Below are 55,715 nucleotides of genomic sequence, written 5' to 3' on the forward strand. Positions count from 1 at the left end.
CCTGGTATCTCGACGGTTTCGCCCCCTCGCGCAATCCCGACATGTGGTCGGAAGAACTGATGCGGCTGGTGTTCGACAGGACCGTCTCAGGCGGCAGCTTCGCGACCTATGCGGCAGCCGGCTTCGTCCGCCGCAACCTGGCGGCCGCGGGCTTCACCGTCGAGCGCCGCCCCGGCTTTGCCGGCAAGCGTGAGATGCTGCGCGGCGACAAATCCTGATTTCCCGGATCCGGGTGGGCTTATCCCGGAAAGACCACGGACTTGACCGTCGCGATCAACTGATCGGTGGGGACGGCGACGCAATTGCGGTCGATTTCGGCAAGTGTCTTTTCCTTGACCTGGTGCGAGAGCAGCTTCCTCAGGTCGCCGAGCGTCCTGGGCGCCGCGCAGATCACGAGGTTCTCGAAGGCATGGTCGTGGGCATAGTGGTCGAGCTTCCCGGCGATCTCCATGGCGAAGCGATGCTGCTCCTCCCGTACGGGGTCGCTGCTATACTCCATCGCCGAGCGGCCGTGACCGACCGACGAATGGCTGCGTCCGGGCCTGTCGGCCATGATGTCCTGACGACGCTTGGTCTCGATTTGGAATGTCTCCTCCTCCGGCTGCTGCCTGCCATCCTTCAGCAGGTTGACGTCCTTCACGATGCGCGCCGTGTTTCCATCGGCTGTCAGTATCCAGATTCGGTTCCGCACTATTGTCTCCCCGTGTCGATGGCAGATAGGTTGGCGAGGCTCACGGACAGAACGGCTGAGGCCGCGTCAGGTTCCTTGCCGCCGAATATCTGCGCATTCCGTGTCGCCGTGGCCTGCTCGCATCACGAGCCCGTCAGCAGCCGGCAATCGGCGAGGCCAAGCGGCCAGATTGTACGCTCAGGCCCTTCTTCTGCAAGGGGAACATACATGACGCGCTGCTTCTTTGCCGGCTATCGCCGCGGAACTCGGCGCGTGGTCATGCCCTTTCGCCGGGACGATGTTTTGCGCCTGCCGGCGTGATAGACGGCGCTGCCTTCGCAGCTGCGAAAAGATGCGGCTTGACTTTCCGGCGCAAAACAACGATCTAAGGCCTGCGTCACCTTCCGGCCGCCGCGTGAGCGCGCCCTCGGCATCACTTCGAAGCCGTGAAGAAGGAAAAGCGCGAAACATCGCCGCCCTCCGCGGCAGCACAGGCGCCTGACGATTTTCTATTAACCCACAAGTTCCCAATTCACGCGGGGTTCTTGACGCCAGATGACACCGGAACCGCATCCTGCCGTTCCGGCGAGAGCGTTTGGCGCCCCGAAAGGTATATGCATTGTCCACTTTCAAAGAGCTTGGCCTCTCCGAGCACATCGTGGCGACACTCTCCGCCAATGGTTTCGAAAAGCCGACGCCCATCCAGGCTCAAGCCATTCCGCTGGTCCTGAAAGACCATGACCTCATCGGTCTTGCGCAGACGGGCACCGGCAAGACCGCTGCGTTCGGCCTGCCGATGATCGAAAAGCTCGTAGCCGATGGCAGACGTCCCGATCCGCGCAACATTCGCGCTCTCGTGCTCGCACCTACCCGTGAACTGGTGAACCAGATCGCGGCCAACCTGAAGCTTTTCGTAAAGAAGAGCCCGCTCAAGATCGGCCTCGTCGTCGGTGGCGTTTCGATCAACAAGCAGACCGAACAGCTCGCCCGTGGCGTCGACATTCTCGTCGCGACCCCCGGCCGCCTGCTCGACCTTGTTTCTCGCAAGGCGGTGACGCTGACACAGGCTCGCTACCTCGTTCTCGACGAGGCTGACCAGATGCTCGATCTCGGCTTCATCCACGACCTGCGCAAGATTTCCAAGCTGGTGCCGAAGAATCGTCAGACGCTGCTCTTCTCCGCAACCATGCCGAAGCTGATTGCCGAGCTTGCCGGCGAATATCTGACCGATCCGGTCAAGGTCGAAGTCTCGCCTCCGGGTAAGGCCGCCGACAAGGTCGAACAATATGTGCATTTCGTCCCCGGCAAGGACCTGAAGACGACGATCCTGAAGCAGACGCTGACTGCCAATCCCGATGGGCTGTCGCTGATTTTCAGCCGCACCAAGCATGGCGCCGAGAAGCTGATGAAGCATCTCGACCATGTCGGCTTCAAGGCCGCCTCGATCCATGGCAACAAGAGCCAGGGCCAGCGGGAGCGCGCGCTGAAGGCATTCCGCGACGGTGAGATCCGCGTGCTCGTGGCGACGGATGTGGCCGCTCGCGGGATCGACATTCCAGGCGTCACCCACGTCTACAACTACGACCTGCCGGAAGTGCCCGACGCCTATGTGCACCGTATCGGCCGCACGGCCCGTAACGGCCGCGACGGCATCGCGATCGCATTCTGCGCGCCGGACGAAATCCGCCTGCTGCGGGACATCGAAAAGCTGATGGGCATCCAGATCGCCGTCGCCAGCGGCGAAGCGCCCGCCGACCAGGCGCGCCCCTCCAAGGGACGTGGCGGTCGCGGCAACGGTCAGCCTCGTGGTAACGCCCAGCCTCGCGGCAATGGCGCAGGGCAGCGCCAGGGCGGACCCCGCCGCGATCGGCCGCAGCGCCAGGCGGCAGCCGGCGGATTCGCCGGCGATGAACTGCTGCGCGACGAGCGCTCGCACGAGCGCCGCGACCAGCGTGCTGTCGGGCATGGACCGGCGGACGGACGGCCGGAAGGCCACCGCAATCACAAGGCGCAGAAGCACCATGGGCGGCCCGGACCGCAGCAGGCCGGCCGCCGTGGGAGCGAACAGTCAGGCGAACGCAACGGCGGCGGCAATCGACCGCAGCGTGCCGACGGTCGCGGCCATCAGCGCTAGATCACGATGCTTTTAGGTCGGGTCGACCTAAAAACATGAACGTGATCGGTTCCAAGAAGTTGAGACGCGGGATGCGGGCGGAAAACCGCACACACTTTTCCTCATCCCGCTCTAGAGCACTTCGAGGATAAGTGCGCAGCGTCAAAGACTTAGAGCGTTTGGTGTTTCATGCGCTGAACGCCCTTAGGCGCAATGACGTCGTGGAACGGCGGGTAGATGCCCGCCGTTTCGACACTGCCCTGCGTCACCTGCGCCAGTTAGCCTTTGGGTCTGACGGACTGATAGATCGCGCTGGTGCCGTCTCTCTTCACCGCGAACACGTCATAGGATGCGCGAGGGTCGTCCCCCATGCCCAACGATCCGACGGGCATGCCCGGGACCGCGATGCCGGCAATGTCCGGGCGCTCGGCGAGGAGCCTTTCCACGGCATCCAGCGGTACATGGCCTTCCACGTAATAGCCGCCGACGACAGCCGTATGGCAGCCTTGCATCTCATCCGGTATCGCATAGCGCTGCTTTACCGCAGACAGATCGTCGACGTCCTTTATGCCTACCGCAAAGCCGGCTCCCTTCATCGCCTCGGCCCATGCATGGCAGCAACCGCAATTTGGGTCCTTGTAGACGACCATTTCCCGGCCGGCCGCAAAGGCAGGCCCGATCGTCCAAGCCGACGCGGCCGCGGCCGCGGAAAACAGAAACTCTCTTCTTCTCATGGTTGCTCTCCTTTGAACATTGGTTGTGCGGCATTGAATTGACTGACTTTCTTCGGTGCACTCGACGAGGACAGCCGCCAGCCCTTCACCAAGCCGTAAACGGCCGGAATGACCACCCAGGATCGTCGAGGATACCATTCCGCCGATCATCGGGACGGCGATCCGTTGCATGACCTCCGACCCGGACCCGGTGCTCCAAAGGATCGGCACAAGCCCCGCCATGATGGCGACGACGGTCATCATCTTCGGCCGGACCCGCTCGACCGCCCCCACCATGATGGCCTCCTGCAGATCGGAATGCGTCAGGGAACGCCCCTCGGCCGCGCAAGCCGCGCACCGCTCCCGCAATAGCTGATCGAGATAGATCGAGGATTTTTCGCTCGCTGGCGGCCGGACCCTCCGCAACCGCCTCCAGCGGTTCGAAAGAGACATCCTCGCTTTGCCTGACCGCGACGAACGGGCGCCCGTCTGCCGTTTGCTTCGGCGCCGCCGAACATTCCGGCACCCCGTCCGGGTGCCGGTAGTAGATGATCTTGCCCGCCGGCTTTGCCGCAGGCGGCGTGGGTTCTCGTGCAGTTGACCAAGGAAGAACTGTGGGGTAAGGCCGCCTGTCCCGGCTACGTAGCCTCCTCCGCCTGCCAGGACGAGGGAGCCGACCCAGAAGGAGTTCACCCTGAACGGTTTCGGCCTCCCTTTGGAGCTTGGCCACCAGTTTGAAGCGCCAGCCACCTTCCATGCCGAGATCGGTCCTGAACCGGTAAACTCCGGGCTCTGTCGAAGGCATCGCTTCGACGGCGGTCGTCATCGCCTCCATACCTTCCGGCGCCATGTCGAGCCGGGTCGCAAAAATGATCGCGCCGGAAACCGGCACTTTCGTCCTCTCGTCGATGAGACGGACGGCGACGATCGCTTCCGGTCCCTCGGCAATCTCGGGCTCGACGAGCTCGAACCGGTAGTCCGTAGCGGCGGCGTAGGCGTTCGTGCAGAAAAGCGCCAGGGCAAGGCAGGCGAGGCCTGCTCTCGGCATAAGACGGATTGCAGTCATGTGAACTCTCACCCGACGGGCCTGTCGGCCGCGTCCTTGGAAAATGTCGATGGTCGGACGCCCCACCTCTGTCGGGCGGAGCAGTTCCGTCGATTCGAAGAGTGAGATTCAGGCTTTGGGAGGCCGCGCCGGGGGGTCGATGGTGGCCGACGAAAGTTCGCTGTCCTGCAGGAGGGCGTGCGACGCGTCGCGCGCGTCGCGGTAGACGCTCCAGCCTTCGGCCCGGTCCGCGTGTGCAAGGATGCTGCCGGCGCAGACCAGCCCTAGAGGGCATGCGCTTCCGCAGTCGTTCTTTAGGGGCGGTTGCCGCGGGCAGCAGGACATGTCCTCGGAGACATCCGTGCTTGCCATGGCCGCCATTTGCATGTCCGACGAGGCCATCGCGCTCGTGGCCGCGCCGACGCTCACGGGGCCGATCACGACCGCGAGCAAGACGAGCAGACACAGGAAGCGCCGGAGCGCGACGACGACGAACATGCGCGTAAGCTGGCACAGGTCGGCGTCCAATGGAAGCCGGTCATGGAAAGTTGCGACCGACGACACCGGACGGCGCGCGTTCAATGCTGCGAGTGCACCTCGCCATAGAGCTCGTCAAACCGCCGGCATTTCCTTTGCAGGCTCGCTCGCCGCTGTTCCCCCCGCGGCCTTTCGGTTGGTGAGATAGACCCCTGTCACGGCAATTACGGTGCCGATGATCATCGGCCAGGTCAGCGCTTCGCCGAAGAACAGCGCCGCCTCGCCGGCGGCAAGCGGCGGCACCAGATAGATGAGCGATGCCGCGCGCGATACCTGCCCGCGGCGAATGAGATAGAGCAGGAGCGCGATCGCTCCCATCGAGAGGCCCAGGACCGACCAGGCGAGCGCCGCGACAAGTTCGATATTCCAGGTGACCCGCAGGTCCTCGAGCATGAGCGCCAGGGGGATGGTGACGAGGAGCGCTCCCACATATTGCAGCGCTGCAATCGACCGGATGTCGCCAGTCTGCAAATAACGTTTCTGATAGAGCGTCCCGTAGGTGACGGCGGCCATGCCGAGAACGTTGACGGCCAGCGGCAGCAGGTGGATCGGCGTTGCGGTCGCGTCGATCGCCAGCATTTTCGGCGCAACCGCAAGCGCGATGCCGCAAAAGCCGAGGATAAGACCCAACTTCTGCTGACCCGCCAGCTTCTCGCCGATCAGCCAAGGCGCGACCGCAGCCGTCATCAGGGGCTGCAAGCCGGCAATGATGCCGGAGATCGCCGCGGGCACACCTTGCCCGATCGCCCACCATACGGCACCGAGATAGAGGCCGTGGAGGAAGATGCCGGACACGACGGCATGGCCGATCGCCGTGGCGGAGCGCGGCCACCGCGCACCGCTCAGGAGACAGAAGCCGATGAAGAGCAGAATGGCGAAGCTGTAGCGCAGCGCCAGGAAGGTCAGCGGATCGGCGAAGATGGCCGCATATTTTGCAACGACCCAGCCTGTCGACCAGAGCAGCACGAAGATGGCCGGGGCCACGAGCATGAAATCTTTCCTGAGCGAATGGATTCACGACGATCCGCGCAGGATCGCCGCTGCCGCGATAGAGCGGCGATAGCGCCCCGTCAAAGGAATTTTTCTGATGGATAGCATCAGCGAATAGGAACCGCCGCTCCACAACCTGCTGAACGCGTCTCCTCGAATCCTAAGGGCCTAAAATCCGGGCATCAGCCCGTTTTTTCTGCGCAGCGGAAGCCCAGGCTGCGCGTGCCGCTGCCCCGGTTCTCGCCCGGAAACGCCGAATACGGCCGCATCCGGCCGCGCCGCCACCCGCCAAATTCTTCGACGGCAAATGTGCACGCTTCTTGCATTGCACTCTGCGTTGTATTCAAATGGTCGAAAATAAGGGGACCAGCCTTTGACATTTGACGAAATGATCAATGCGGACAGCAGCCCGCGCCAGCCATATTCGACTTATCATCAATGGTATGCCAGTCAGGACAGAAACCGGCTCATCGCGAAATCGAAGGAAGCCGAAAAGATTTTTCGTAAGACGGGCATCACCTTCGCAGTCTACGGACACGCGGATTCCTCCGAAAAACTGATCCCCTTCGATCTCATACCCCGCATCATCTCCGGGCGCGAATGGCGCCGGCTCGCCCAAGGCATCGAACAGCGCGTCATCGCGCTCAACGCCTTTCTCGACGACATCTACCACAAGCAGGAAATCATCCGCGCCGGGCGCATCCCGCGCGAACTGGTCGAGAAGAACGACACCTTCCTGCCGCAGATGATCGGCTTCCGGCCGCCGGGCGGCGTCTACACCCACATCGTCGGTACCGACATCGTACGCACCGGCGAAGACCAGTACTATGTGCTGGAGGACAATGCCCGCACGCCGTCCGGCGTCAGCTACATGCTGGAAAACCGGGAAACGATGATGCAGATGTTTCCGGAGCTGTTCCACCAGAACCGCGTGCGGCCGGTAGAGAACTATCCCAATCTGCTTCGCCAGAGCCTTTCCTCGCTCGCTCCGGCCGGCTGCGAGGGCAAGCCGCGCGTTGCCGTCCTCACGCCCGGGATCTACAACTCGGCCTTCTACGAGCACGCATTCCTGGCGGATATGATGGGCGTCGAACTGGTGGAGGGCTCGGACCTGCGCGTCATCGACGGCAGGGTAAAGATGCGCACGACACGCGGGTACGAGGCGATAGACGTGCTTTACCGGCGCGTCGACGACGATTTCCTAGACCCCCTCACCTTCCGCCCGGATTCCGCCCTCGGGATACCGGGGATCATGGATGTCTATCGCGCCGGCAATATCACCATCGCCAATGCCCCCGGCACCGGCATTTCCGACGACAAGGCGATCTATTCCTACATGCCGGAAATTGTCGAATTCTATACCGGCCGCAAACCCCTCCTCGAGAACGTGCCCACCTGGCGCTGCTCGGAACCAGAGAGTCTCAAATACGTGCTCGAACATCTCGCCGAGCTCGTCGTCAAGGAGGTTCACGGCTCCGGCGGCTACGGCATGCTCGTCGGCCCGACCGCGACAAAAAAGGAATGTGCAGCCTTCGCCGAGAAGCTCAAATCCCGTCCCGGCAACTACATTGCCCAGCCGACATTGTCGCTCTCGACGGTGCCCATCATGGTCAACAAGGGCATTGCGCCGCGCCACGTCGATCTGCGTCCCTATGTGCTCGTCTCCGACAAGGTTCAGATCATTCCGGGCGGCCTGACCCGCGTGGCCCTGAAAGAAGGCTCCCTGGTGGTGAATTCCAGCCAGGGCGGCGGGACCAAGGATACCTGGGTGCTGGAGGACTGAGGCCATGCTGGGAAGAACTGCAAACGGCCTCTACTGGATGTTCCGCTATATCGAGCGCGCGGAGAACAGCGCCCGCCTCATCGATGCCGGATTGCGCATGTCGCTCACGCGCAGCGAAGCGGCCGAGGACGACTGGGACGGGGTGCTGCAAAGCGCGGACGTGCGCGAACTCTATGATCAGGTCCACGAAGGATTGACGAGCGGCGACGCGATCGACTTCCTTCTGCGTGACCGCACCAACCCGTCAAGCGTGATGTCGTGCATCGAGGCCGGCCGCAACAACGCCCGCATGGTCCGCACGGCGCTCACGCGCGAGACATGGGAAGCGATCAACGAATGCTGGATCGAAATGAAGGGAAGCCTCGCCAGGAGGGCGAAGACCACCGACATGCCGGAGATCATCGACACGATTAAGCGGCGGGCCGGGCTTATCCGGGGCGCCTTCCACGGCACGATGCTCAGGAACGAGATATTCAACTTCTCTCGCATCGGCACCTTCATCGAGAGAGCCGACAACACCGCCCGCATCCTCGACGTCAAATATTACGTGCTTCTGCCGGCAGTCTCCGCGGTCGGATCGTCCATGGACAACGTCCAATGGGAGTCGATCCTGCGCTCGGTCTCCGCACACCGCTCCTATGGCTGGGTCTATGATGCCGAACTCAGGCCCGCAAATATCGCCGACTTCCTGATCGCAAACGGCCGCATGCCGCGCTCGCTGGCCTATTGCTACGACAAGCTCGTCTCCAATCTCGGTTATCTCGCGCGCGAATACGGCGAGCGGCACGCGGCGCACGAGACCGCCGAGCAGACGCTCGGCTTGCTGCGCAGCCAGTCGATCGCGGAAATTATGGATCAGGGACTACACCAATATCTCAAGGAGTTCATCAACCAGAACAATCGCCTCGGCCGGGAAATCTCCGATGGTTACCGGTTCTATCAATGAGCTTCAGGGGGCGTAGATGTATCTGAAAATCAGCCACACGACCGAGTATCATTACGACGAACCGGTACAATACGCATTGCAGCGCCTGCGCCTCACGCCGGTAAATCTGCCGGGCCAGACCGTCCGGAACTGGAAGACGCTCGTGGACGGCGCCGCCATAGAAGTGAGCTATGACGACCAGTTCGGCAACCGCACGCATCTCGTCAGCCTCGACGCCGATCGGACGACCCTTTGCATAGAGGCGAAAGGCGAAGTCGAAACGGAAGACCGGGCCGGCGTATTCGGCGCTCACCAGTCCTATGTGCCGCTGTGGCTCTACGCCCGTGAAACCCCGCTCACCAAGCCGGGCAAGCGGATCCGCGAGCTCGCGAAAGCCGCCGGAGGCGCCACCGAACTCGAGCGCATGCACGCGCTGATGACGATCATTCACGAGACCGTACGCTACGAACAGGGTGAGACCCAGGTCGGGACCTCCGCCGAGGAGGCACTGGAGCGCGGCAAGGGCGTATGTCAGGATCATGCCCATATCCTGATCTCTGCCGCGCGGACCCTTGGCCTGCCCGCACGCTACGTCTCTGGCTACCTCATGATGGAGGACCATCCGCAGCAGACCGCAAGCCACGCCTGGGCCGACGTGCACATTGCCGGCCTTGGCTGGGTGGGATTCGATCCCGCCAACAAGGTCTGCCCGGACGACCGCTATGTCCGCATCGCCTCGGGGCTATGCTACCGCGATGCCGCGCCGGTGTCGGGACTGGTGCACGGCACAGGCACCGAGACTCTGAAGGTGGCCGTGACGGTCGAGCAACAAGGGCAGAGCCAAGCTCAGAATTGAAGCGGAACTGGTCCGCGGTGTTATCGAAGAGAGGTTGGATCATTTCACCGTTTCAATGAAACCGTGAAATGATCCAGGTAAGTCTTCCGCTCCACTCAGCGCGATGCATTGGACTGCAGGATACGGCAGAGTGCGACCAATCCCCGGTCATAGCCGCCATTGACGACATCGCGGCAGCGCTTCAGCACCGTGCGCCGCTCGTTGGGGGACATGGCGTTGAAAGCTGCGATTGGAGTTTGGCCGGGGTTGCCTATTCCGCCCGCGCCGCCACCGGCACCCGGTCCGCCACCGCCGCCGCCGTTGTCAGGTCCACCTCCGCCGCCGCCCGAGCTGCCACCGCCAATCCCGAGGCCAACGTCCAGTCCGACTCCGCTTCCGCCGCCGGCATTCGCACTCACATTGGCGTTGAGACCGCGGCTGCCGCCGAGCGAGACGTCCGCATCGGCGTCGATGCCGTTGCCGCCGCCGACATTTGCGCTGACAGTGCTATTGAGGCCGCGGCTGCCGCCCGCACTTGCATTGGCATTGGCGTTGACGCCGCGGCTGCCGCGGACGGATGCTGTGGCCGAAGTGTTGACCCCGCGCGATCCTCCGACGGACGCATCGACATCGGCGCTGACACCTCTGGATCCGCCCAGCGATGCGCCGACATTGGCATTGACGCCCCTCGAACCTCCGAGCGACACCCCGACGTTCAGGCCACCATTGCCTCCGACGCTTTGTGCAAAGCCGGGGGTACTGGGAATAAAGGTCAGACTCGTTATGAGACCGACAGAGAGAACGAAGGCTTTCTTCCGCATGTTCACTTCCTCTTGCGACGGGGATGCGATTGCCCGATTGAGGAAAATTCCCAACACGCGAACAAGTTTCACGAACTGGCGTAGAGCATACAACTTTTCAAGGCGGGGCAGTATGCGACTGCCCCGTCTGGTGATGACGTCGCGGAGAGATTCCGTACCCGACGGCTCCCCGGGTTCACGGCATCAGTGGCTGTCGCGCTCGACCACCGATCCGCGCGCGCCGACTAGGAAGTCCAGATCGGCGCCGGCGTCAGCCTGCATCACGGTCTTGATATAGAGGCCGCCATAACCGCCCGTGGGCGGTTTTACCGGCGATACCCAGGACGCACGGCGTCGTGCAAGTTCCTCGTCGGAGACATGGAGATGCAGCGTGCGATTCGGGATGTCAACCTCGATCAGGTCGCCATTCTCGACGAGCGCCAGGGGTCCGCCTTCCGCGGCTTCCGGCGCGGTATGAAGGATGACGGTGCCGTAGGCCGTACCCGACATGCGAGCATCCGAAATACGGATCATGTCGGTGATGCCCTTCTTCAGGACCTTCGGCGGCAGGCCCATATTGCCGACCTCGGCCATGCCCGGATAGCCTTTGGGGCCGCAATATTTCAGTACCATGATGCAGGTCTCGTCGATGTCGAGATCCTCACGGTTGATGCGTGCGTGATAGTCCTCAATGCTTTCGAATACGACCGCACGGCCCTTGTGCTGCATAAGGTGCGGCGAAGCGGCCGAAGGTTTCAGAACAGCACCGCGCGGCGCCAGATTGCCGCGCAGGACGGCGATGCCGCCCGATTTCGTCAGCGCCTTTTCCCGCGGCAGGATTACGTCCTCGTTGTAGTTCACGACGCCCTTGACGTCGTTCCAGATCGTGTCGCCGCTGACGGTGATGGCGTCATTGTGCAGGAGGCCCATCTCCGCGACCGCCTTAATCACGACCGGCAGACCGCCGGCATAATAGAACTCCTCCATCAGATATTTGCCGGAAGGCTGGAGGTTGACGATGGTCGGCACATCGCGGCCGAGTCTGTCCCAATCGTCCAGCGAAAGATCGACGCCGACACGGCCCGCAAGCGCGAGCAGATGCAGGACCGCATTGGTCGAGCCGCCGACGGCGCCGTTAACGCGGATGGCGTTTTCGAAGGCCTCCTTGGTCAGGATATCGGAGGGCTTCAAGTCCTCCTTGACCATCTCGACAATGCGACGGCCGGTAAGCTGCGAAATCACCCGGCGGCGCGCATCGACCGCGGGAATGGCCGCATTGCCCGAAAGCGTCATGCCTAGCGCTTCGGCCATCGACGCCATGGTCGAGGCCGTGCCCATGGTCATACAGCTTCCCGCGGAACGGGCCATGCCCTGCTCGGCGTCCATGAACTCCTCAAGCGACATCTCGCCGGACTTCACCATTTCGGAAAACTGCCAGATCGCCGTGCCGGACCCGACGTCCTTGCCGCGCCACTTTCCATTGAGCATGGGGCCGCCGGAGACGACGATCGCCGGAATGTCGACGCTTGCCGCACCCATCAACAGGCTGGGCGTAGTCTTGTCGCAGCCGCCGAGCAGGACGACGCCATCGACCGGATTGCCGCGGATCGATTCCTCGACATCCATCGCCGCCAGGTTGCGGAACATCATCGCCGTCGGGCGTAGCGTGCTCTCACCGGTCGAGAAGACCGGGAATTCCACCGGGAAGCCTCCCGCCTCGTAAACCCCGCGCTTCACGCGCTCAGCGAGGTCGCGCAGATGCGCATTGCACGGCGTGAGTTCCGACCAGGTGTTACAGATGCCGATGATCGGCCGCCCGTCGAAGGTGTCGGCGGGAAGCCCCTGGTTCTTCATCCAGGAGCGATGCATGATGGCATTCTTGCCAGTACCGCCGAACCACTCCTGCGAACGGAGCTTGCGCGGCCACTCAGCTTTCTTCTTCATTTCTTCCTTCCTTGCGCCCTGCGCGGGCTGGACACGCCGGCTTTACGCCCTGTTTTCTTCAGGCAAGCGTGTAGGCTGTCTTGACGTTGGTGTAGAACTCTGCGGCGTATTTGCCCTGCTCACGAGGGCCGTAAGAGGAAGCCTTGCGGCCGCCAAACGGCACGTGGAAATCGACGCCCGCCGTCGGCAGGTTGACCATCACCATGCCGGCCTCGGCATTGCGCTTGAAGTGCGTCGCATGCTTTAGGCTGGTGGTGGCGATGCCCGAAGACAGGCCGAACGGCGTGTCGTTGGCGACGGCGAGCGCCTCGTCGTAGTCCTTGACGCGGATGACGGCCGCGACCGGCCCGAAGATTTCCTCGCGCGAGATGCGCATCTCGTTGGTCGCCTCGGTGAACAGCGCCGGCTGCAGATAGAAGCCGGGCGTGTCGCGCGAGATCACCTCCCCGCCGAAGGCAAGCTTGGCGCCTTCCTGTTTGCCGATGGCGATATAGTCGGTGTCCTGGTTGAGCTGGCTCTGATCGACCACCGGTCCGATATGGGTGCCGGGCTTCAGCGCGTCGTCGACGACGAGACCCTTGATCCGCTCGCCCATGGCGGCGACGAACCGGTCATGGATGCCTTCGGTGACGATGATCCGCGACGAGGCGGTGCAGCGCTGGCCGGTCGAGAAGAAAGCTGAGTTGACCGCCGCTTCGACGGCGACGGCGAGATCGGCATCGTCGAGCACGACGAACGGGTTCTTGCCGCCCATCTCCAGCTGGTACTTGCGGTTATGTTCGACCGAGGCGACGGCGACCCGCTTTCCGGTCGCGGTCGAGCCGGTGAAGGTGATCGCCTGGACGTCCGGACTGTCGAGCATCGCCTGGCCGACGACCGAGCCCTTGCCCATGACGAGGTTCAACACGCCCTTCGGCAGACCCGCCCGGTGGAGGATGTCGACGATCGCCCACGAACAGCCCGGAACGAGCTCGGCCGGCTTGAAGACAATGGTGTTGCCGTAGCAAAGCGCCGGGGCGAGCTTCCAGGCGGGAATGGCGATCGGGAAATTCCAAGGCGTGATGATGCCGACGACGCCGGCCGGCTCGCGGGTTATCTCGACGCCGATCCCCGGCCGGACCGACGGGACGACCTCACCCGCAAGACGCAGGGTCTCGCCGGCGAAGAACTCGAAGATCTGGCCGGCGCGGACCGTCTCGCCGATACCCTCGGCGAGCGTCTTGCCCTCTTCGCGCGAGAGAAGGCGTCCCAGCTCGTCCTTGCGCGCCAGGATCTCGTCGGCGGTCTTCTTCAGGATCGCATGGCGCTCGAGAATGCCGGAGCGCGACCACGCGGGAAAGGCAGCCTTTGCCGCCGCGATCGCGGCTTTCGCGTCTTCGGCGCTCGCGCGTGCATATTCTCCGACGACATCATCGGTGTTCGACGGATTGATGTTCGCAACGCCGTCTCCGCCGACCCATTCGCCGGCGATCAGGTTCTGGTGAAGTGTCATGGGCTTCAGCCTCCTTGTCTTCTTGCCGCAAGCGGCCGTGATGGTTCACGGCCTCGGGCTTGCCATTGGAGATATGTCAGAGCTGATGGACAGCGACCTCTTCCTCCGCCGCGATCGCCAGCGGATTGCGCAGGGGCAGGCCGAATTCCTTGGCTTCGATTTCGAATACGTCTCCCTCCTCCGTGCGGATGCCGTCACCGAAAGAGAGCGTCGCCGTGCCGAACATGTGGACGTGGATGTCTCCCGGTGCGCGGAAGAGTCCGTATTTGAAATGGTGATATTCGAGATTGGCGAAGCTGTGCGACATGTTCGCCTCACCGGAAAGGAAAGGCTTCTCCCACAGCACCTTGCCGCCGCGAAGGATGCGCGATGCCCCGCGAATATCCTCGGGAGCCGCGCCGATGCGGATTTCCGGCCCGAAGCTCGCCTGCCGGAGCTTCGAATGTGCGAGCCACAGATAATTGACCCGCTCGGTCTTGTGATCTGAGAACTCGTTGGCAACCGCAAAGCCGAGCCGGAAGGGGACGCCCTTGTCGGAGATCACATAGATGCCGGCCATTTCGGGCTCCTCGCCGCCATCCTCCGCGAAGGACGGAGACACGAGCGGCTCGCCCGGGGCCACAGCCGTGGTGCCGTTGCCCTTGTAGAACCATTCCGGCTGCACGCCTTTCTCACCGGACTTCGGCTTACCGCCTTCGAGGCCCATGCGGAACATCTTCATAGAGTCGGTCAGCGTTTCCTCGGTCGCTTCCGTCGCCTTCTTGTGCATCGCGTCGCGCGTTGCAGCGGAGCCAAGATGCGTGAGCCCGGTCCCCGTCAGATGCAGGTGGGCGGGATCGGGATGCGTGATCGGCGAAAGCAGCCGCCCCTGGGAATAGGCTTCCTCGAGATCGATCGTTTCGCCAAAGCCCTTGGCGTCGACGACGTCCCTGAGGCTCCGGCCGCTATTGGCCGCTTCCATCGCCAGAGCATAGACGCTCTCCGCTCCCCTGACGGCACGCGCCGTCTCGCCCGGGGCACGCACGGCGACGATAACCGAACCGTCTTCTTTCCTGACCTGAGAAATCAGCACGTTCTGTCCTTCCTGATGAATTGGCTTCCACGATGCCTTTCCTTGCGGAAAAGCAGCGCTTCGCCCGAGAGTGGCTCACGCCACCCAGTTACGGCAAACATGCCGCGTTTTTCTGTTGCGATCATCGGGGGCCGAGCGGAAGCCGGTCAGCCCTTGCCCTTGTTCTTGTTGTAGACGTCGAAGAACACGGCTGCGAGCAGCACGAGGCCCTTGATCAATTGCTGGTAGTCGATGCCGATGCCCATGATGGACATGCCGTTGTTCATGACGCCCATGATGAAAGCGCCGATCACCGCGCCGGTAATCTTGCCGACGCCACCCGAGGCGGACGCACCGCCGATGAAGCAGGCCGCGATCACGTCGAGCTCGAAGCCGACGCCGGCTTTCGGGGTCGCCGAGTTCAGACGGGCCGTGATGATCATGCCGGCAAGCGCCGCGAGCGCGCCCATGTTCACGAAGGCGTAGAAGGTCAGCCGTTCGGTATTGATGCCGGAGAGCTTGGTCGCCTTCTCGTTGCCGCCCATCGCGTATATCCGGCGGCCGATCGTCGAACGCGTGGTGACGAAGGTGTAGACGGCGATCAGCACGCCCATGACGACTAGGACGTTGGGCAGGCCCCGATAGGTCGAAAGCTGGAAGCCGAGGAACAGTGCCACCAGGCTGATGACCGCCATCTGGATCGCGAAGAAGACGAACGGCTCGTTCTCCGTGCCGTGCTGCTCGTTGATCCGGCGATTGCGAACCCCGGCAAAGATCGCATAGCCGACGAGCAACAGCACGGCGACCAGGGCGACCATGTTCTTGATCGTCTCCGGGCTCGGGCTGAGGAAGTAAAGAAAGTCGGGAACGAATCCGGTCGACAGTATCTGGAAGTCCTTCGGAAACGGTCCGATCGGACGGCCGCCGAGGACCACATAGGTCATTCCCCGGAACACCAGCATGCCGGCGAGCGTGACGATGAAGGAAGGGATCTTCTGATAGGCGACCCAGTAGCCCTGCGCCGCGCCCATGATACCGCCCACGATCAGGCAGGCGGGAATGACCACAAAGGCAGGCAAGCCCCATTTGACGAGCATGATCGCCGAAATCGCGCCGATGAAGGCCACGATGGAGCCGACCGACAGATCGATGTGCCCGGCAACGATGATCAGCAGCATGCCCAGCGCCATGATGACGATGAACGAGTTCTGCAGCACCAGGTTCGTGATGTTGACGGGCCTGAAGAGGACGCCGTTGGTGACGAACTGGAAGAACAGCATGATGATGACGAGCGCGACCAGCAGGCCGTATTCGCGAATGTTGTTCCTGAGGTAGTCACCGATCGACGGTTTGGTGGTTTCGGTGCTCGTATCGGCGACCATTAGTGTTTCTCCCCTGAACGCATGATGGCGCGCATGATCGATTCCTGGCTTGCTTCCTCCTTGGAAAGCTCGGCCACCATGCGCCCCTCGTTCATGACATAGATGCGATCGCAGGTCCCGAGCAGCTCCGGCATCTCCGACGAGATCATCAGGATGCCTTTGCCCTCGGCCGCGAGCTGGTTGATGATGGTGTAGATCTCATACTTCGCGCCGATGTCGATACCGCGCGTCGGCTCATCGAGTATGAGGACTTCGGGATTGGTGAACAGCCACTTGGACAGGACGACCTTCTGCTGGTTCCCGCCAGAGAGGTTGACCGTCTCCTGATAGATCGAATGGGAACGGATGCGGAGCTTCGAGCGATATTCGGCGGCGACCTTCCGTTCCTTGCGCTCGTCGATGACGCCGTTCGATGCGACCGCATGCAGATTGGCGAGCGTGGTGTTGTGCATGATGTTGTTGATCAGCACGAGGCCGAGCTGCTTGCGGTCCTCCGTTACATAGGCAAGACCTGCCTTGATGGCCTTGGGAATCGTGCTCACGTCCACCGGCCGGCCATGCATCGTCACCTCGCCGGTGATCTTGTGGCCCCAGGACTTGCCGAAAACGCTCATCGCCGTCTCGGTGCGGCCGGCGCCCATCAGCCCGGCGATGCCGACGACCTCGCCGGCGCGAACCTTGAAGCTGACGTCATGCAGGAACTGCCGGTCGCGGTGATGCTGATGGTAGACGTTCCAGTTCTTCACCTCGAGCAGCGTGTCACCGATCTTCGGTTCACGCGGCGGATAGCGGTCTTCCATGGCCCGGCCGACCATGCCGTTGATGATCCGGTCCTCGCTGATGTCTTCCTTGTGACAGTCGAGCGTCTCTACCGTTCCGCCATCGCGCAGGATGGTGATCTGGTCGGCAACCTTCTTAATCTCGTTGAGCTTGTGAGAGATGATGATCGACGTCATGCCCTGGCTGCGGAACTCCATGAGCAGCTTCAAAAGCGCGTCGGAGTCGTTTTCGTTGAGGGATGCGGTCGGCTCGTCGAGGATCAGCAGGCGGACTTTCTTCGAAAGCGCCTTGGCAATCTCCACCAGCTGCTGCTTGCCGACGCCGATATCGGTGATCAGCGTCGCGGGGGACTCGTTCAGGCCCACTTTCTTCAGGAGCTCCTGGGTGCGGGCAAAGGTCTGCGGCCAGTGGATCACGCCCTTTTCGGCCACCTCGTTGCCGAGAAAGATGTTCTCGGCGATCGAAAGCAGCGGAACGAGCGCCAGTTCCTGATGGATGATGATGATGCCGAGCTCTTCGCTGTCCGAGATCGTGCTGAACTGGCGAAGCTCGCCGTCGTAATGGATCTCGCCCTCATAGGTGCCGGCCGGATAGACTCCGCTCAGCACCTTCATCAAGGTCGACTTGCCGGCGCCGTTTTCCCCGACAAGCGCGTGGATCTCGCCTTCGCGGACCTTGAACGAGACATTGTCCAGGGCCTTGACGCCCGGAAACGTCTTCGTAATGCCCCGCATTTCAAGAATGATATTGTCCATACTCAGCCATTCCAGCTGCAGTGGGAGAGACTGCAGGCGCTCTCCCGTGCTGCGCGGTTGTTTCGACCGGCTCCGATACGAAATAAAACCACGCGGCGGGCCAAAGTGCTACAGCGACATTGCCACGAGACGCATGCCGCCTGGATTAAGAGGGTGCGCGAGCGTGTCGCGCACCCTCCCGGTTCGCCGCATCAGTTGTTGAGCTGATCTTCCGTGTAGTAGCCGGAACCGACGAGAACGTCCTTGGCGTTGGACTTGTCGACGGAAACGGGCTTCAGGAGGTAGGACGGAACGACCTTGACGCCGTTTTCATAGGTCTTCGTGTCGTTGACCTCCGGCTCCTTGCCATCCATGATCGCGTTGACCATGTTGACGGTGACCTTGGCCAGTTCACGGGTGTCCTTGAAGACCGTGGAATACTGTTCGCCGGCGAGGATCGACTTGACCGACGGCAGTTCGGCGTCCTGACCGGTGACGATCGGCATCGGCATGTCGCCGGAGCCGTAACCGACGCCCTTCAGAGCCGAGATGATGCCGATCGACAGACCGTCATAGGGCGACAGAACGCCATCGACCTTCGCATCGGTATACGCGGACGACAGAAGGTTTTCCATTCGGGCCTGAGCCACGGCGCCATCCCAGCGCAGCGTGCCGACCTGGTCCATGCCCATCTGGCCGGACTTGACGACGATCTTGCCGCTGTCGATCAGAGGTTGCAGGACGGACATCGCGCCGTCGTAGAAAAAGAAGGCGTTGTTGTCGTCCGGCGAGCCGCCGAAAAGTTCGACGTTCTTCGGCTCGGTGGCACTGTCGAGCTTCAGACCCTCGACGAGCGATGTCGCCTGCAGCACGCCGACCTGGAAGTTGTCGAAGGTGGCGTAGTAGTCGACATTGCCGGAATCGCGGATCAGGCGGTCGTAGGCGATGACCTTGACGCCGGCATCGGCAGCCTTCTGCAGGATGTCGGAGAGCGTCGTGCCGTCGATGGCGCCGATGACGAGGACCTTCGCGCCCTTGGTCACCATGTTCTCGATCTGCGCCAACTGGTTCGGAATGTCATCGTCGGCGAACTGCAGGTCCGGCGCATAGCCGGCCTCCTTGAACAGCTTCTCCATGGTCTCGCCGTCGGAAATCCAGCGCGTCGACGTCTTGGTGGGCATGGAGATGCCGACCATGCCCTTTTCCTGGGCGACTGCCGGCGCAGCGAAGCCGGCGACCGTGATCGCCGCAGCCGCGAGAAGCGAAGTAAAGAATTTCATCAGATCTCTCCCTGAGTGTTGAACCGGCAGGCGCGGGGCCTCCGTCTATGCGCAGCGATCACCGTCGCGGAGCGTGACCCCCCGGCGGTGGTTCAAGATAAAGGAAGCCCTCCCCGTCTTATCATACTCCCGCATGCGCTGGCGCATATGCTGGGAAACTGGAATCAATTGCCATAACTGTCAAATACAATATCGCTTTGCATGCATATCAAAATTGATATACCACTCTAAAAGAGTGTGATTTTTGAAACTCTTGAAAACGGAACCGAATGCGATGCTCGATGGCAGGCAGAATGCAGCCGGGCTCACAGGAGAACTGCTGGAAACGGGGCTTTTCCGCTCCGGATTGAAGATCAACCACTTGCGGCTCATCCTGGCGATCGACGACCATCGGCGCATCAGCGCCGCGGCCGATTCGCTCGGGATTTCGCAGCCGGCGGCATCGCGCATGCTCGCGGAGATCGAAGCGATCGTGAAGGCGCCGATCTGCGAGCGGGTGGCGCGCGGCGTCGAACTGACCCGCTACGGCGAGGCCCTGGCGCGCCGGGCCCGCACCATCTTTCTCGAGTTGCGCGAGGCTGCGCGCGAGATCAACGAGCTGAAGACCGGCAGCGGCGGATCGGTCTCGCTCGGATCGGTCACCGGCCCGGGACTCAATCTCGCAGTGCCGGCGATCCGCCAGGTGTCGACGGCCTATCCCGGGATCGAGATCAACGTGCAGATCGACAACAGCAACGTGCTGACGCGGGAGCTTCTGGCGGCGCGGCACGATTTCATCGTCGGGCGGATCCCCGACGACCTCAATCCGCGGCTGTTCAACCTGGTCGAAATCGGTTTCGAGGAGGTCTGCCTCATCGTCCGGGAGGGCCACCCGCTGTTGGACAAGGCGTCAGCCAGCGCCCACGACCTCCCGGCCTACGACTGGGTGTTCCAGCCGCCCGGTACACTGCTTCGACGCGCGGTCGAAGACAGTTTCGCTTCCGCCGGCGTCCGGCTTCCGGCAACGGTCATCAATACTTCATCGACCATCCTGACGCTGTCGATCGTGCGGAACACCAATGCGATCGCTCCGGTTGCGCTCGACGTCGCCAGGCTGGTGGCGGGCAACGGCACGGAAGCCGGCGAGATCCGGATTTTGCCGACCGAATTTCCGATCCGCATCAAACCCTATGGGCTGATCACGGCGGAAGGCCGGGCTCTCCCCCCGAGCGCAAAGCTGCTTTACGATCTGATCCTGAAGCAGAGCAGGGCGTGATCAGGTCCGCATAATCTTGATATCGCAAGATCCTGCCAACCAAGTGCCTGCCCGGAGAGACTTGATGTTCGGCATGTCGGTATTCCACTCGGTGCTCGAGCGGCTCAAGGCCGAGCAGGCCGAAGAGCTAACGAACGAGGCAAGGGGCGGATGGCGGGGCACCGTCATCGGCGCGGCGCCGGGCTTCATTGCCGAAAGCTCGGCCCACGCGTGGGCATCCCGGGGCGCCGTGGAACAGGCCTATCGCGCACTGGCGGCGGATGAGCGATCCGAACCTTTCTCCATGCCCGACTATCTCAAGCGCACCAGCCTTGCGGAAGTCGCTTCCGAGCTCGCGCTCGGAGAAGCGGAAACCGCGCTGACGCTCGCGGCCAAGCGAAGGCGTTTCGCCGCCGCGAATCATCCCGACAGGCTGCCAGTGGAAGCGCGGCTCAATGCGACCTTGCGCATGAAGCTCGCCAACATGCTCATCGACGAGGCTTTGAGGCGAATCGAAAAGCCGACGGTGACTGGATAAGCGTCAGTTCGTGCCGTCGGTCGTGTCGCCGGTGGTTTCGCCTTTGCTCTGGCTCTCCTCCTTCGGCCGGTAAAAGACGAGGAGGGACGCGCCCGCATAGGCGGTCACGACCAGAAAGATCGTCCCCCACATCACCTGCCCCCCGTAGAACTCCACCGCCGTCCATACAGCGCAGAACAGGATGATCAGCAGCCGGATCCACAAGGGACGATAGAAGGGATGATCCGGATCGATGAATTTGATCATTCTGGTTCCTCTGGGGAGACTTATGGCAAGTTCATCTACTGCATATTTCTGCAAATAGGTAGCAGGTACATCTTTTCGGTTCGATGCGTTCGGCCACTTTTGGAAAGTGCGCCGAGCGCATATGTTTTTGTATGTAGTCGGGTGCTGAAATGTCTTCTTCTGCGACAAGAGATTTGCGAGACGTAGTGGGGCCCTTCGCGGGGCCGCGCCTGACTCTGTTGTGTCGCTCTGTCACCAGGCGTTCGAGCTGTACGGCCCTTTGTGTCTCTGGTCGACAAAGGAGATGAAGTCCCCTTCCCTGTTGGATGTCATTGATGCAGCCTCGCATCTTAAACGGGAGGGAAACATGGCCTCGCGAAGGTTCGCCGAACGGCTGGAAGTCCTGCCGTTCCTCGATGACAAGAAGCCCTGATCGCCTCTGAGTTGCTAGATCACAATCATAAAAAGGTTGGGCCGAACATTGGTTTCCGGACGCATGGGTAGTTGCTACCCAGCTCCAGGCGGTTGACACTTGACGGCGCCAAGGAGATTGGAATAAATATTCCGTGTATTCACCAATTGGCCGTTTCATTCCAGTTCCTCCGCGGATGCCCCGCGACGCCTTCGCGCGATGAGCGTCAATCATCGTGTGCCAACCCGGTCGCAAACCGGAATTCAAGGACGACAGTGATGACAGTGAGATTTGGTCTTCTGGGCGCCGGGCGTATCGGCAAGGTTCATGCGAAAGCCGTCAGCGGCAATGCCGATGCCCGCCTTGTCGCGGTGGCGGATGCCTTTCCGGCCGCCGCGGAAGCGATCGCCGGCGCCTATGGATGCGAAGTCCGGACGATCGATGCGATCGAAGCTGCCGCCGACATCGACGCCGTGGTGATCTGCACGCCGACGGATACTCATGCCGATCTGATCGAGCGCTTCGCCCGTGCCGGCAAGGCAATCTTCTGCGAGAAGCCGATCGATCTCGACGCCGAGCGCGTCAGGGCCTGCCTGAAGGTCGTGTCCGACACCAAGGCCAAGCTGATGGTTGGCTTCAACCGCCGCTTCGACCCGCATTTCATGGCCGTGCGCAAGGCGATCGACGACGGGCGCATCGGCGAGGTCGAGATGGTGACGATCACCTCGCGCGATCCCGGTGCGCCGCCAGTCGACTACATCAAGCGTTCGGGCGGGATCTTCCGGGACATGACGATCCATGATTTCGACATGGCGCGTTTCCTCCTCGGCGAGGAGCCCGTTTCGGTCGCCGCGACTGCGGCCGTGCTCATCGACAAGGCGATCGGCGACGCCGGCGACTATGACAGCGTCTCAGTCATCCTGCAGACGGCATCCGGCAAGCAGGCGATCATCTCGAACTCGCGCCGCGCCACCTATGGTTACGACCAGCGTATCGAGGTTCACGGCTCCAAGGGCGCCGTCGCCGCTGAAAACCAGCGCCCCGTTTCGATCGAGATCGCGACCGGCGATGGCTACACGCGCCCGCCGCTGCACGATTTCTTCATGACGCGCTATACGGAAGCCTACGCCAACGAGATCGAAAGCTTCATAGCCGCAATAGAAAAAGGCGCCGAGATCGCGCCGTCGGGCAACGACGGCCTTGCCGCGCTGGCGCTCGCCGATGCGGCGGTCCGCTCGGTTGCGGAAAAGCGCCAGATCAGCATCGCCTGACGGCCTGCCGCCTTATCGTGGAGAAAGGCCGGGCGCTGGCCGGCCTTTTTGTCTTATAACGAGTTAAGCCCCTACCCGATGCGGCATCGTGGAGGATGATGAGGCCGCGTCCACGCTCGGCGCCAGCCCGGGCCGGCCGGTCAGAAACCCCTGGATCTGCCGGCAACCCTCGTCGACGATGATCTGTCTCTGCCGCTCGGTCTCGACGCCTTCGGTGACGACGGGAAGGTTGAGACTGTGGCCGAGAGCGATGATCGCGCGAATTATGGCATGGGCTGCCGGATCCTTGTCGAGCGAGGCGGTGAAGCTGCAGTCGATCTTGAGCTTGTCGAATGGAAACGTCTGGAGATTGCTGAGCGAGGAGTGGCCGGTGCCGAAGTCGTCCATCACGATCCGGACGCCAAGGAGACGCAGCCGGACAAGAGTTGCGAGGACGTCGTCGCGGTTATGCATCAGCGCGGCTTCGGTGATCTCCAGTTCGAGCCGCCTCGCTCCCAGCCCGGTCCGCATCAGGATGGATTCGATCCGGTCGAAAAGGTTCGGGAGGAGGAATTGTACCGGTGAGACGTTGACCGAGACCGGCAGCGGCTCGTGCCAACGCACCGCCTCACTGCAGGCCTCTTCCAGCACCCATTCACCGATCTGAATGATCGAGCCGCTCTCCTCGGCGATCGGAATGAACAAATTTGGCCCGACAAGACCGCGATCTGGACGGCGCCAGCGCAACAGCGCCTCGTAGCCGACGATCCTGTCGTCCCGCACGTCGACCAGCGGCTGATATTCGAGGAAGAGCTGCCGCCTGACGACCGCGTGCCTCAGATCGTTTTCGATCTGCCGGCGCGTGCGCACGGCTGCGTCCATCTCGGCGTCGAAGAAACACGCGATGCCCTTGCCGGTCTGCTTCGCCCGATAGAGTGCCGTATCGGCATTGCCGTAGAGCCGCTCGGCGGTGGTGCCGTCGCCCGGACAGATCGCTACGCCGATGCTGACGCCGACCGCCATCGGATCGCGCCGCGTATCCATCTCTTCCGAAAAGAGCTTGAGGATACGGTCCGCGAGTAGTCGTGCGGCTTCCGGCTGCGCCGCCCCGGTCTGGACGATGGCGAACTCGTCGCCGCCCAGCCGCGCGATCGTGTCGGCCTCTCCTGCCGCCGCCCGGAGGATATCGGCCACCTTCCTGAGAATACGGTCGCCTTCCCCATGGCCGAAAATGTCGTTCACGGCCTTGAAGCGATCGAGGTCGAGACACAGAACCGCCAGCGCGTCATCGTGGTGAACGGCGGCGGCCAAGGCCTGCCTCAGGCGGCGGTCGAAGGAGCTTCGATTGGAAAGATCCGTCAGCGCATCGTGGTGAGCGAGGTTTTCGATCGTCCGTTCGGCATCCTTGCGCGCCGTCAGATCCCGCACGAAGATCACGTCGCATTGCCGGCCCTTGTATTCGATCGTTCGGCAGAGCCTTTCGACGGGCACGTACCCGCCGTCCGCGTGAAGGAGCTCTCCCTCGCTTGCCCCCTCTCCGGCCCCGAGGTCGTTCGAGCTCCGTCTTTCGGGCGCCTCGGCGAACAGCTCCCGCCGTTGCCTGCCGACGAGCTCGGCGGGCTTTCGGCCACTGAGAGTGGCGAAGCGTTCGTTCACTTCGATGACTTCGCCGCCGCGAAGGATCACCATGCCCTCCAGCGAGGCATTGGCGAGCCCCTTGAGGTCCGTCAGGTGCCTGTCGACGAAGAGAGCGCCGAAGGCCATGAGAATGAGCGTGGTCGATGCGGCGATGACGCCGCCCGCCAGCCAGAACGGATCGAAGACGTGCGTTGCCGCGACGCTCAGGTCGGGGATCAGGACGACGCCGCTCATCGACGTGAAGTGCAGGACGCATATCGCGGCCACCAGGAGCAGGATGGATGCGGCGAGGCCGCGCACGCCGCGCAGCACCTGAAACGAATGCAGGGCGAGCCCGGCGATCAAGGTGCCGAGAAGAACGGCGGCGAAACTCGTTTCCGGATCGAATGCGACCCGTCCCTGGACCTCGATGGCGTGCATGCCGCTCACGTGCATGGCGGCAATTCCGAGCCCGAGCAGCAAACCGCCAACGGCCGGAGCATGGCGCGAGGTTCCAGCCAGGCCGACCAAAAAGGCAACCCAGGACGCCGCGATCGCGGACCGCGATGGAAAAGCTCGTGGCGCCGACACCGTAGGCGATGGGGATTCCCCCGTCATAGGCGAGCATCGCGATGAAATGCGTCGACCATACGCCGACGCCGCAGGCAAAGCGCAGACCGCAATCCAGAGGTGCCGCTGACTGCCTGCGCTGCGCCGGGCGCGCTCGAGAAGCAGCATCGTCGCGACGCTGCCGGCAAGGCAGACGACCGCCGCCACCACGATCAGGCGCCAGTCATGATCATCGCGTATGCATGCAATCGCTGAAAACATCGCCGTCCCCCACGCCGAAGACAGCTTGGCAACGAGACTCTAAATAACCGTAAATTGAAGACTGCGCAGCACTCGCGTCAGCCGGAACTCTGCGACAGCGGCCCGGCAGACCGGCTGCCTCACGGATGTCCCGCTGCTGCAATGTCGCCGTCGATCGCACCGAGGGCCCGATCGAGATGACCGTCGAAAACAAGCCGCTGCTCGTCCGGGACCACCCTTATCTGCGGCATGCCCTGCAGGCGGACCTGCAGCGAATGCGCGAGGCCCTCCTCCAATCCCTTCTCCAGAAGATCGAAATAGCGCGTGCCCGGCCCCGTCACGAAGATCGGCATCGGCTCGTAGAGACTGAGCATCCGCGAAATGCCGTTTCCGAGCGCCAAGCCGGCCTGGCGGAAGGCATAGCCGCCCATCCGATTCCCCTGGCGCGCGCTCGCGGCGATCTTGTCCATCTCCGAAAGCGGCACGAACTTCGCCGGTATCGTGTCGGAGGGCACCTCGAAGGCCGTGCGCAGGATCCCGTAGAAGCCCGCTGCCGCCTCGATGCAGCCATAGCTGCCGCAGCGGCAAAGCCCCGCGGACGCCTGATGCAGCATATGACCGAAATCCGGCGCCGAGACATCGAGCTCGCCGGACTTGCCTCTTCTGGCGAGCCCAAGCCCGATGCTGTGACCGAGCGAGACGGCGGCAAGCGCATGGAAACCGCTCTCTCTTTCCTCTTCCCTTACCGCGAGGGCGTGCGCCACCAGCAGCGACTCGTTGCTCAGCATGATCCTCGCGCGCCAGGCGGGCCGGAGCAGTTCCACGAAGTCGAGTTGCTCGCTGCCGAAAACCGGCGACCAGATGAGCCGCGCGCCACCGCCGGCCACGAGCCCCTTGCTGCTGATCGAAATGGCAAGCACCTCGTCCTTCGAGATATTCGAGCGGACGAGCAGGCGTTCGAGCGCTGCTGCCAGAACCTCCCCGAAAGCGGCAGTGCCGCGAAGATCATGGCTGCGCGCATCCTCGAAACGGTCGAGCAGGATGCCGCCATAGTCCGCAAGCGAGTATTGCACGACGTCGGAGGAAATGCGCACGACGATCACGTAGCCGCAGCCGCGTCTCGGCTCGAAAAGAACCCGCGGGCGGCCGCGGCCGCCCTGGACGTGCTGCTCGGTCTTGGCGATGATCCCGGAGCGCTCCAGCTCAGCGGTGATGACGGAGATCGTCGCCGAGGCAAGACCCGTCTGAGCCGCAATCTCCGTATGGGAGAGCGAGCCTTTACGGCGGAGCGCAGAGAGAACGAGGGCGCTGTTCTGCTGACGCACAAGCTCGGTGCTGGATTTGGTCAGCATCGGTTCGCCTTGCAGCGCCGCGCGCCCGAGGAGGCGCTCAAAGCGCGCTGCAGCTCTTCAAGGTGCCGCATGTTCAATCCCTGAACCGGTGCGATCAAGTGAAACATGCATTAGCGTTAGCGGGTCCCTCGAAGACATGCCCCTCCCAAAGCATCTGACGGCCGAGAAGACAAGGCGCATTCATGTTTCCGTAGCGATTTCAACGCGCTGCGGCAATGATTCACACGCTTCGGCGCCCTTGTTGACAGCTTGCGGAAACTCTGACATTTATTTTCTCGACTGTCGAGAAAAAACGCGGCGACGCGATAGCGGCAGCATCTGGAGGCTCGTCGGGGATGCGTGCGGGAGGTTCGTGCGCGCGGCCGGGCCATTTGGGAGGATAGGATGAAATCCATTTTGAAGCTGATGGCGGGGGCTGCCATCATAGCGTCCATGCATTCCGCGGCGATCGCCAAGGATCTGGTCATCGGCGTTTCCTGGTCCAATTTCCAGGAAGAGCGCTGGAAGACCGACGAGGCCGCCATCAAGGCCGCGCTCGAAGCTTCGGGCGATAAGTATATCTCGGCCGACGCGCAGTCTTCCGCCGCCAAGCAGCTCACCGACATCGAGTCGCTGATCGCCCAGGGCGCCAACGCGCTCATCGTGCTTGCGCAGGACTCCGACGCAATCGGCCCGGCGATCGAGAAGGCAGCCGCCGAGGGGATTCCGGTCGTCGGCTATGATCGCCTCATCGAAAATCCCGACGCCTTTTATATCACGTTCGACAACAAGGAAGTCGGCCGCCTTCAGGCGCGCGAGGTATTCAAGCAGAAGCCGGAAGGCAACTTCGTTTTCATCAAGGGCTCCTCCGCCGATCCGAACGCCGATTTCCTCTTCTCCGGGCAGCTGGAAGTCCTGAAGGAGGCGATCGACGCGGGTAAGATCAAGAATGTCGGCGAAGCCTATACCGATGGCTGGAAGCCGGAGAACGCCCAGAAGAACATGGAGCAGTTCCTGACCGCCAACGACAATAAGGTCGATGCGGTCGTGGCCTCCAACGACGGCACTGCCGGCGGCGCGATCGCGGCCCTCGACGCCCAGGGCCTTGCGGGCTCGGTTCCGGTTTCCGGCCAGGATGCCGACAAGGCTGCGCTGAACCGCGTGGCGCTCGGCACGCAGACGGTTTCGGTCTGGAAGGACTCCCGTGAGCTCGGCAAGAAGGCAGCCGAAATCGCCGTGGCGCTTGCCGGCGGCAAAACCATGGACGAAGTCGAAGGCGTGCAGACCTTCAACGGCGGGCCGAAGGGCGTCGCCATGAAGTCCGTCTTTCTCGCGCCGCTGGCGATCACCAAGGACAATCTGAACGTCGTCATCGACGCCGGCTGGATTTCCAAGGAAGAAGCCTGCCAGGGCGCCAAGAGCGACGTTGCTGCCTGCAAATAACCGCAACGAAATGGCCGATCTCTGGTCTTCAAGAGCGCCGCAACGCACACCGTTGCGGCGCTCTTGCAAGGTGCGAAGCGGATCGAACGACATCGACAGATAAGTGGGGGATGGCATGGCCATGGCCGAGATCACAAAAGCCAACCAGACACGGGCCGATCAGATACCGGGCACGCAGGCCGGCCGCGCCCGCACGACGGACGAAAACCCGGTGAAACGCTTCTTCCGTGCCACCGAAATCGATACCCGGCTGCTCGGCATGGTCGGCGCGCTGATCATCATATGGCTCGGTTTCCAGGTGATGACCGGCGGACTGTTCGACGGCCTGTTCCTGAAACCGCGCAACCTGTGGAACCTGACCGTCCAGACCTCATCCGTCGCCGTCATGGCGACCGGCATGGTGCTGGTCATCGTCACCCGCAACATCGACCTCTCGGTCGGCTCCGTGCTCGGCTTCTGCGGCATGATCATGGGCGTCCTGCAGGCGCAGGTCCTGCCACAATATCTCGGCCTCGGCCATCCCGCCACCTGGGCGATCACCCTTGCCTGCGGCATCGCGGTCGGCGGCGCCATCGGCGCGCTTCACGGATCGATCATCGCCTTCCTCAACGTTCCCGCTTTCATCGTGACGCTCGGCGGCCTGTTGGTCTGGCGCGGCGCAACCTGGTTCGTGACGAGCGGCCAGACGGTTGCGCCGATGGACGCCACCTTCCGTCTCATGGGCGGCGGCACCGAGGGTTCCATCGGCGCGACGGCAAGCTGGATCGTCGGCTTCCTCGCCTGTATCGCCATCGTCGGCGCCATTTTGAATTCGCGCAAGCAGCGCAAGCGCTTCGGCTTCCCGCTGCGCCCTGTCTGGGCCGAATATTTCCTGTCGATCCTCGGCTGCGCCCTGGTGCTTGGCGCAGTCGCCGTGGCCAACCATTATTACTGGCCGGTCAATATCGCCCGCAGATATGCCGATGCGAACGGCATCGCCTGGCCTGACGGAGGCCTGCAGATCTCGCACGGCATTGCCATTCCTGTCCTGGTCGCGATCGTCGTCGGCATCGTCATGACCTTCATCGCCACCCGCCTTCGCTTCGGCCGCTACGTCTTCGCACTCGGCGGCAACCCCGAAGCGGCCGAGCTCGCCGGCATCAAGACGCGCTGGGTCACCGTCAAGATCTTCACGCTGATGGGCGTGCTCTGCGCCATCGCAGCGGCCATCTCGACGGCGCGCCTCAACGCGGCGACCAATGCCCAGGGCGAGCTCGACGAGCTCTACACGATCGCGGCCGCAGTAATCGGCGGGACCTCGCTTGCCGGCGGCGTCGGCACCATTGCCGGCGCGATGATCGGCGCGCTCGTCATGCAATCCCTGCAGTCGGGCATGGTCCTTCTGGGGATCGATACGCCCTTCCAGCGGATCGTCGTCGGCGTCGTGCTCGTCACCGCCGTCTGGCTCGACACCGTCTACCGCGCCCGCGCAAAATAATCAGGAGTTCGAACATGACTGAACAACGCACTCCGCTCGTGGAAATGAAGAACATTTCCATCTCCTTCGGCGGCATCCACGCGGTGGACGATGCTTCCGTCGATCTCTACCCCGGCGAGGTGGTCGCCCTCCTCGGCCATAACGGTGCCGGCAAGTCCACGCTCATCAAGATTCTCTCCGGCGCCTACAAGCGCGATGCCGGCGAGATCCTGATCAACGGCGAGCCGGCCGAGATCAACAATCCGCGCGACGCCAAGAAATACGGCATCGAGACGATCTACCAGACGCTCGCCGTGGCCGACAATGTCGACGCCGCCGCCAATCTCTATCTCGGCCGCGAACTGCGCACCCCCTGGGGCACGCTCGACGACGTGGCGATGGAAGCCAAGGCCCGCGAAGTGATGGGCCGGCTCAACCCCAACTTCCAGCGCTTCAAGGAGCCGGTGAAGGCGCTTTCCGGCGGCCAGCGGCAATCGGTGGCGATCGCCCGCGCCATCCTCTTCGACGCCCGCATCCTGATCATGGACGAGCCGACCGCGGCGCTCGGGCCGCAGGAAACCGCGCAGGTGGGCGAGCTCATCAAGCAATTGAAGCGCGAGGGCATCGGCATCTTCCTGATCAGCCACGACATCCACGACGTCTTCGACCTCGCCGACCGCGTCTCCGTCATGAAAAACGGCCAGGTCGTCGGCCACGCCCGCACCGAGGACGTGACCAAGGACGAGGTGCTCGGCATGATCATCATGGGCAAGGTGCCCCCCAAGGCCATCCCCGGCCCCGGCGCCATGCAGATGGCGTGAGGCGACACGAACGCCCCCAATGCCGCGTCGACGGACGCGGCATTTTCTTCGCGCAAGCCGCTTCGCGCGGACACCAAACGCAAATTTCCGCTGCAAACTCAGTCAATCACCATTGAAGCGGCGCGCAAGCTAGGCTAAGAACCGCTCACAGCCTGCTTCGGCGGCCCTGCCGCCAAACGGATGCACCCGTAGCTCAGCTGGATAGAGTGTTGGATTCCGATTCCAAAGGTCACAGGTTCGAATCCTGTCGGGTGCGCCAGTCTTTCAACCACTTACGGCAGATTTGGCATACGTCTAGTTAAGGGCAGGAAGCACATAGGAAGCGCCGGCAATCGCCTGAGAACAAGCTCATGTCTAATGACATCGGAGATGACGAACTCATTTCACTCTCAAAGGCCGCAGAGCTTTTCTTCCGCGGTGAGATAAAAAAATCCTCGCTTCGAACAGAAGCCCGCAAGGGCAATCTGGAAATATTTCGCATCGCGAACAAAGACTTCGTCACGCGGAATGCCATCAGGCGCATGGTCGAGCGGTGCAAGCTTCCTTCTCCGGTTAGCTCGACGGCAACACCGCAAAACATCACTGCGAAAGAGGCAGCCCGGCTCAGGCTCGCCGCACTGAAGCGCAATGAGTAGGGGCGCGTTCAGGCAAGCCGACCTCGAGCGAATTCTCCGGGCCGCCAAGAAGGTAGGCGCCAGTGTCCAGGTCGACCTGCGGACGCTGGAGGTTAAAATTTTTCCGGCATCCGACGGAGCCTTATGTATCAACGACGGATTCGCGCCGGACGGAAAGGAGAACTGGGAAGTCTGAGCGCCGCGAGGCTACTCGTCCTTACTGGCCCTTTCGCGACGATCGAGCTCCGCCTCGACAGCCTGGCGGATGAATTCTGCTCTCTTGTTCTTGCCCACCAGCGCGTCAATTCGCTCGGGCACGCCCTCCGGCAGCCGCACAAGAATAGGCTTCACTTTCAATGGTGGCCGCCCCATGCGGCGAGGATTATTCGATATCGGAAAGTGAGTCAAACCGACCTCCCCCTGCGTATAAACGATATCGCTTATTGAGCATATAAGCGATATCTCTTATGCTTTCAACCTTACCAGGTGGAGGCTTGGGTAATGCCGAACGTCGGGAAGATCCGAATTGGTAGCCGTCCTGAAGACGTGGTCATTCTTTTCGACAAGGGGGAGCCTCCTCTGCACGTGGACCTCGTTACCGAACTGGCCGAGGAGGAGGGGATTATCCGAGTTTCCTTTGCAGCCCACACAGGACGGAGAAGGCCTCCGAAAAGCGGATATCGTTGCCCGCCTGCGTATGAAGAAAGAGACCGCATGGGAGCTTTGCCGGGCACTCAAGGATTTGGACAAACCAAGCGGCAAGGCTAGACGGCCTTAGTACCACCGAGCGTCCATCGAGACTGTGCAAACGCGGCGAGTTAACAGCCAACCTCAGACGTGGCGGCTGGTGCGTTCGTCACCCTCATCCGGCCACTGATGCTCATTTGGCCCTCAAGAATTTCCATCGCCCGGCCGACCGCCCTGTAGTTGGGGCTCGCCTTACCTGTCCACTTGGCCTTCGTGAAATATCTTCGAGTCTTAGCCTCACGACTGGGGGCGTGAGCAAATGACCGACTGGCAGGACTTAACGGAAGAAGACGCCATCGAGGCAGCCGTGGCCGAGCACGGCAAGAACCCAACGGCATCTGTCGCATACTGCGCGCTGGAAGCATACAACGGCCGGGACAATGAGGAGCACCGCTTCTGGTTCGGCCTCTTCCTGAAGCTTGCAAAGCGCGAGCACGTCGGCTGGGCATAAGTGACGATGTGCCTCACTACCCATTTCATCGCCGAGCTTATCAGAGCCGCCAACGAGGCGGACAGGCTGACGCCGTTTGAGGTGAAGCGGCTGCTCAACCGGTCGGTTGACACGATCCGCGAGATGAGCAGACAGACGGGCGTCGCTGGCAGCCACCGCGCCCTGAACGTTGTGATCGATATCCAGGTCGCCTCGGCACGCGCCCCGCGACCTGTCTCCAGCGGGGACCAGAGACGTCCTCCTGGAGGCGGCCGACATCATCAGAACGTTGAAGATTGTGTTGGATGGGAAGGATGTCTAGCCCACCCGGTTAGTCGGCGCCACCGTTCGCGTCGTTCCTAACGCACCACCGAACCAAGCAGCGACGGCACCTAGAACTAGCGAGACAAAGCCAAGAAGCGCTCCACTTGAAACGATGGTGGCAGCCGTGTCGGCGGCTTCGGTCGCCTGCTGTTTGGCGCGCTCCACCGAGGCTTTATAGCTTTCCTCGTATTGTTGAACTTGGGTGCGCGCCTGATCAACCGGAATATTCTGCGCCTTCGCAATGGCGTCAGCGGCGCGATTTCTGGCTTCTTCCGCGGTCGCTTCGTCGCCGGTGACTGCCGCACGCACGGCGGCCACCGCAGCGTCGCGAAGAGCCGCCGGATCGTTGCCGCCGGTCGCATTTCTGACCTGCCGCTCGATGTCGGCAATCGGATCGACGGATGTGGCAACGGCCGGGGCGGCGGCAGTCGTCACGGTTGCGGCAGTCTTGCCGACGCCCCCGATGATGCTGCTTAAACCGCTGAAGGCGCCACCGACCAAAGTACCGACCGAGGTCGTTAGCAGATAAAGCACGACCAATGTCGTGACCGCCCAGCTGGTCAGCCCATGGTAACTTCCGGTGGCCTTGCTGGGGCGGCCGGAGACGCGGCTGGCGACATATCCACCGACGAAGGCGGCGACGATGCCCGAGACAACGAACCAGAGACCGCCGGCAATGGAAAACGTACTTGGGTCCGGATTGTCCGTTGTCGCCGGATCGATCACGGCGGCTCCGATCCCGACACCCAGAAGATTTAGCAGAAACTGGACCGCGAGCGCGAGCACCATGCCGGCAAAGACTGCTCCCCAGGAAATTTTGTTGAGGGCGGCATTCACCGAAGGATCAGAAACGTAATCGGGGTCGCGGGCACGATGAGCGGCAACAGGGTCGGTCATGGATATATTCCTCCCGGAGAGCACGCGGATCGCATTCAAACGATGAACTCGGGAAACTGTTCCCGGCACAACCCAGTGATCACAATGGAAGGTCAGTCGGGGACTATTCGCGACCCCGTGACTCGGTTTTGGATTTGCCGCTTGCGGTCTAGATCAGCTCGAGCAAGCTTCGTCCTCCCGCTCTCTGATCGTTTCGCCTCTAGAAAATCCCATGCTGGTGCCAGATTTAAAATTGCAACTTGCGACAGTAAATCGGCGCCGGCCATTAAAACGCAGGGTAGTTTTTGATGCGCTAGCCTGATAGCTACATGACGTTCGTGAGCGTGACTGAAAGGAATGTCAGGCTCAGCGAACTATCGATGCAGCAGACGACCACGCCGCACCCTTCTGGACGACCTGACGCCGGCTCAACAGAGCGGGTTCGCCTACGCAATCCAACAACGCGCAACAGTGGAGATCGTCATGACCGAAAACTCTAAGACCCCTCCCGCCAAGAAGACAATCGAAGACCCTCCGGAATATGGCGCTGCCGCCGGCGAAAAAAGCAATTCCTGGACTGGCAGGGGAAAGCCTCCCGAGCAGCCCAGCGGGGAGACCGAAGCCGGTTATCAACAAAACGGGCAGACCGCCGTAGCGCCCACCGGAACCGGTGATCAGGCGAAGAAGACGGCAGGTACAAAAGATTGGTTGGGCGGGCCGCAAAACGGAGCCGAAGCGCCTGGCTCCAAGGAGAGTGGTCCGACAGGCTCGGGGAAAGCGCAGGGCGAAGGAGCAAGAAACCCCCAAACGGGCGAGTAGCAGCCGACAATGCTGCGACTTCGCCGCCCTACGCCATCATGGGTGCGAGCGGCACTGATCGAGTATTCTCACGGTAACTGGGAGTGAAGCGGACACGGCACGATTTCGTGCGGAGTTACGCCTATTCCTCGATACCTTTGGGGAACTGGAACACTGCCGCCTCGTCCTCTCTCGACCTTATCCCCTTGAACGACGCATGCCGTAGCTTCCCATCGTCGGTCCAGGCGCAATACTCGACCTCGGCGACCAGGACCGGCTCGACGAAGACGGCTCCCTTCCTCCTCAGGACGACTGCTGGAGATTTCGTCGTCATCCCCTCAAGCAGCTTCCGTAGCTCTCGCGAAAGCTCATGTGACCAGCACGTACCGCAGCCGCCGACATAGACGAGCTCCCCGGCCTTCCGCGCGGCAAGCAGAAGCCGGCCGAGATGACCAGGCACGGTTGACGGCTCGAATCCCACGATCACGAAGCTATCCCGGCGCTTGCAGGTTATCTTCTGCCACCACTCGCCCCGGCCGGATCGGTAGGGCTTCTCGGCGTGCTTGGCGATGATGCCTTCGAGGCCGTGAGCGCAGGCGACGCGGAAGAACTCGTCGCCATCAGCCTGCACCTCTTCCGATAGCCGGATGGCACCGGCACGGCCGGCGACTATCGGGTCGAGCAGCCACCGGCGTTCGCGAAGCGGCAGTCGGCGCAGGTCCCAACCATCAACATAGAGAAGGTCGAAAGCAAAAAGATGATTTCGCGTGGATCATGCAAGCTAGGTCGCTTACCGAGCGCGCGCTGAAGCATGCCGAAATCCGACCGCCCCTGATCGTCAAGGACAACCGCCTCGTCGTCGAGGATTAAGGTTTCGTAACCAAGCTGGCGCGCCTCTGCCGCGATTGAAGCAAAGCGCTGCGTCCAGTCGTAGCCGCCGCGTGTGATTATCCGTACCCTGTCCGGCTCCACGTGAACGGCCAGACGGTAGCCGTCCCATCTCAAAGGCCCAGTCCGGCCCTTTTGGCGGCTTGTACGACTAGTATCGCCAGACATGGATCAACCCGCTCCGGCATCGGGTCCGGCGATGAGGTGCCGCGCGGTGTTTTCGACGATGGCTTGGCCATTAGCCCATTAACGCACAGGCCCGCGAAAAGCCGAATTGACTCTTTCGGCTGAGAGAACATATTAGGAACATTCGACGGCGATGCGGCGCCATTCCATCAATCAGGGGCGAAACTAGAATGACGCGCGTCATGCGAACACTTGCCGATGAGATAGGAACCGCGATTGAAGTCGATCTGGCGGTAATGCCTTCGCACCAAAGGCGGGCCTACGCCGGCCTCGACCAGTACCGCCGTCCCGTTGAGGTGCGCGGCGTCCAGGAACTCGCCAAGGGCATTGCCGAATCCTTCGGGGCCTTTGCCATCTTCGATGTGGAGACGGTGCTGCGGTCTCCGGCGATCACGCCATTCGTTACGCAAACGCTCTACTCGATCCCGCTTGAACTGCGGCGGGCCGCGTGTGACCGCGACCGGCTGAAAGCAGAAAGCGCGCGCAAGGAGATGGCACGGATAATCTCGGCCGCACTTCTGGCGCGATACCATTTCGAGCCCTTGAAGCACGTCGGCGCCTCCTGCCATCCGAATTGGGAAGAGGCCTTCGAGCAGCAGTTTGGCGCCGGCCGTGGGGCGATCGACATGAGTGACGAACTGGGAGCCAAGCCCCACATCCCAAGCCGGTCCGTTTGTCCACTACTGCGAGCACCCCGGCTGCACGAAGTGGGGCAGCTTCGGCTTCGCAGTCGGCCGCGACGAGCCGCACTGGTTCTGCTCCGAGCATCGGCCGGAATGGAATTCCCGCCATGAGGCACAGCCGCGGCATTGACCTTCGTCGCAAGCGACCCCGCCACCAACATCCCGTGGCTCGTGGCGGGGTCTGCTCTAAATTGTTGCTGAAAAGTTTGCTCGTTACCTTTCATGCTCCAGCGCGCTGGGAGCCATGCAGTATTCGCCAAGTGGCTTTTCCCGTCCAGCAAGACGTCCGGATTAATTCGGAAGGGCGAAAGCTTGGACGTTTGTTGATTTCACGGCCACCTATTTGCTTGCCAAGATACTAGTAGGCGACCTCGTGCTCCTGTTCGGAAACGAGTTCGCGGTCGCGGCCTTTCTTCTTCGGATTGTCTGCCATGTAGTTCCTCCATCTAAGAACAGGAGGATAGGGGCGCATTGTTCATAGACAAGGTGCGAGCTAGTGGTGAACATTTCCTCGCCGCATGATCGTATCGGACCATAGTCTGGTTCGTGAGTGGCGAAGGTCTGAGACTACGCTTCCCGTGATGAAGCGAGAGGCAAGCCTTCTTGCCAGTGTCATACCTGGGGAGCATAGTGGACCATCAGCGGCACAAGACACGGGCACCGCTGACTGAGAGATCATTGCGCTTTCGCCCCAATGCGGAGGTCGCGTAATGCTGCAGCACCATCAGCATCCAGATGCGATCATGCCTGATGGCGTCAGCCTTCTGGACGAAATCTTAACCCAACTCTTGACTGAGAGAGGACTTGGCCGAGACTGCGAAGATGCAGAGCATATCGCCGTAAGGCTAATTTCGCTCTTTCAATCCGGCGTACGCGATCGGGACATGCTGCGCAAAATGGCGACCCCTGCGTTATTGGGAGAATTACGCGCTGGTCATCCTGTGTCGCCGGCATCATGTTGAGAAGCACGGGGTGGTCTGGCGTTAAGGAGTTGGGAAACGGCCGTTAACAGCTGCGATGAGGTAAACGGCTTTTCAATCATAATGCTGTTCGGGACACCTTTCGACGCCCAGTCCACAGCGCCGTGGCCGCTGATGTAAACGACCGGTATGTCAGGGTCGATCTCGCGGGCAACACGCGCCACTTCCCAGCCATCCGGGTATTCGCCAAACCGAATGTCGGTAACCACTCCATCGATTGGGGCGTTTGCAGCCCTGAGAATCTCTATCGCTTTCCCGCCCCTCGTGACCGCTGTCACATGAAATCCCGCATCGGCGAGCGCGACCTCGAAATCCATGAGCAGCAGCGCTTCATCGTCAGCGAGCAATATTGTAACCGCTTCCATAACTATTCCCGTACGGCTGAATCGCACTGAACGTGCGGGCATGGTGTATGGTTCCCCAGAAACTTCATCGCTTTTTCCCACTACCGCTGTGGCCCAACCGGCGTCCAAGTCCGGAAGCTCACGCGCCGTGCCGTGTTGATCGGGCAAGGAGACAGGCCATGGCCGACGCGCAAAAGATGAAGAAGCTGACGAGAGCGGCGTAACGGAACACCAGCTGCAGCAGCGGCTCATGACCCGTCTTGGCCGCCAGCAGGCAAAGGAAGCGCTGGTGGCCGGCTGGCGACGACACTACACGCCCAACGGAATGCTGCAGCCTTGGAACAAAGTGGCACGAGATGCGTTACCGTGTCGCCGCGCTCTCTGCGGCACAGGTCGCCAACCTGTTTAGCAGTGCCCGTGTCGTCCCCGCGCGCGGGCATTCGCTTTTTAGCCCGGCCCTGGATGACGTTCCTGCAGCGGACACCGGCATCTTCGCAGCGCCGGTAATCCTTAAGAGCTAGGCGCGGAACCAACGTTATGCCAGCAAGTTGTGCACTCAAGTACGACAGCCCGGAGTGTCATGTTCTGGTCCTGAACGGGCTGTCTCGGACAGAACAAGCCCCGCCACAGCGCGGGGTTTGCTGTTCAAAAGGGAGTGTCCATTGAGATGAGTGCAGAAAAGATGAGAAAGCTGATCCAGGACTGCCAGAGAGACATCGCCGCGTACCTTCCGCCGGAGAGCGGCATTTCGGAGCGCCAGCTGCTCCAGCAGTTGTCTAGCCGCCTCGACGGGCAGCAGGCGCAGGATGCGCTGGGAGATGGCTGGCAAGGCTGGTTGCCCGATGACGAAGACCCAGCCGGCGGTGACGACATCAGCGCCGCGGCACCCACGAAGTGGTGGACCGAACCGGAGTTCTTCGGAACGATGTGGAAACTGAGGAGTTAGGCGGTCGCTGGCGAGTTGCGACGCTCAGCGCGAACTCATGTCGGCTTCTTAGAACTTCCCCTCCAACTGCCGGAGTCGACCTGAGCAGACAGCGCCCTACCTCGCCGGGGGCGCTGCCACTTCACTGCCCCAGCTGGGCGCCGTCGCGCTGGCTGGCCTCGATCCTCTGCAATATTTCTCGCATCACACGTGTATCGGTGGAAAGGCTGTTGAGCGTGTTCTCGACGGCCTTCATAGAGGTGGCCGCTTCGGCCGCCTGCTTCTCCACCGCCGAGATCCGGAGTTCGTGCTTGTCGAGCTGGCGTAGGGATACCTCCGCCGCAGTCAGGCGCTTGTCGAGGCGATCGATCGAAGAGGCATGCACTTCCTGGTTCGCACTCAGCCGCTCCCATGTAGCCCCCCAAGCGGCGACACCGCCGGCAAAGCCTATCAGGATGACGAGGGTGTTGAGGTTATATGCGAACCTCCATTTCGGCGTCGCAACTATCTGTTCGGGTTCCTGTTCAGCCAAGCCCCTGCCCTCGTAATACAATGCCACGGTGGAAGAGCCGGCCCTTGAGAATGAGAGCCGGCCCGTTGTCGTTACTGCGTGTTCTTCGGCGCGATGTAGGTTAGCAGCGCCGGCAGCCCGATCGTGAGCGCGTAGAGCGCCAGATAGCCGTACCAGGGGGTATTTTCCGGCATGAAGGGAATGCCCGCCGTGCCGGTCAGGGCGCCCCCAGCAGCGGCGGCGATTGCTTTCGAGATGTTCATGAAGGTCTCTCCTTATTCTGCGGCTTTGGCTTCGCGCAGGGCGAGGGTGATTGCCGCATAGGCTTCGGCAGCCTTCACAAGCGCGGTTGCGGCGGTGACGCTGCTGGGGTTCTTGCAGACGACGTCAAGCGCCGACCAGGCCGCAGCCTCGCGGGCAATCGTTCGGGACTTGATGTTGCCGGTGCTGGCGACGATCAGGAATGCTGAGTGAGCCGTCGCGGCCGCCGAGCAAACCTGCGGCAGATTCTTCTGGATGGCCGAATCTATCGAGCCGGTCGTCGTGCAGGAGGCGAGCGAAAGCGCCGCCACCGATGCAAAGATCAGTGAACGCATGTCTGGTTCCTTTGATGGAGGGTTAAGATCAACGCCCTGGAGCAAGACTTGCGGGCCAGAGCTAGACAGGACTAGGTTGCCTCGCGCTTGACCACCATTCCAGGTATTGGTGCAATTTGCGCCACAGCAATGGAAGCCTTGGCACCCTCGGCGGCGGCCTTTTCCAAGGGCCGTGATTTTGCGGCGTGTTTCGGGCTTACGCCAAAACAGAACTCGTCCGGAGGCAAGGAGCATCTGGGAAGGACATCGAAAATGGGCAGCGAGATTTGCGGCGGCTGCTCATCATTGGAGCCACGACCGTCGTCCGTTGGGCGAGGCGACGCGGCGCGCCGGCTGGTACCTGGCTGGCAAGAATGATTCTGACGAAACCGCCAAAGCTGATTGCAGTCGCTCTGGCCAACAAATTGGCGCGTATCGCCTGGGCTCTCATGGCTCGCGGGGCGTCTACGAAGATCCGGCCCCTGGCCCTGCCTGATGCAGCAGCCAGAAGTCGCGAGACATCGGGAATGTGGTGAGGTCTAACGGCGATTATGGGCAATCGGTCAGGAACGGGATTGGATAAACCAGCAGTGGGATGAGTGCTCAGAAGCAAGTGTAGCCGATTGGGATCCGATCCACGAACTCCATAAAGGCCCGCGGCGCCTCGATCTCGCCACATGAGGCTGGACAAACGTCAGCGCCTGACCACATGCCTGTACCGAGGTAAGTTTCCGCTTGCATCTTCCGTGGCGTCCACACACGTGCCCTTCACTTCGTAAGCCCAGTCCGACCCCTTCGGCGGCTTGTCGACCAGCGTCGCAAGGCAGGGATCGACACGCGCCGGCATGGGATCGATTGGAGCGATATCGCAAGCCTTCTTTGAGGATGCTTTGGCCATCTAACCATTAACACAGGACCCGGAAAAAGCCGAACTGACTCTTTTGGCTGAGAGAACATATTAGGAACATTCGGCGGCGATGCGGCGCGCCAGTCCAGGGGCGAAAGGCGCGCATCATGCGAACACTTGAAGATGAGATAGGAACCGGAATTGAAGTCGATCTTGCGGTAATGCCTTTGCACCAAAGGCGGGCCTGTGCCGGTCTCGACCAGTATCGCGGTCCCGTCGAGGTGCGCGGCGTCCACGAACTCGCTATGGGAGTTGCCGAATCCTTCGGGGTCTTTGCAATCTTCGATGTCGAGACGGTGTTGCGGTCTCCGGCAATCACACCATTCGTTACGCAGACGCTCTACTCGATCCCGCTTGAACTGCGGCGGGCCGCCTGCGACCGCGACCGACCAAAAGCAGATAGCGCGCGCAAGGAGATCGCGCGGATAATCTCGGCCGCACTGCTGGCGTGAGCCATTGAAGCACGTCGGCGCTTCCTGCCATCCGAATTGGGAAGAGATTTTCGAGCAGCAGTTTGGCGCCGGCCGAGGAGGAGGATCAAGCGGATGAGTGACGAACATGGCGCGAACCCCACTACGAGACCGGCCGCTATGTCCATTGCTGCGAGCATCCTGGCTGCACGAGATGGGGTGGCTTTGGTTTCACCGTCGGCCGGTCGGAGCCGAGTTGGTTCTGCTTTGAGCATCGGCCCGAATGGAAAATCGCGCAGATGCGGTCGAGCGATCAGCGGCCAGATGCAGGCCAACGGCTATAGAGAAAGCTATATTGGTGAACATTAGCAACTGCTGTAGAATTACCGCAGCCAAACGGAGGGTGAGCAATTGGACGAGCTTCGAAAAGAGGGTTCGCCCGCCGAGGAAGATAGGCGCGAGTTTTTAAAGGCTTGCGGCCGCTTCGCGGCAGTCACCCCGCCTGCAGTGACCATATTGCTGTCGACCAGCCTCACTTCTGATGCCATCGCAGCATCCGGCAGCGGCGCCTCCGGGGGAAAGGGCGGCGGCGGGAATAGTGCAAAGGGCGGCAAGGGTGGAAATGGCACGAAGGGCGGTAAAGGAGGAAATAACGCCAAAGGGAAGGCCAAACCTGGTAAATAAATGCTGCAGGAAGCCTGGAACAAAGTCGCACGAGATGCGTTATTCGTGGCGCCGCGCATTCCGCGGCACCAGGTCCCCCAACCTGTTCAGAGTGCCCGCCACCATCCCCTGGTGCGGGCACTCACTCTTTTTGATATCTTCTACTTGCACTGAAGGTAGTCCATCACCTTATCTCGGTTCGGCCCGGCTTCGCGGATCGCCTCAAGCGCCTTCTGCCGCGTCACCCTCGCCGTTCGCATGAGGTACGCGACCTCGTGCTCCTGTTCGGACACCAGCTCGCGGTCGCGGCCTCTCTTCTTCGGATTATCTGCCATGCTTTCCTCCATCAACATGGATAAAGGATAGGAGCCGACCGGCCGTCGGCAAGGACTGGAACCTCATGCCCGGTGACGTGTTCACCTGCCGAGGAGATGGACCATGGCCGGCAAAGAGAAGATGAAGCAGCTCATTTGGGACTGCCAGAAGGACATTGCCGCCGACCCGCCGCCGGAGAGCGGCATTTCAGAGCACGAGCTGCTACAGATGCTCATCGCCCGTCTCCATGGTCGCCAGGCGAAGGAAGCGCTGGGTGATGATTGGCAAGGTTGGGGGCCGGATGACGATGGCGGCGGCGACGGCGGTAGCCCCGTTCGTCAAGACCGAGAGATGGCCTGACACAAATAGAGCTGCAGCGGGGGACTGCTGCAGCTCCGATCGCGACGTTTGCCGTCACATAGCTGGGGCGAATTGCCCTGTTCCATTCAAGGGAACCGCTTCGAACGTCGCTTGCGGATATTTTACTCTCAGCAGAAACGGAATCAAGGGAAAGCGCCTGATTGGTCAGCGCCGGTTGTAGCTTATCTCGCGCGCCGCTATCTGGAATTCCAACAGACTACCTCGCATCGAGATCCTCTGGTCGAGCTGCGGTTTCCCCAGAAGAGACGCCTTTGTTGTTCCATCGAAGTCGTTGAGACGCGTCTTCGATGTGGCCCGCGTGTCCAACCGGAACTCGACGAACTTGTTCATAAAGATCCCGGCGACGAAAGCCGCCATAGTCGTGACCGCCCATATGATAGCTGTCACCAGAGACGTTCTGCTGGACGTTGAAATTGTGCTGGATGGTAAGGAAGCCGACTAGCAGGTGAAACGCAGTTGCAGCACGGCCGGCGCTCTTTGCCACCGCGTTACGGGTCGACGTCGTTCGTACACTCCGAAAAAGAGGTCGCCAGGCTGAACCGAGACGCAAAACTTCGGAATTCTCTTTTTGAGGCATTTCTTGCCCGAATGTGGCAGGCGCTTAACCACTTAACCAGAACGGCACACAAAGGTTCTTGAAGCCACCGCCCGTGGCCCGTCGCATTACAGACAAACCCATAAGGGGTTTGGGATGGCCCCCAGCCCTACACTCCATCTCGATGGAAGGCCCAGGCCCCTCGCCTCGGGCTTTTGTCTGCGGGCTAATCTGCTGGCTCGGTCACCCTCGACTTTCGCTAGCAAGTATCCCAACAAGTGGTCTAGTCCACCTGTCCGAATTGTGCGCTTTGTTTTTAAGCCTTAAAAGATCCGCTAGTCACTTTGAGCCTTCTCACGAATTACCGCTCCGCGAAATCTAGAGGGAAGAAATGATCCTCAATGGAACTAGCCTGTCTGACGTCATCCGTGGCTTTCTTAGCGACGACCAGATATGGGGATATGCAGGCGACGATTATCTCTACGGCGGCGTCGGCAATGACAGGATCTTTGGCGGCGATGGCAATGACTATATCGTCGGCGGCGTCGGCGATGACTATGCCGAGGGCGGCGAGGGTAACGATCGGCTCGACGGCGGCCTCGGGAACGATGCGTTCATGGGTGGAATAGGGAACGACATCTTTGACGGCGGGGAAGGCAACGACGTTCTCGATGGCGGCCATGGCCATGACCAGATGCTGGGCGGTCGGGGACACGACAAGATTTTTGGTGGCGCGGGAGAAGATTACATCGACGCAGACGAGGGCGACGACATTATTTTTGCTGGGTCCGGAGACGACGGCTTCAACAATCGGGTGAACCCCGCAACGGGCAAGCTGACGCAGCAGGCGGTAGGTGGTGGCGCCGGCAACGATACCATCTATGGCGAAGGGGGCAACGACGCTCTAAAGGGCCAATCCGGAAACGACCGGGTCTATGGCGGCATCGGCGACGACATCGTCGATGGCGGCAACGGAAACAACTATCTCGATGGCGGCGACGGCAACGATGTGTTGGATTCGGAGGGCGGAAGCGACGAAGCCCATGGTGGCAGCGGCAATGACAGAATCTCGGTGGGGGCCGGTAACGACCGGGCCTTTGGGGATGACGGAGATGACATCCTGACCAGCGGGGCCGGCGACGATTATCTGAGCGGCGGCATCCATCAGGATCGCCTTTTTGGCGGCACTGGCAATGACACACTGCGGGGTGACGCAGGCCGAGACGTTCTCTCAGGCGACGCGGGAAGCGACATACTCTGGGGCGGATCCGATTCCGACCGCTTTGTCTTCAAGGGCTTAGGGGCACTATCTGGCCAGGATACCGTCATGGATTTTCAGGATGGCCTGGACTTGCTTGCCATCGAGACGCTCGGGGTCAAGCAGTACTCCAACTCCGGCGCCGCAGGTACGATCTACGCCTACGACGCCACCGGCGGCGACGTGCTGGTGAAGGGCTACAATTCTGCCGGGAACGCGTTCTCCATCCTGGTGGACGATCCCAACGGCAGTCTCACCGCTGCCAACTTCTCGAGGGCGGACTTCGTTTTCGCATAGGCCCGGGGCGATGGCCTAACTGCAGTCGGCAGTCCCATCCACCCGTACCGACCATCGGCTGCGGATAGGTGCTGCACATCCCCCCTCATATCCGAGCTGGTTAAGCTCGATGAGGAGCCGCGGCTTGCGTTTTAGGTCTGCAAGTCTCGTGTCCATGTCGGCCGAACCTTAGTCCGGCTCATCGATGGCAAAGGTTCTTAGGCGGAGCGCTGAGCGAAATCATCGAGGCATATTGGAGTTGTCACCCGGAGCGGCATTCTCGTCTGCCGCTCGTGTGAGTGATGCCTTAGAGTGGAGTTGCCCCCAAAAGACCGGACATGCTCAGGTTTGAGATTGCGAGCTGATGAACTCGCGCGGCGATTGATATCCTAAGGCGCTGTGCGGGTGAAGATTATTGTAATGCTCGAACCAGAACGGCAGTTGCGCCATGACGGTTTCGGCATCCGGGGTGGGGTTCACCGCGACGTAATCGCGCTTGAAGGTTTTGACGAAGGCCTCGGCCATGCCGTTCGATTGCGGGCTGCGCACCGGCGTCGTGCACGGTTCCATGCCGATGTCGCGGAGCAAGGACGCGGTGTCCTTGGCGATGAAGCAGGAGCCGTTGTCGGTGAGCCATTCGATGGGTTCGGACAGCATGTTGATGCGGCCGAAGCGGTTCTCCACTGCTGTGATCACGAGGTCCTGCACGTCCTGGCTCTTGATGCCCTCGGTGGTGGCGACATGGGCGATTGCTTCACGGTCGCAGCAGTCGAGGGCGAAGGCGACCCGGACCTTCTCCTTGTTGTCGCAGCCGATCTCGAAGCCGTCGGAGCACCATCTGATGTTCGAACGTTCGACAGCGACCTGACCCTCGTGGAGACGATTATCGACCGCTCCGGTGTGGCGCACCAATAGCAGATTGTGCAGCTTCATCACCCGGTAGACGCGCTTGGCATTTGGCCACGAACGCCCCAGTTTCCGGGCATTCCGACGCAGGATGGCATGGACACGCCGATAGCCGTAGGTGGGCATATCGGCGATGACGGCCTTGATGTCCTCCACCAGCTCGCGATCAGGTAGTGGCGGGCGTCCTCTGGCTCTGGAAGGGGAGCCTGCGGCACGCGCGGCGATATTCGAGCGAGCGACACCCAAAGTTTCGCAAACGCTCTTCATCCCAAAATCCCCCTCGGAAGAGAGAGCGAGCGCAACAGATTTTTTTTGGGCTACCGGCGATTTCGAGGGCTTCCTTCAGGATTTCGCTCTCCATCGTCTTCTTGCCCAACAGTCGTTGCAACTCCTTCACCTGCGCCTGAAGCGCCCGGTATTCGGATGCCGGAACAACCTCCTCTTCGGCGGCCGTCGCCGTCAGTGCCCCTTGGGACGCCAGCTTGCGCCAGGCGAACAACTGGTTCGGCTGGATGCCGTGCCGACGCGCGACGATGCTCACCGTCGCGTCCGCCTCATAGGTCTCGTGGATGATCGCCAGCTTCTCTGCCGTGCTCCAGCGCCGCCGACGTTCCGGCCCGGAGAGGACTTCCATCTTAAAATTGCTGCTAGTCATATTACCAACATTACTCCTACCCACTTAGCTAAGTGGGGGAGCATGTCCGGGCCTTTCGGGGGCTAATTCATAGAGCTCCCCGCGTCGTCCCTTCTGGGAAGCTCTGAGGTGCGCACGCTTTACAGGACTTTCAAGGATGCGAGACCGAGACGATCACAGCCTACCGGAAGAAAGCGCATCCACTGACGAGAAACCCGCGCCAGACACTCCAAAGAGAACGATTCCATATCGGCGGAAGTCGGTTGGCGTTAACCACGAACGCGATACCGCCCGCCTGAAAACGTTGGAATATCTCGGCAGACGGTGGCTGTCACACCACTAGCAGTGCCGGCATTAACGCCGGAGCTGCGCGCCGCTGACTGGCCTCGATCCGCTGCAGGGTCTCGCGCATCACACGCGTAACGATGGAAAGGCTGTTGAGCGTGTTCTCGACAGCCTTCATTGAGGTAGCCGCTTCGGCCGCCTGCTTCTCCACCGCCGATATTCGGCTCGTGATTATCGATCTACCGGAGGGAGACGTCCGTCAGGCGCTTGTCGAGGCAATCGATGAAATTTGCCTGCGAATCCTGATTGGCATTCACCCTCTGCCGTGTCGCGCGCCCCACGCTACGAGGCCGCAGCCAAAGCCGAACAGGATCACCAGCGTGTTGACGTCATATTCAAACCTCCATTCCAGAGTTGCGACCATTTTTCCGGTTTCCTGTGTTTCGGCCAATGCCCTACATGGACGATAGCGATGCGAAATGGGCCGGCCGAAACGAACCGGCTTCTGACCTCTCGGAAATCGCGGCGCACCGCGCGGTTTACAATTTGCTGGACTTTGCAGCGCAGCTCGCAGGCCGCCGAGAATCTAAAGGCTCTGAACGCAAGACCGATTGAGCCCATTTCGCTTTTGGTCGAAACCGAAAGATCAGGCTGACGCAAGCCTTCCTGGATGAATGTGTGGCTGTGGCTTCAGCTCCAAGACGCAGGGGGATACCCTCTTCCTCCCCGTAAGGACGAGCCCGTTAACACTGATAGCTGAATCGGTGGAGGATCTGATCTGTGGTTTGCTTCTGGTTAGCAGCCGCCTCATTCATGGCGGCCAGAGGCTCGTTGCTAACCGCAGAAGGCGACGAGCCTCGCCCAATAAAAGCCGCACCTCGTATCATGCGTACCGCTAACCCGCTCCTCGGCCCCGGATCGCGGGTCTTTTGTGTTTTGGAAAGCAAGCCCCTTCTCATCCCATCCCCGAACATGGGATTGGTTCGAGGACGACGGGATACATCGCCCGCCGCCTCGCTGGTGCTGCCTGCAGGGTTAGCCAAGCTTGCGACCACACCGACGTATGCGCCTGCATAAGAGGCCTTATCGCTGCCGGCGCCGCCATCGATCTATCTGCTTGGATGGAGGTGCCTCAAAATGGATTTTGGGCTGGCCGATTCTACCCGATATCACCTGCATCGGGTCGCTATGGGCGAGGTACGCCCCAATCGTTTCAATGCGCCCTCCCCGGTCAGGCATCTTGTGCCAGGTGAAAAGCGCTTCGTCGGAAAGCGGATTGGCAAAACCCTGATTGAGATCGACCATGATTTTCCAGATACCGCGCTCTTGCGGCTGAATATGTTGTCATCGAAATTTTGGCCAATCGGCCTGCTGCCCAGACGATCGCCGAATTCCTATTCGGCTCGCAGTGGAGCAACCGTCGAACGCAATTCGTTGATAAGGCTTCGCCCTGTTCGTGTTCTAACGGTCGAGATCCCAAACGTCCGGATTTCGTGCGAAGTACTCATCAGCATTTCTACGAGGACCCGGACTTTGCGAGCGGGGTGCCGACCCGGCGGTCGGACGACATACGCGCCTGCCGAAGGTGGGGATAGCGTCTCATAATCGGAACGAGCGTGCCGGAGGCCACATATTCGTGTGTGATGCAATCGGGGAGCCAGGCGATGCCGAGTCGGGCCGCAACCAGAAGGAACAGCAAATTGCGTCCAGGCAACGTCGCCCGCTGGCGCATGTCTCCCGTGAAACCCATTGCCGTCCATAGCGGCGGACAAAGGAGGTCTTGATGACCCTCGTAACGGACTTGATTCGCTTCTTCGTCCTCAAGACTCGGTCCTCGTTCTGATCGACCACCAGCCCTATCAGCTCACAAACGTGAACAGCCACGAACCGCAGATGCTGGTCAACAATGCGGCGGCTCTGGCGAAGGCTGCCAAGGCCTTCGCCGTGCCCACGATTCTGACGAGCGTGATCGCTGATCGGGGCGGCCGCATCTTCCCCCAGATCACTGACGTGTTTCCCGGCCAAGAGGTGATCGATCGGACGTTCATCCACACCTGGCAGGATGAGAAGGTCGTGGACGCGGTCAAGGCCACCGGCCGCAAGCAGCTCATCCTCGCGGTGGACCGAGATATGCGTTGCGCCGGCGATCCAGGCGCTCGGCGAAGGTTGGGACGTGACGGTTGTCACCGATGCGTCCGGCGGCACTTCGGTCGAGGCCCACGAGGTCGCCATCCAGCGCATGATCACGGCTGGCGCGAACATGATGACCTGGCTGGCGGTGGCTGCGGAATGGCAGCGCGGCTGGCCCCGGACATGCCGCCGAGCTTTCGGAGGTGCTCGTGCAGCATGCCGCCGGCAGCGGCATCGCCTTCCTTTGGGAGCAGCAGCTGCTCAACACGCCGGTGCCAAAGGACGCGGGCTGATCTGAGCGGGGATGACGAGATTCTTGAACGACGCTTTGTGAGCCGATCGTTTGTCGAGCCTCGTCATCCCCATTCTGCTTCGCTCCGTATCTTTCAAGAGATTTGCCCCGTACCGGAACAAAGCGGAATGCGATTCGGTTGACTCCCCTGGATATGCAGGGAGTTAGCCATGGCAGTCTCGGCACGAGCCCAATGGAAGGGCTATCTCCGATTTGGTGAAGTCACTGCGCCGGTGGCGCTATATACCGCGACGTCGACCTCCGACCGGATCGCCTTCCACACGGTCAACCGCGAGACCGGAAACCGGGTGCGGCGCGAGTTCATTGACAGCGTCTCCGGCAAGCCGGTGGAAAAGGAAGATCAGGTCAAGGGCTACGAGATCGGCGACGAGCGATATGTGGTGCTCGAGCCGGAGGAAGTCGCCTCAGCCGTTCCGGAGAGCGACAAGACCTTGCGGGTCCAGGCATTCATTCCCTGCGACGACGTCGAAAAGGTCTATTTCGACAAGCCCTATTATCTGACACCGGACAAGATGGGCACGGATGCCTTTGCCTTGCTTCGGGAAGGCATGCGCAAGAAGAAGGTCGCCGCAATCGCCCAAACGGTCCTCTTCCGGCGCATGCGCACCGTTCTGCTTCGACCGCATGACAAGGGACTGATCGCTACGACCCTGAACTTCGACTACGAGGTCCGGAGCGCAAAGGAGGCCTTCAAGGAGATTCCGGACACCAAGATCGAGGGCGAGATGCTCGATCTCGCCAAGCACATCATCGGCATGAAGAAGGGCACTTTCTCGGCCGAAGAATTCGACGATCGCTACGAGGCCGCGCTCGCCGATCTGATCAAGGCCAAGCTCGAAGGCAAGTCGCTGCCGAAACGCGCACCGCCGAAAGTCTCGAAAGCCAATGACCTGCTCGAGGCGCTCCGCCAAAGCGCCGGGATGAAGAAGCCCCCGGCAGCCTCGAAGAAGCGCGCGGGCAAGGAAAGCGCGGCAAAGACCAAGGCGAAAACGGCTGCAAAGAGCGCGCCCGCCCAGCGCCGCCGCGCCAGCTAGGGAGGTGAACGATGGCGCCCCCACGCCCATACTGGAAAGGCTACCTGAAGCTCTCGCTCGTCACCTGCCCCGTCTCGATGATGCCGGCGACCAGCGAGTCCGAGAAGGTCCGCTTCCACACGCTCAACCGCAAGTCCAACAACCGCGTCGTGTCCAGGTATGTCGATGCGGTGACCGGCAAGGAGGTCGACGAAGACGACGAGGTGAAAGGTTACGAGCGCGGTGAAAACGATTTCCTCGTGATCGAGGACGAAGAGCTGGAGAGTGTCGCTCTCGAAAGTGCGAGGACGATCGACATCGAGAAATTCGTTCCGCGCGATATGATCGAATGGATCTGGCTGGAGAAGCCTCACTACCTTACGCCTTCGGACGAAGTCGGCCACGAAGCATTCAGCGTGATCCGCGACGCCATGGTAGCCGAGAAGGTCGCCGGCATTTCCCGGCTCGTGATCGGCCGCCGCGAACGAGCCGTGATGCTGGAACCGTGCGGCAAAGGCATCGTCGTATGGACCCTTCGCTATGGCGACGAGCTGCGCAAGCCGGAGAACTATTTCGCCGATATCGGCGATGGGGATAACGATCCGAAACTGATGAGCCTCGTCACCTCGCTGATCGAAGAGCGCAGCAAACCGTGGAATCCCAACATGGTCAGCGATCCCGTTCAAGAAAAGCTGCTCGAAATTATAGAAAGCAAGCGGAAGTCGGCGAAGAAGGTAGCCAAGCCGAAAGCCAAGGAGGGAGAGCCGGTCCACGCCGGGAACGTCATCGACCTCATGGCGGCGCTCAAGGGAAGCCTCGAGAAAAAGAAACCCGGGGGCAAGAAGTCTTAAGGAGGGATGGCGAGCGGCTTACGTGGAGCTACCCAGGTACCCCGCGGGTGGCAACATCGGTACATCCAACATTGCTCGGTCGTCGGCCAGGTTGGCCTGCGCCCTGTGGCGCGGTTTTGGAAAGTGTCGAATCTAGGAACTCCGACCTTCGAGCAGCTCCGCGTCTTTCTGGCGGTGGTCGATAGCGGAAGCGTTGCCGGGGCCGCGTGCAAGCTCAACCACGCCGTCTTGGTCATCACCTACGGTGTGGCCAATCTCGAATCGCAGCTGGACCTTGAACTATTCGAGCACGGGCACGCGCAAACCGCAACTCACGGCCGCCGGGCGCGCCGTGCTCGCCAAAGCGAATGGGCTCGCCGAAGGTATCGACGGCCTGCGCACCAAGGTCAAGGCCCTGCATGACGGGCTGGAAGTAGAAGTGGATATGGCCGTCGACGTCATGCTGCCGAGGAGCGGCTGGGAAAGGTGCTGCGAGCCTTCGCCGAAGCGCTCCGACTGCATGTCGAGGCGCTCGGGGCGGTGACCGCGGCAGTACTGGACCACAACGCCATCATCGGCATCTCCGGTCCCTTGGCGACCGGCGTTCGAGGCGTGAGTGCATCGCGGCGGGCTCCGTATCAATGGCCCCAGTGGCGGCACCCCATCACCCGCTCGGGCGCATGGAGCGGACCGCAGGCGGGGATTTTTTCGTGCACAGCCCGCGTCGGCTTGCGGATCTTGGCGTGAAGCAGCGCTGTTGCGCGAGGGAATCGGCCTGCGGAAACATGCCTCTCCCACTCATACAACCCGACCTGGCAAGTGGTGCGCTGCTCCGGCTTTCCATGCCGGACCACAAGGGGGGCATCTACCGTTTCGGCGGCATCTGGCGCCGGGATACCCCGCCGGGCCCGGCCGCGGCGTGGCTGCTGAACCAGTTCCTGATGCTCGGAGCCGCGGACATCGAAGAAGCGGGACTTTCCGACATTTAGTAGAGCACTTCCAGGAAAATGTGTAACGGTTTTCCGTCCGGAAGTGCTTAGTTTTAACGGTTGGAACAGGCTTGCGCGCCCAAGGGCGCCGAGCTCAGCAGATCGCTTGAGCCGGTGCGGCGGTATCCGGCGCGACCGCAGACGGAAGAGGTGCTTGGTGCTGGAAGGGTTGGTGGCCAGACGATGGGTGGTCGGACGATGACCAGGGCGGTGGAAACCCCCATTCCCCAAACAGCGAAATGGCGTGACCACACAACAGAGTTGCAGATGGACTGGCCAGGTCCGCCGCAGCTCCGATCGCGACGTGTTCTTTATCTGGCTGGGGCTTATTCGGCCTGGTCCATTCAAGGGAATCGCTTAGCTAGAACTTCGCTGAGATAAGTGGGACGCGCGTGATGCGTGCCGCCTTGGCAACCCCTCATCACAGGTCTAGATTACCACTCGCGGCGAAGGGGGCCCTGATGACATCAAGCTTCAACGTGCATGATGCAGCCGGCTATGAGCAGCTTATGGGCCGCTGGAGCCGGAAGCTTGCGCCGAAATTCATAGACTTTGCCGGCGTCGCCGATGGCGAAAAGGTCTTGGATGTCGGCTGCGGCACCGGCAGTCTCACCTTCGCGCTCGCGGATGCCGCCAGGCTCAAAGAGATCGCCGCGATCGACTATTCACCCGTCTTCGTGGAGGAGGCGACCCGGCGCAACACCAATCCGCGCATAAAGATTAGAGAAGCGGATGCCTGCGCCCTGCCGTTCGAAGACAGGACGTTCGACCGCGCCTTCGCCCTTCTCGTGCTCCACTTCGTCCCCGAAGCGGGCCAGGCCGTGGCCGAGATGCGCCGCGTGGTGCGTCCGGGTGGCGTCGTCGCGGCGGCGGTGTGGGACCATCTCGGCGGAATGCCCGGTATGCGCATGATGGTCGACACAGTGGCGGCGCTCAGCGAAGGCGGGCGCCGACTTCGCGCCCGCTACTGCTTCCAGCCGATGATGCAGCCAGGAGAAATGAAGCGGACATTCGTCGAGCAGGGTCTCGCGAACATTACGGAAAGCGAGCTGATGATCCGCATGGATTACGGGAACTTCGACGATTACTGGGCGCCCATTGGCGCCGGCGAAGGGCCGCTCGGAAAATATGTGGCAACGCTTGATGCGGAGGAGCGGGCGCGCACCGGTGCCGCCGTGCGCGACGCTTACGAGGCCGGCCGGCCCGACGGTCCGCGCTCCTTTGCGAACGTCGCCTGGGTCTGCCGGGGCACAGTTCCGTGATCGAGCCGCACGCTAACGCGTTCACTGACATTCTCAGCCGGTCCGCTTGGCCAGCATAGGCACACGACCTAATGCAGAACAGGCGGCGCTTCACGCCGGAACAGCGCGATCAGCGAGATACCGTGCTGCAAAAGAAGCTCCGCGGCCGGCAAATCCATCGTCGCGACGTCTTCGGCGCAACCGCTGATAATTCTGGCGAGACTGATCGAGTTTGCTGCAAACCGATCATCGCCGATTTCCTGTGCCTCGTCCGCGGTGGCTTCAAGTGCGTCCGCGACGAGGGTCATCAGGTTTGCGCGCTCGCGAGGCGTCATCTCATTCAGGGTCTTGGCAGAATCCCGCATTGCTGGCTCCTTTAGTCGTTAAGGCGGCCTCCGCAGGCGCGGCCGGTCGGCCGGGCGGACGTATGCCACGTTTATTGTTGGAGTCCGGGTCGAAGCTTTCATTGCATAGATCGGTATCAGGCACGGCGAATGCAAGGAATGGCTACTATGCGGCTACCGCATGCCGGGCTGCTACCGGCAACCACGCTCCGGATGATCCGTGAAGGTCACTGTCCACGTCTTCAGAGCGGGATGAGGAGAACTGCATGCGGTTTTCCGCCCGCGTGCCGCCCTGCTTATTAGAATCGATTACCTCCATGATTTTAGGCCGATCCGACTTGAAATCATAGTGATCTAAGCGGCCTATGTCCCTCCCCGCTCCAGCCACGCCTTCAGCGCAACCGCATTGTTGTGGGCCTCGTCGCGCGCCGCATAAAGCAGCGTCAGCGGCCCCTCACTCAACCGTTCGCGCAACTCCGCCGCCGCCGCCCCCGCCGCCCCGCTCTCGAGCTCCTCCGCATAGGCGACGCAGAACGCATTCCAATCCTGCGGCTTCCCATGAAACCGCTTGCGCAGCGCGTCGCTGGGCGCAATGTCCTTGAGCCAGAGGTCGATGCCGGCCTTTTCCTTGGTGACGCCGCGCGGCCATAGCCGGTCGACGAGAATGCGCGTCCCGTCGGACGCCTCGGGCGCCTGGTAGACGCGCTTCAACTGGAGTGATGCCATAGGGTCCCCATGAGACGGGCCGGGGCGGCCGTAACCTTCCCCGGCGAGGAAAACTGCTTTCATCCAGCGTAGCGGAGCCTTCCTAATCGTGGAAGAATCCCTGTATCTCTTCCGGCGTGACCTTGCCGTCGCGGTTGATATCGACCTTGTCGAAAACCCGCTTGTGAATGGTGCTGATCTCCTCGAAGGAAAGAGCGCCGTCATTGTCCGCATCGGTGATGGCGAACATGATCTTCATCATCTGGCGGTGCATCGTCTGCCGGTGCATCATCATGTCCCGCATTCGGTCGCGGTGCCGCATTCGGTCGCGGTGCCGCATCCGGTCGCCGCGCTTCCCGTCGCCGCGTACCATGTCCTCGCGCATCATGTCTGGCTGATCGCCTTGGGTGACGCTTCCAGCGCCCCCCTGATCGCCGGGTTGCAAGTCGGGTTCAATGGCCTGATCCTGGGCCGGCATTTCTCCTGCGGGCGGAATTGGAGCGGGGGCCTGCGCGGCGGCGGCCGTTGCGGCGCTGATGGCCATGGTGGCGGCAAGAGCCGTCACGGTCGGAAATTTCATCGGTGACATGTGAGCTCCTCCTCGAGTTGCACGTCGGGGTGCGGTAGCGGCTGCATTGTCCTTGCACGGCGCGGCGGCTTCGCCGCGGTCATGGAACAGCCGCCTCATCGCCTGCTAACCGCAAGGGCGTGGAGAGGTTCCGATACGCGCCGCCCTTCTTTCGGAGCCGGGCAAAAGCGCCTTACACCTCAGTGCCATCACGAACGGCGCGCCAGGCGGCGATGACCGCCCCGGCGGCTACCTCGCCGGCGCGGTCGTCTGTCAGCCAGGAGATGACCGACATCCGCATCACCCTGCGGCCGCGCCAGACGGCGCCACCGGCGAACAGGATGCCGTCGGCCTGCAGCCGGGCGGTCGTCGCCTGGGTCAGCCGGTCGCCTTCCTCACCCGGCATTGCCGCTCCGAAGCGCACAAGGACCTGATTGAGGGCTACCTCGTTCAGGACGTTTATGCCGTCTTCGCGGCTCAGCCGCTGGGCGATGGCGCGGGCGACGCGGCAGTGCCGGTCGACCATGGCGGCAATGCCTTCGCGTCCCAGATGCTTGATCATCGCCCAGGTGGCAAAACCGCGGGCTCGGCGCGACAGTTCGGGCACGAAATGGCTCGGGTCCCGTTCACCTTCGGTGGTCGGCGGCAGGTAGCTCGCGGCGATCGTCATCGCCCGGCGATGCGCTTCCTGATCGCGGATGATGGCATATCCGCAGTCATAGGGCGTCTGCAGCCATTTGTGCCCATCGGTCGCCCAGGAGTGGGCTTCGTTGATCCCGTCGGTGAGCCCGCGCTTTCCGGGAGTGGCGCGCGCCCATAGGCCGAAGGCGCCGTCGACATGAACCCAGGCGCCCAAACCCCGGGCAATCGGCATAATGCCAGCGAAGTCGTCGAAGGCACCGGTATTGATCTGTCCTGCCTGCAGTATCGCAATGCAGGGACCGGAGACCTGCGCCGCTGCCCCGGCGAAAGCCGGCCCGGTGATGCGACCCATTTCGTCGGTCTGGACGCGAAGCAAGCGGTCGTGCCCGAAGCCGAGAAACTGCAGCGCCGAAAAGACCGTCGCATGCGCGTCGTCGCCGATCAGGACCACGACCGGCGGCGCGCCGAAGAGGCCCTGCGCCTCGACATCCCATCCGGCCTGCCGCAGCACCTCTCCCCGCGCTGCGGCAAGGCAGATGAAATTGGCAAGCGTCGCCCCGGTCGCAAAACCGACGGAACTCTCCCGCGGCAGGTCGAGAAGATCGAGCAGCCAGTAGGCCGCGATCGCCTCGGCGGCGGCTGCGGCCGGCGCCGCGTGGTGGTTGCCGGCGTTCTGGCCCCAGGCGCTCGTCATCCAGTCGGCCGCAACCCCAACCGGATGCGAACCGCCGATGACCCAGCCGAAGAAGCGCGGCCCGGTCATCGCGTGAAGCCCCGGCTCCGCCTTGGCGGCAAGCTCGCCGATCACCTCGCTACCGGCGCTTCCCCGTTCCGGCAGAGTTTCACGAAAGGTCTCCAAGGCGGCGGGGTAGGATAGCTCCGGCCGCTGCGGCAGCTCCGTAATTTTCTCGCGGAAACGCGCGGCGTGTTCCGCCGCGCATTGAAGAATTTCGCGGGTCGTCTCCTCCTTCATGAACTGCCTCCAGGTGTTGCCTTACGAACGAGGCCGCCCGCTTCAGGCCGCCCCGCGTTCCTCTATCGGCCGGACGTTCTGGTTCATCCGGAAGAGATTGAGCGGGTCGTAATGCCGCTTGATCTCGACGAGCCGGCCATAGTTCGCGCCGTAGGCGGCCTCGACCCGGTCCATCTCGTCCTCAGGCATGAAATTGACGTAGGCCGTGCCGGCGGCATGGGGTTTTGCCGCCTCGAAGAGATGCCTCGCCCAGTCGATGCAGGCCTGGTCCATCGCCGGGTCCCGCCATCGGCCATGCACGTTCA

Annotated in this window: 53 protein-coding genes, 1 tRNA gene and 13 pseudogenes (2 of these 67 cut by a window edge); 32 read left to right on the plus strand and 35 right to left on the minus strand. The window is 61.8% G+C overall.

The window, feature by feature from the left end:
• Positions 1-218, plus strand: partial view of a tRNA (5-methylaminomethyl-2-thiouridine)(34)-methyltransferase MnmC2 gene (gene mnmC2, locus JOH52_RS20720; RefSeq protein ID WP_013850500.1) — the final stretch only. 499 nt of this gene lie to the left of the window's left edge; the window shows 218 of its 717 coding nt (coding positions 500-717); its start codon lies off the left edge, out of view; its stop codon occupies positions 216-218.
• Positions 219-238: 20 nt separating this feature from the next.
• On the opposite strand, the gene JOH52_RS20725 is transcribed toward mnmC2, so the two are convergent.
• On the minus strand, positions 239-691 hold the full coding sequence (locus JOH52_RS20725) for a host attachment protein (RefSeq protein WP_003535926.1): 453 nt from the start codon (positions 689-691) through the stop codon (positions 239-241).
• Between the two features lie 598 nt (positions 692-1,289).
• Between JOH52_RS20725 and JOH52_RS20730 the strand changes: the two genes are divergently transcribed.
• Complete coding sequence (locus JOH52_RS20730; RefSeq protein ID WP_013850499.1) at positions 1,290-2,804, plus strand: DEAD/DEAH box helicase; 1,515 nt, start codon at positions 1,290-1,292, stop codon at positions 2,802-2,804.
• A gap of 257 nt (positions 2,805-3,061) precedes the next feature.
• Here JOH52_RS20730 and JOH52_RS20735 read toward each other — a convergent pair whose 3' ends face one another.
• The 5 genes and pseudogenes from JOH52_RS20735 to JOH52_RS20760 form a co-directional block, all read right to left on the minus strand.
• Entirely contained in the window at positions 3,062-3,517 is a 456-nt protein-coding gene (locus tag JOH52_RS20735) for a DUF411 domain-containing protein (protein ID WP_013850498.1), read from the minus strand.
• Positions 3,514-3,883: pseudogene (locus tag JOH52_RS20740) on the minus strand (efflux RND transporter permease subunit); the annotation flags it as partial. The pseudogene JOH52_RS20740 and the gene JOH52_RS20735, both read right to left, overlap by 4 nt.
• 280 nt (positions 3,884-4,163) lie before the next feature.
• Positions 4,164-4,562, minus strand: a pseudogene (locus JOH52_RS20750) (FixH family protein); the annotation flags it as partial.
• A 108-nt stretch (positions 4,563-4,670) separates the two neighbouring features.
• Entirely contained in the window at positions 4,671-5,123 is a 453-nt protein-coding gene (locus tag JOH52_RS20755) for a hypothetical protein (protein WP_014530268.1), read from the minus strand.
• Between the two features lie 30 nt (positions 5,124-5,153).
• Entirely contained in the window at positions 5,154-6,068 is a 915-nt protein-coding gene (locus tag JOH52_RS20760) for a DMT family transporter (RefSeq protein ID WP_127657788.1), read from the minus strand.
• A 388-nt stretch (positions 6,069-6,456) separates the two neighbouring features.
• Between JOH52_RS20760 and JOH52_RS20765 the strand changes: the two genes are divergently transcribed.
• Genes JOH52_RS20765 through JOH52_RS20775 form a run of 3 tightly spaced genes read left to right on the plus strand, consistent with a single transcriptional unit; the run spans position 6,457 to position 9,632 of the window.
• Positions 6,457-7,851: a circularly permuted type 2 ATP-grasp protein gene (locus JOH52_RS20765; RefSeq protein ID WP_013850494.1), complete on the plus strand. Its 1,395-nt coding sequence runs from the start codon at positions 6,457-6,459 to the stop codon at positions 7,849-7,851.
• Between the two features lie 4 nt (positions 7,852-7,855).
• Complete coding sequence (locus JOH52_RS20770; protein WP_013850493.1) at positions 7,856-8,797, plus strand: alpha-E domain-containing protein; 942 nt, start codon at positions 7,856-7,858, stop codon at positions 8,795-8,797.
• Positions 8,798-8,813: 16 nt separating this feature from the next.
• A complete protein-coding gene (locus JOH52_RS20775; RefSeq protein WP_013850492.1) occupies positions 8,814-9,632 on the plus strand; it encodes a transglutaminase family protein in 819 nt (272 codons plus the stop codon).
• Positions 9,633-9,727: 95 nt separating this feature from the next.
• Here JOH52_RS20775 and JOH52_RS20780 read toward each other — a convergent pair whose 3' ends face one another.
• The 7 genes from JOH52_RS20780 to chvE all read right to left on the minus strand — a co-directional run bounded on the left by JOH52_RS20780 (position 9,728) and on the right by chvE (position 19,074).
• Positions 9,728-10,432, minus strand: coding sequence for a hypothetical protein (locus JOH52_RS20780; RefSeq protein ID WP_014530266.1), 705 nt, complete (start codon positions 10,430-10,432; stop codon positions 9,728-9,730).
• Positions 10,433-10,615: 183 nt separating this feature from the next.
• Positions 10,616-12,355, minus strand: coding sequence for an L-arabinonate dehydratase (gene araD, locus JOH52_RS20785; protein ID WP_014530265.1), 1,740 nt, complete (start codon positions 12,353-12,355; stop codon positions 10,616-10,618).
• Between the two features lie 58 nt (positions 12,356-12,413).
• Complete coding sequence (locus tag JOH52_RS20790) at positions 12,414-13,847, minus strand: aldehyde dehydrogenase family protein (RefSeq protein ID WP_014530264.1); 1,434 nt, start codon at positions 13,845-13,847, stop codon at positions 12,414-12,416.
• Positions 13,848-13,923: 76 nt separating this feature from the next.
• Complete coding sequence (gene araD1, locus JOH52_RS20795) at positions 13,924-14,919, minus strand: AraD1 family protein (RefSeq protein WP_014530263.1); 996 nt, start codon at positions 14,917-14,919, stop codon at positions 13,924-13,926.
• 146 nt (positions 14,920-15,065) lie between these two features.
• The gene (gene mmsB, locus JOH52_RS20800; RefSeq protein WP_003535527.1) at positions 15,066-16,280 is read right to left on the minus strand and encodes a multiple monosaccharide ABC transporter permease; all 1,215 of its coding nucleotides are present in this window, start codon (positions 16,278-16,280) and stop codon (positions 15,066-15,068) included.
• Positions 16,280-17,815, minus strand: a complete 1,536-nt coding sequence (gene mmsA / locus JOH52_RS20805; protein ID WP_003535529.1) for a multiple monosaccharide ABC transporter ATP-binding protein — start codon at positions 17,813-17,815, stop codon at positions 16,280-16,282. Before mmsA ends, mmsB begins: the two co-directional genes overlap by 1 nt.
• Before the next feature lie 191 nt (positions 17,816-18,006).
• Positions 18,007-19,074 carry a multiple monosaccharide ABC transporter substrate-binding protein gene (gene chvE / locus JOH52_RS20810; protein WP_014530262.1) on the minus strand — a complete coding sequence of 356 codons (1,068 nt, stop codon included), beginning with the start codon at positions 19,072-19,074 and terminating at the stop codon, positions 18,007-18,009.
• A 274-nt stretch (positions 19,075-19,348) separates the two neighbouring features.
• Between chvE and JOH52_RS20815 the strand changes: the two genes are divergently transcribed.
• Positions 19,349-20,329: a LysR family transcriptional regulator gene (locus JOH52_RS20815; protein ID WP_013850489.1), complete on the plus strand. Its 981-nt coding sequence runs from the start codon at positions 19,349-19,351 to the stop codon at positions 20,327-20,329.
• A gap of 64 nt (positions 20,330-20,393) precedes the next feature.
• Positions 20,394-20,846 (plus strand): hypothetical protein, encoded by a 453-nt coding sequence (locus JOH52_RS20820; protein WP_013850488.1) that lies wholly within the window; start codon positions 20,394-20,396, stop codon positions 20,844-20,846.
• A 3-nt stretch (positions 20,847-20,849) separates the two neighbouring features.
• On the opposite strand, the gene JOH52_RS20825 is transcribed toward JOH52_RS20820, so the two are convergent.
• Positions 20,850-21,092 (minus strand): hypothetical protein, encoded by a 243-nt coding sequence (locus JOH52_RS20825; RefSeq protein WP_013850487.1) that lies wholly within the window; start codon positions 21,090-21,092, stop codon positions 20,850-20,852.
• 669 nt (positions 21,093-21,761) lie between these two features.
• On the opposite strand from JOH52_RS20825, the gene iolG reads away from it, so the two are divergent.
• Positions 21,762-22,754, plus strand: a complete 993-nt coding sequence (gene iolG / locus JOH52_RS20830) for an inositol 2-dehydrogenase (RefSeq protein WP_013850485.1) — start codon at positions 21,762-21,764, stop codon at positions 22,752-22,754.
• Positions 22,755-22,817: 63 nt separating this feature from the next.
• On the opposite strand, the pseudogene JOH52_RS20835 reads toward iolG, so the two are convergent.
• Positions 22,818-25,181 (minus strand): annotated as a pseudogene (locus JOH52_RS20835) (bifunctional diguanylate cyclase/phosphodiesterase).
• A 119-nt stretch (positions 25,182-25,300) separates the two neighbouring features.
• A complete protein-coding gene (locus JOH52_RS20840; RefSeq protein ID WP_014530259.1) occupies positions 25,301-26,512 on the minus strand; it encodes an ROK family transcriptional regulator in 1,212 nt (403 codons plus the stop codon).
• A gap of 384 nt (positions 26,513-26,896) precedes the next feature.
• Between JOH52_RS20840 and xylF the strand changes: the two genes are divergently transcribed.
• From xylF to JOH52_RS20865, 5 genes are all read left to right on the plus strand, one after another.
• Positions 26,897-27,934, plus strand: a complete 1,038-nt coding sequence (gene xylF / locus JOH52_RS20845; protein ID WP_003535546.1) for a D-xylose ABC transporter substrate-binding protein — start codon at positions 26,897-26,899, stop codon at positions 27,932-27,934.
• 115 nt (positions 27,935-28,049) lie between these two features.
• Positions 28,050-29,411 carry a sugar ABC transporter permease gene (locus tag JOH52_RS20850; RefSeq protein ID WP_014530257.1) on the plus strand — a complete coding sequence of 454 codons (1,362 nt, stop codon included), beginning with the start codon at positions 28,050-28,052 and terminating at the stop codon, positions 29,409-29,411.
• Between the two features lie 14 nt (positions 29,412-29,425).
• A complete protein-coding gene (locus JOH52_RS20855) occupies positions 29,426-30,211 on the plus strand; it encodes an ATP-binding cassette domain-containing protein (RefSeq protein WP_003535549.1) in 786 nt (261 codons plus the stop codon).
• A gap of 182 nt (positions 30,212-30,393) precedes the next feature.
• Positions 30,394-30,470: transfer RNA gene (locus JOH52_RS20860), tRNA-Arg, on the plus strand.
• 91 nt (positions 30,471-30,561) lie between these two features.
• Positions 30,562-30,846 carry a hypothetical protein gene (locus tag JOH52_RS20865; protein WP_014530256.1) on the plus strand — a complete coding sequence of 95 codons (285 nt, stop codon included), beginning with the start codon at positions 30,562-30,564 and terminating at the stop codon, positions 30,844-30,846.
• A gap of 186 nt (positions 30,847-31,032) precedes the next feature.
• Here JOH52_RS20865 and JOH52_RS20870 read toward each other — a convergent pair whose 3' ends face one another.
• A complete protein-coding gene (locus JOH52_RS20870; RefSeq protein WP_127518600.1) occupies positions 31,033-31,233 on the minus strand; it encodes a YlcI/YnfO family protein in 201 nt (66 codons plus the stop codon).
• 598 nt (positions 31,234-31,831) lie between these two features.
• Here JOH52_RS20870 and JOH52_RS20875 point away from each other — a divergent pair.
• Both JOH52_RS20875 and JOH52_RS36165 read left to right on the plus strand, forming a co-directional pair.
• A complete protein-coding gene (locus JOH52_RS20875; RefSeq protein WP_014530255.1) occupies positions 31,832-32,023 on the plus strand; it encodes a hypothetical protein in 192 nt (63 codons plus the stop codon).
• Between the two features lie 6 nt (positions 32,024-32,029).
• Positions 32,030-32,324, plus strand: a pseudogene (locus JOH52_RS36165) (hypothetical protein).
• Here JOH52_RS36165 and JOH52_RS20880 read toward each other — a convergent pair.
• The gene (locus JOH52_RS20880) at positions 32,321-33,223 is read right to left on the minus strand and encodes a hypothetical protein (RefSeq protein WP_013850476.1); all 903 of its coding nucleotides are present in this window, start codon (positions 33,221-33,223) and stop codon (positions 32,321-32,323) included. The pseudogene JOH52_RS36165 and the gene JOH52_RS20880 sit on opposite strands and share 4 nt — an antisense overlap.
• A 462-nt stretch (positions 33,224-33,685) precedes the next feature.
• On the opposite strand from JOH52_RS20880, the gene JOH52_RS20885 reads away from it, so the two are divergent.
• Positions 33,686-34,021: a hypothetical protein gene (locus tag JOH52_RS20885; RefSeq protein WP_088203802.1), complete on the plus strand. Its 336-nt coding sequence runs from the start codon at positions 33,686-33,688 to the stop codon at positions 34,019-34,021.
• 121 nt (positions 34,022-34,142) lie between these two features.
• Here JOH52_RS20885 and ligD read toward each other — a convergent pair.
• A pseudogene (gene ligD / locus JOH52_RS35925) lies at positions 34,143-35,127 on the minus strand (non-homologous end-joining DNA ligase).
• 573 nt (positions 35,128-35,700) lie between these two features.
• Between ligD and JOH52_RS20905 the strand changes: the two are divergent.
• Positions 35,701-35,887: pseudogene (locus JOH52_RS20905) on the plus strand (hypothetical protein).
• Between the two features lie 231 nt (positions 35,888-36,118).
• Here JOH52_RS20905 and JOH52_RS20910 read toward each other — a convergent pair.
• Positions 36,119-36,190 (minus strand): annotated as a pseudogene (locus tag JOH52_RS20910) (DUF3606 domain-containing protein); the annotation flags it as partial.
• 501 nt (positions 36,191-36,691) lie between these two features.
• Complete coding sequence (locus JOH52_RS20915) at positions 36,692-37,102, minus strand: response regulator (protein WP_026029866.1); 411 nt, start codon at positions 37,100-37,102, stop codon at positions 36,692-36,694.
• A 646-nt stretch (positions 37,103-37,748) separates the two neighbouring features.
• On the opposite strand from JOH52_RS20915, the gene JOH52_RS20920 reads away from it, so the two are divergent.
• On the plus strand, positions 37,749-38,027 hold the full coding sequence (locus JOH52_RS20920) for a hypothetical protein (RefSeq protein ID WP_017275273.1): 279 nt from the start codon (positions 37,749-37,751) through the stop codon (positions 38,025-38,027).
• A gap of 121 nt (positions 38,028-38,148) precedes the next feature.
• Here JOH52_RS20920 and JOH52_RS20925 read toward each other — a convergent pair whose 3' ends face one another.
• The 3 genes from JOH52_RS20925 to JOH52_RS20935 form a co-directional block, all read right to left on the minus strand.
• Complete coding sequence (locus JOH52_RS20925; RefSeq protein WP_028005538.1) at positions 38,149-38,514, minus strand: hypothetical protein; 366 nt, start codon at positions 38,512-38,514, stop codon at positions 38,149-38,151.
• 95 nt (positions 38,515-38,609) lie between these two features.
• Complete coding sequence (locus JOH52_RS20930) at positions 38,610-38,780, minus strand: hypothetical protein (protein WP_013850470.1); 171 nt, start codon at positions 38,778-38,780, stop codon at positions 38,610-38,612.
• Positions 38,781-38,792: 12 nt separating this feature from the next.
• Positions 38,793-39,113, minus strand: coding sequence for a hypothetical protein (locus JOH52_RS20935; protein ID WP_013850469.1), 321 nt, complete (start codon positions 39,111-39,113; stop codon positions 38,793-38,795).
• Between the two features lie 129 nt (positions 39,114-39,242).
• Between JOH52_RS20935 and JOH52_RS20940 the strand changes: the two genes are divergently transcribed.
• From JOH52_RS20940 to JOH52_RS20950, 4 genes and pseudogenes are all read left to right on the plus strand, one after another.
• Positions 39,243-39,470 (plus strand): transposase, encoded by a 228-nt coding sequence (locus JOH52_RS20940; protein ID WP_234704686.1) that lies wholly within the window; start codon positions 39,243-39,245, stop codon positions 39,468-39,470.
• Between the two features lie 636 nt (positions 39,471-40,106).
• Positions 40,107-40,548, plus strand: a pseudogene (locus JOH52_RS20945) (hypothetical protein).
• Positions 40,545-40,753: pseudogene (locus tag JOH52_RS35140) on the plus strand (hypothetical protein). Before JOH52_RS20945 ends, JOH52_RS35140 begins: the two co-directional pseudogenes overlap by 4 nt.
• Before the next feature lie 67 nt (positions 40,754-40,820).
• Positions 40,821-41,093 carry a hypothetical protein gene (locus JOH52_RS20950; protein ID WP_164830166.1) on the plus strand — a complete coding sequence of 91 codons (273 nt, stop codon included), beginning with the start codon at positions 40,821-40,823 and terminating at the stop codon, positions 41,091-41,093.
• A 140-nt stretch (positions 41,094-41,233) separates the two neighbouring features.
• Here JOH52_RS20950 and JOH52_RS20955 read toward each other — a convergent pair whose 3' ends face one another.
• Complete coding sequence (locus JOH52_RS20955) at positions 41,234-41,407, minus strand: DUF3606 domain-containing protein (RefSeq protein WP_088203800.1); 174 nt, start codon at positions 41,405-41,407, stop codon at positions 41,234-41,236.
• Positions 41,408-41,510: 103 nt separating this feature from the next.
• Between JOH52_RS20955 and JOH52_RS20960 the strand changes: the two genes are divergently transcribed.
• A complete protein-coding gene (locus JOH52_RS20960; protein WP_013850465.1) occupies positions 41,511-41,747 on the plus strand; it encodes a hypothetical protein in 237 nt (78 codons plus the stop codon).
• A 165-nt stretch (positions 41,748-41,912) separates the two neighbouring features.
• On the opposite strand, the gene JOH52_RS20965 is transcribed toward JOH52_RS20960, so the two are convergent.
• Positions 41,913-42,155, minus strand: a complete 243-nt coding sequence (locus JOH52_RS20965) for a hypothetical protein (protein WP_164851900.1) — start codon at positions 42,153-42,155, stop codon at positions 41,913-41,915.
• A gap of 539 nt (positions 42,156-42,694) precedes the next feature.
• On the opposite strand from JOH52_RS20965, the gene JOH52_RS20970 reads away from it, so the two are divergent.
• On the plus strand, positions 42,695-43,858 hold the full coding sequence (locus tag JOH52_RS20970) for a calcium-binding protein (protein WP_027991824.1): 1,164 nt from the start codon (positions 42,695-42,697) through the stop codon (positions 43,856-43,858).
• A 321-nt stretch (positions 43,859-44,179) separates the two neighbouring features.
• On the opposite strand, the gene JOH52_RS20975 is transcribed toward JOH52_RS20970, so the two are convergent.
• Positions 44,180-45,398 (minus strand): IS3-like element ISRm1 family transposase gene (locus tag JOH52_RS20975; protein ID WP_107010562.1). Its coding sequence is split into 2 segments (ribosomal slippage): positions 44,180-45,050 and positions 45,049-45,398, totalling 1,221 coding nucleotides; the frame shifts between segments, so codons are not numbered across the junction.
• A gap of 310 nt (positions 45,399-45,708) precedes the next feature.
• A pseudogene (locus JOH52_RS20980) lies at positions 45,709-46,086 on the minus strand (hypothetical protein).
• A 35-nt stretch (positions 46,087-46,121) separates the two neighbouring features.
• On the opposite strand from JOH52_RS20980, the pseudogene JOH52_RS35145 reads away from it, so the two are divergent.
• Positions 46,122-46,317 (plus strand): annotated as a pseudogene (locus tag JOH52_RS35145) (hypothetical protein).
• A gap of 428 nt (positions 46,318-46,745) precedes the next feature.
• On the opposite strand, the gene JOH52_RS20985 reads toward JOH52_RS35145, so the two are convergent.
• Positions 46,746-46,967, minus strand: coding sequence for a hypothetical protein (locus JOH52_RS20985; protein WP_028005533.1), 222 nt, complete (start codon positions 46,965-46,967; stop codon positions 46,746-46,748).
• Between the two features lie 156 nt (positions 46,968-47,123).
• Positions 47,124-47,343, minus strand: a pseudogene (locus JOH52_RS35150) (LysR substrate-binding domain-containing protein); the annotation flags it as partial.
• Positions 47,344-47,411: 68 nt separating this feature from the next.
• On the opposite strand from JOH52_RS35150, the pseudogene JOH52_RS20990 reads away from it, so the two are divergent.
• The 7 genes and pseudogenes from JOH52_RS20990 to JOH52_RS21010 all read left to right on the plus strand — a co-directional run bounded on the left by JOH52_RS20990 (position 47,412) and on the right by JOH52_RS21010 (position 52,199).
• Positions 47,412-48,085 (plus strand): annotated as a pseudogene (locus JOH52_RS20990) (isochorismatase family protein).
• A gap of 169 nt (positions 48,086-48,254) precedes the next feature.
• Positions 48,255-49,139 carry a non-homologous end joining protein Ku gene (ku, locus tag JOH52_RS20995; RefSeq protein ID WP_028005531.1) on the plus strand — a complete coding sequence of 295 codons (885 nt, stop codon included), beginning with the start codon at positions 48,255-48,257 and terminating at the stop codon, positions 49,137-49,139.
• Between the two features lie 11 nt (positions 49,140-49,150).
• Positions 49,151-49,969 carry a non-homologous end joining protein Ku gene (gene ku / locus JOH52_RS21000; protein ID WP_107010561.1) on the plus strand — a complete coding sequence of 273 codons (819 nt, stop codon included), beginning with the start codon at positions 49,151-49,153 and terminating at the stop codon, positions 49,967-49,969.
• Positions 49,970-49,975: 6 nt separating this feature from the next.
• The gene (locus JOH52_RS36170) at positions 49,976-50,371 is read left to right on the plus strand and encodes a helix-turn-helix domain-containing protein (protein ID WP_234704670.1); all 396 of its coding nucleotides are present in this window, start codon (positions 49,976-49,978) and stop codon (positions 50,369-50,371) included.
• Entirely contained in the window at positions 50,301-50,492 is a 192-nt protein-coding gene (locus JOH52_RS35160; RefSeq protein ID WP_234704669.1) for a LysR family transcriptional regulator, read from the plus strand. The genes JOH52_RS36170 and JOH52_RS35160 overlap by 71 nt, the downstream gene beginning before the upstream one ends.
• 241 nt (positions 50,493-50,733) lie before the next feature.
• Positions 50,734-50,937 carry a hypothetical protein gene (locus tag JOH52_RS35165; RefSeq protein WP_192937491.1) on the plus strand — a complete coding sequence of 68 codons (204 nt, stop codon included), beginning with the start codon at positions 50,734-50,736 and terminating at the stop codon, positions 50,935-50,937.
• A 461-nt stretch (positions 50,938-51,398) separates the two neighbouring features.
• The gene (locus JOH52_RS21010; protein WP_015008169.1) at positions 51,399-52,199 is read left to right on the plus strand and encodes a class I SAM-dependent methyltransferase; all 801 of its coding nucleotides are present in this window, start codon (positions 51,399-51,401) and stop codon (positions 52,197-52,199) included.
• A gap of 68 nt (positions 52,200-52,267) precedes the next feature.
• Here JOH52_RS21010 and JOH52_RS21015 read toward each other — a convergent pair whose 3' ends face one another.
• The 5 genes from JOH52_RS21015 to JOH52_RS21035 all read right to left on the minus strand — a co-directional run.
• Complete coding sequence (locus JOH52_RS21015; RefSeq protein ID WP_013850457.1) at positions 52,268-52,543, minus strand: hypothetical protein; 276 nt, start codon at positions 52,541-52,543, stop codon at positions 52,268-52,270.
• Between the two features lie 342 nt (positions 52,544-52,885).
• On the minus strand, positions 52,886-53,248 hold the full coding sequence (locus tag JOH52_RS21020; protein ID WP_439794717.1) for a DUF488 domain-containing protein: 363 nt from the start codon (positions 53,246-53,248) through the stop codon (positions 52,886-52,888).
• A gap of 82 nt (positions 53,249-53,330) precedes the next feature.
• The gene (locus JOH52_RS21025; protein WP_164828853.1) at positions 53,331-53,816 is read right to left on the minus strand and encodes an EF-hand domain-containing protein; all 486 of its coding nucleotides are present in this window, start codon (positions 53,814-53,816) and stop codon (positions 53,331-53,333) included.
• A 172-nt stretch (positions 53,817-53,988) separates the two neighbouring features.
• The gene (locus tag JOH52_RS21030; protein ID WP_088203795.1) at positions 53,989-55,410 is read right to left on the minus strand and encodes a pyridoxal phosphate-dependent decarboxylase family protein; all 1,422 of its coding nucleotides are present in this window, start codon (positions 55,408-55,410) and stop codon (positions 53,989-53,991) included.
• A 42-nt stretch (positions 55,411-55,452) separates the two neighbouring features.
• Positions 55,453-55,715 carry the 3' portion of an FAD-binding oxidoreductase gene (locus JOH52_RS21035; RefSeq protein ID WP_028005527.1) on the minus strand. Its footprint extends 1,177 nt past the window's final position, so the window shows 263 of its 1,440 coding nt (coding positions 1,178-1,440); the start codon falls outside the window, past its right edge; its stop codon occupies positions 55,453-55,455.

Source organism: Sinorhizobium meliloti (genome assembly GCF_017876815.1).
Classification (GTDB): domain Bacteria; phylum Pseudomonadota; class Alphaproteobacteria; order Rhizobiales; family Rhizobiaceae; genus Sinorhizobium; species Sinorhizobium meliloti.

Coding starts and splice junctions, on each gene's coding strand:
- JOH52_RS20935 (WP_013850469.1), bottom strand. CDS start 39,113: ATGCGTTCACTGATCTTTGCATCGGTGGCGGCGCTTTCGCTCGCCTCC.
- xylF (WP_003535546.1), top strand. CDS start 26,897: ATGAAATCCATTTTGAAGCTGATGGCGGGGGCTGCCATCATAGCGTCC.
- mmsB (WP_003535527.1), bottom strand. CDS start 16,280: ATGGTCGCCGATACGAGCACCGAAACCACCAAACCGTCGATCGGTGAC.
- JOH52_RS20850 (WP_014530257.1), top strand. CDS start 28,050: ATGGCCATGGCCGAGATCACAAAAGCCAACCAGACACGGGCCGATCAG.
- JOH52_RS20875 (WP_014530255.1), top strand. CDS start 31,832: ATGACCGACTGGCAGGACTTAACGGAAGAAGACGCCATCGAGGCAGCC.
- JOH52_RS35165 (WP_192937491.1), top strand. CDS start 50,734: ATGCCTCTCCCACTCATACAACCCGACCTGGCAAGTGGTGCGCTGCTC.
- JOH52_RS20790 (WP_014530264.1), bottom strand. CDS start 13,847: ATGACACTTCACCAGAACCTGATCGCCGGCGAATGGGTCGGCGGAGAC.
- JOH52_RS20915 (WP_026029866.1), bottom strand. CDS start 37,102: ATGGAAGCGGTTACAATATTGCTCGCTGACGATGAAGCGCTGCTGCTC.
- JOH52_RS20780 (WP_014530266.1), bottom strand. CDS start 10,432: ATGCGGAAGAAAGCCTTCGTTCTCTCTGTCGGTCTCATAACGAGTCTG.
- JOH52_RS20985 (WP_028005533.1), bottom strand. CDS start 46,967: ATGGTCGATCTCAATCAGGGTTTTGCCAATCCGCTTTCCGACGAAGCG.
- JOH52_RS21010 (WP_015008169.1), top strand. CDS start 51,399: ATGACATCAAGCTTCAACGTGCATGATGCAGCCGGCTATGAGCAGCTT.
- JOH52_RS20955 (WP_088203800.1), bottom strand. CDS start 41,407: ATGGCAGATAATCCGAAGAAGAGAGGCCGCGACCGCGAGCTGGTGTCC.
- JOH52_RS21020 (WP_439794717.1), bottom strand. CDS start 53,248: ATGGCATCACTCCAGTTGAAGCGCGTCTACCAGGCGCCCGAGGCGTCC.
- JOH52_RS20815 (WP_013850489.1), top strand. CDS start 19,349: ATGCTCGATGGCAGGCAGAATGCAGCCGGGCTCACAGGAGAACTGCTG.
- JOH52_RS20760 (WP_127657788.1), bottom strand. CDS start 6,068: ATGCTCGTGGCCCCGGCCATCTTCGTGCTGCTCTGGTCGACAGGCTGG.
- JOH52_RS21030 (WP_088203795.1), bottom strand. CDS start 55,410: ATGAAGGAGGAGACGACCCGCGAAATTCTTCAATGCGCGGCGGAACAC.
- JOH52_RS20885 (WP_088203802.1), top strand. CDS start 33,686: ATGACCGAAAACTCTAAGACCCCTCCCGCCAAGAAGACAATCGAAGAC.
- JOH52_RS20765 (WP_013850494.1), top strand. CDS start 6,457: ATGATCAATGCGGACAGCAGCCCGCGCCAGCCATATTCGACTTATCAT.
- ku (WP_107010561.1), top strand. CDS start 49,151: ATGGCGCCCCCACGCCCATACTGGAAAGGCTACCTGAAGCTCTCGCTC.
- JOH52_RS21025 (WP_164828853.1), bottom strand. CDS start 53,816: ATGTCACCGATGAAATTTCCGACCGTGACGGCTCTTGCCGCCACCATG.
- JOH52_RS20820 (WP_013850488.1), top strand. CDS start 20,394: ATGTTCGGCATGTCGGTATTCCACTCGGTGCTCGAGCGGCTCAAGGCC.
- JOH52_RS21015 (WP_013850457.1), bottom strand. CDS start 52,543: ATGCGGGATTCTGCCAAGACCCTGAATGAGATGACGCCTCGCGAGCGC.
- JOH52_RS20930 (WP_013850470.1), bottom strand. CDS start 38,780: ATGAACATCTCGAAAGCAATCGCCGCCGCTGCTGGGGGCGCCCTGACC.
- JOH52_RS20920 (WP_017275273.1), top strand. CDS start 37,749: ATGAGTGCAGAAAAGATGAGAAAGCTGATCCAGGACTGCCAGAGAGAC.
- JOH52_RS20770 (WP_013850493.1), top strand. CDS start 7,856: ATGCTGGGAAGAACTGCAAACGGCCTCTACTGGATGTTCCGCTATATC.
- JOH52_RS20825 (WP_013850487.1), bottom strand. CDS start 21,092: ATGATCAAATTCATCGATCCGGATCATCCCTTCTATCGTCCCTTGTGG.
- JOH52_RS20735 (WP_013850498.1), bottom strand. CDS start 3,517: ATGAGAAGAAGAGAGTTTCTGTTTTCCGCGGCCGCGGCCGCGTCGGCT.
- JOH52_RS36170 (WP_234704670.1), top strand. CDS start 49,976: ATGGCGAGCGGCTTACGTGGAGCTACCCAGGTACCCCGCGGGTGGCAA.
- JOH52_RS20865 (WP_014530256.1), top strand. CDS start 30,562: ATGTCTAATGACATCGGAGATGACGAACTCATTTCACTCTCAAAGGCC.
- mmsA (WP_003535529.1), bottom strand. CDS start 17,815: ATGGACAATATCATTCTTGAAATGCGGGGCATTACGAAGACGTTTCCG.
- chvE (WP_014530262.1), bottom strand. CDS start 19,074: ATGAAATTCTTTACTTCGCTTCTCGCGGCTGCGGCGATCACGGTCGCC.
- iolG (WP_013850485.1), top strand. CDS start 21,762: ATGACAGTGAGATTTGGTCTTCTGGGCGCCGGGCGTATCGGCAAGGTT.
- ku (WP_028005531.1), top strand. CDS start 48,255: ATGGCAGTCTCGGCACGAGCCCAATGGAAGGGCTATCTCCGATTTGGT.
- JOH52_RS20840 (WP_014530259.1), bottom strand. CDS start 26,512: ATGCTGACCAAATCCAGCACCGAGCTTGTGCGTCAGCAGAACAGCGCC.
- JOH52_RS20775 (WP_013850492.1), top strand. CDS start 8,814: ATGTATCTGAAAATCAGCCACACGACCGAGTATCATTACGACGAACCG.
- JOH52_RS20960 (WP_013850465.1), top strand. CDS start 41,511: ATGGCCGGCAAAGAGAAGATGAAGCAGCTCATTTGGGACTGCCAGAAG.
- JOH52_RS20970 (WP_027991824.1), top strand. CDS start 42,695: ATGATCCTCAATGGAACTAGCCTGTCTGACGTCATCCGTGGCTTTCTT.
- araD (WP_014530265.1), bottom strand. CDS start 12,355: ATGAAGAAGAAAGCTGAGTGGCCGCGCAAGCTCCGTTCGCAGGAGTGG.
- JOH52_RS20880 (WP_013850476.1), bottom strand. CDS start 33,223: ATGACCGACCCTGTTGCCGCTCATCGTGCCCGCGACCCCGATTACGTT.
- JOH52_RS20940 (WP_234704686.1), top strand. CDS start 39,243: ATGGAAGCCTTGGCACCCTCGGCGGCGGCCTTTTCCAAGGGCCGTGAT.
- JOH52_RS20855 (WP_003535549.1), top strand. CDS start 29,426: ATGACTGAACAACGCACTCCGCTCGTGGAAATGAAGAACATTTCCATC.